This is a genomic window from Robertkochia marina (genome assembly GCF_004799345.1).
Classification (GTDB): Bacteria; Bacteroidota; Bacteroidia; order Flavobacteriales; family Flavobacteriaceae; genus Robertkochia; species Robertkochia marina.
In genome coordinates this window covers 1153242-1210912 of sequence record NZ_SSMC01000001.1, presented here as the reverse complement: position 1 = coordinate 1210912, position 57671 = coordinate 1153242, and the positions used below count along the sequence as shown (strand labels likewise).

Genomic DNA, 57671 nt, shown 5'->3' with positions numbered 1-57671 from the left:
ACCGGGACCTGCAGGTATTTATCGTAAGCGAAGCAGGAGCATCGGTGTATTCTGCCTCCCCCATAGCCCGGAAAGAATTCCCGAATTACGATGTGACCGTAAGAGGAGCAGTATCTATAGGAAGACGGCTTGCAGACCCGTTAGCCGAATTGGTGAAGATAGATCCGAAATCGATCGGGGTAGGACAGTATCAACATGATGTTGATCAAACAAAGCTCAAGGAAGAACTGGACCTGGTGGTTAGCAGTTGCGTGAACAAGGTAGGTGTAAATTTAAATACAGCCAGTGAATCACTGCTTTCTTATGTATCAGGAATTGGCCCTAAAATGGCGGGCAACATTGTGGCATGGCGAAAAGAAAACGGTAAGTTCAGTAACCGGAACGATCTGAAAAAAGTAAACAGACTGGGTGAAAAAGCCTTTGAACAGATGGCGGCTTTTCTTCGTATCAGAGATGCAGAGAATCCGCTCGATAATTCAGCAGTACACCCCGAACGGTACGGTTTGGTTAAGTCCATGGCGGAGGAGCTGGGCTTACAAGCAAAAGACCTTATAGCCAATGAAAAAGCCATCGAAAAAATAGATCCGAAAAAGTATGTAGATGAACAGGTAGGATTACCCACTATTAAAGACATTCTCAAGGAACTGAAAAAGCCGGGACTGGACCCAAGGGAAAAGGCAAAAGTGTTCGAATTTGCTCCCCATATAAAAACCATCAATGACCTGAAACCCGGAGAGGTGCTTCCGGGAATCGTTAACAACATCACTAATTTTGGGTGTTTCGTTGATATTGGCATCAAAGAGAGCGGATTGGTTCATATATCAAAACTGAAAGATGGATATGTTGCCGACGTCAACGAGGTGGTAAGCCTGCACCAACACGTTAAGGTAAAAGTAGAATCTATAGACCTTGACCGAAAACGTATTCAGTTAGCCATGAACTTTTAAGCATCGCCTAAAAGGGGTTTAGCATATGGACTGAATTGATTAAATTTACTCAAAACCAACACTTATGATTAGTAAATCGATTGAAAAAGCACTTAATGATCAGGTGCGTGTAGAAGCAGAGTCTTCACAGGTTTATTTAGCTATGGCATGCTGGGCAGAGGTGAAAGGCCTGGATGGTATAGCCCAATTTATGTATGCTCAATCTGATGAAGAGCGGGAACATATGCTCAAGCTTATAAAATATATCAATGAGAGAGGCGGGCATGCCCAGGTATCGGCCTTAAAAGCCCCCAACGTAACTTTTGATTCTTTTCAGGAAATGTTCCAAAAACTATACGAGCATGAGATCTTTGTCTCTGAATGCATTAACAATCTCGTGGAGATCACGCTGAACGAAAAAGACTTCTCTACCCATAATTTTCTACAGTGGTATGTAGCCGAGCAGATCGAGGAAGAGGCTGTTGCTCGAACCATTCTTGATAAGATCAGTATGATCGGTGATGACAAGGGCGGACTCTACCTGTTTGACAGGGATATCAAACAGCTTAATGTAAGCAGCTCGGTTGACCCCACACAAGGCTGAGACCGAAAGTGTTAAAGTTTATTTGGATTCATTAAAAATAAATATCTTTGCCCCGATCAAAAACTTAAGGTCTTGGGCAAGAAGAAAGAGAAAGAAAAGAAGGTTAAGAAAGAACAGTTCAAGAAAGTTAAGAAACTTCAGGATGGTGATTTTTCCAAACCTCTGAAATCGAAATGCTGTAAGAAGTATAAGAAATCGGAAAGCAAGCGATGTAAACGCTGCCCCTGCTTTGATCTTCTCAAAAAAGTTGCATAAAACAAATAGCCCTGATGGTATTCATCAGGGCCTTTTTTTGGTCTGATCTTTTCGTGATTGGGCAGTAATACTCCCATCTGCCCGATTCAAAACAAGCGTTGAACACGATTCGACTCCAAAATTACCTGGTATTATTCTTAGTGACAGCTAAGGCGTGGCACACCCCCTCTCCCTCCGGGAGGGGGAAGCAAAACCATCGGTTTTGCAAGGGGGAGGGCTCATTAAAGAAAGTCTTAATTAAACCCAGTACTATAATTAACCAGACCTGTCTGCCGTGGCATGCCAGGCAGGCTCGTCCCTCGAACTCAATCCCCATATCCCCACATCCCTACATCCCCATTAAAAAAACACCCCAAACCACAAGGATCCGGGGTGCTGTTCAACAAACTCACTTACCACCAAGCAAAAGCAGCTCGTTACAGTTAACTTCCGTGATATACTTTTGTTCCCCTTTTTGATCCTGGTAGGTGCGTGTGGTCAGTTTTCCTGAAAGCGCAACCTCTGAGCCCTTTTTAAGATATTTCTCGCTGATCTCAGCCACCTTGCCCCAGGCTACAATGTAGTGCCATTGGGTCTCCTTTATAAGTTCTCCTGCAGCATTTCTATAGGCTTCATTAGTGGCCATAGAAAATCTGGCCAGCTTTTTACCGCTTTCCATTTCGATGATCTCAGGGTCATTACCCAGGTTTCCTATTAACTGTACTTTGTTTCTCAGTGCATTCATAATTCCAGATGATTCTAATGATTAATACTTATCTATTATTTGTAAATTCGAGTGGTACCAGATCTCTTGCACAAAGATGCATTGGGTCTTAAGTATTACACGGTAGCTACATATTTACTTTCGTTTACAAGCGTGTATAAACGTTTATAAACGCATAGATGACATACCCATGAAACAAAAGAACACGCTGAAAAAAATCGAACTGCGTAACCTTCAAATTGAAGATTACTTTGAGCTGAAACGCTCTATGATCGAATCCTATTCTGAAATGGAAGACATGTACTGGAAGGAGCACCATATTGAAAAACTGTTAAAGGTTTTTCCGGAAGGGCAACTTGTAGTATTAGTGGATGGCAAAGTGGTAGGTTCGGCCCTTTCGCTAATCATTGATGAAGATGATATTGACGAAAACCACACCTACGAAGAGATAACCGGAAACTATACCTTCTCTACCCACGATCCGAAAGGAAATATCATTTACGGGATCGACGTTTTCATACACCCAAAATATCGGGGATTACGATTAGGAAGGCGGCTTTACGACCAGCGTAAAGAACTTTGCGAACAACTTAATCTGAAAGGGATCATGTTTGCCGGCAGAATCCCTAATTACAGTAAGGTTGCTGATCAAATGACTCCCAAGCAATACATCGAAAAGGTTCGTATGAAAGACCTTTTTGATCCGGTACTGGCGTTTCAGCTCAGCAATGATTTTCACGTTAGAAAGGTGATGAAAAATTACCTGGAGGGCGATAATGAATCTAAAGACTTCGCTGTTCTCATGGAGTGGAATAATATTTATTATGAGCCAAGTCCAAAACTTATTAACTCTAAGAAATCTGTTGTCAGGCTGGGGCTCATTCAGTGGCAAATGCGCCCGTTATATAACCTGGATGCCCTTTTTGAGCAAGCCGAATTCTTTATTGATGCCGTTTCAGGCTACAGCAGTGATTTTGCACTGTTCCCGGAATTGTTTACGGCTCCACTCATGGCCGATTACAATCACCTGAACGAACCTGATGCCATCAGGGAGCTTGCCAAATTCACAGAACCGATTCGCAAGAAATTTGAGGAATTCGCCATTTCTTATAACATCAACATCATTACCGGGAGTATGCCTTACCTGGAAAACGGGAAACTGCTCAATGTAGGTTTTCTTTGCAAACGCGATGGTTCTTCAGAAATGTATACTAAAATACACATTACGCCTAACGAAGTATCCACCTGGGGTATGAGCGGAGGTGATCTTATAAAAACCTTCGACACCGATTGCGGACGTATCGGTATCGTGATCTGTTATGATGTTGAGTTCCCCGAACTGCCAAGACTACTGGCCGACCAGGGGATGCAAATACTGTTTGTTCCGTTTTTAACAGACACTCAGAACGGATATACCCGGGTAAAGCACTGTGCACAAGCCAGAGCCATTGAAAATGAATGTTATGTAGCCATAGCCGGTTGCGTGGGGAACTTACCGAAGGTGAATAATATGGATATTCAATTTGCACAGGCAGCTGTTTTTACCCCTTCCGACTTTGCCTTTCCGACCAATGGAATTAAAGCCGAAGCCACCCCTAATACTGAGATGACCCTGATCGTTGATGTAGATATTGACCTGCTAAAAGAGCTACACGAGCATGGAAGTGTAAAAACCTTAAAAGACAGAAGATTCGACTTATATGAAGTAAAAAAAAAGAAATAAGTACTATATTTACGCTTTCCCTCAAACACTGAAAATGATCATAAACTTAAAGAATGAAGTCTGGAAAGACCTCCAGCGCGAGCATTGGCGTGAAAATGAAAAGTACCGAATTTCAAACTATGGCAGAGTAATCAGTTATAAACACCATCCGGAAGGTAAAATGCTAACCCCCGGAAAAGTTGGTGGGTATACCGTGATCACAGCTATTAAGAAGGATAAAAAGAATGACCTCGTATATATTCACCGGGCGGTTGCTGAACTTTTTATCGACAATGCGGAAGAGAAGAGATTTGTAATCCACCTTGATTACGACAAACAAAATAACAAGGCTGAAAACCTGGCCTGGGCTACACGAAGTGAACTTACCAAACACAACAGTAAGAATCCAAGAGTCATCAAAGCCAAGGAGCGTAAAAAGACGCACCGAAGCTATGCCAAACTCACTGAGGCCAAGGTAAAGATCATAAAACGCAAGATCAACGATCCGAACCGTAAGACAAGAATGAAGATGATCGCCAAGCAATTTGGCATTTCCGAAATGCAGTTGTACAGGATCAAGTCGGGTGAGAATTGGGGCAGTGTAGAACCCTGAGAGGAATAATGAGACCGGGAGAATACGGTAGAGGATTCTGAATTACGCCTTCGAACATTCCGGAACCTGAACATTCCGGAAACAAAAACAGCAAAAACCAACCTAAAATATACCGCTATGAAGCAGTACGTGCTCATGTGGATATTGGCATGTCTTGCTGTTACCACACCCCTTGAGGCTCAAACCGGAAATTCTTCCTCAGAACTTCCTGAATTTCATCAATTACAGTGGAGAAATATTGGCCCGTTTCGAGGCGGCAGAAGTGTTGCCTGTACCGGTATTGCCAACGATCCGCTCACTTATTTTATGGGAAGCACCGGAGGTGGTATCTGGAAAACTGAAGATGCAGGTCTGTCATGGCATAATATTTCAGACCCTTTTTTAAAAACCGGTACTGTAGGCGCCATCGCCGTGGCCCCTTCAGACCCTAATGTGGTCTATGCCGGCATGGGAGAACATGCTGTTCGTGGAGTGATGACTTCCAGTGGAGACGGGATGTACCGTTCTTTAGACTCCGGAAAAACGTGGACACATATCGGCCTGGACAACAGCAGGCATATTTCTGATATTGTTATTCACCCTACAGATCCGGACCGGGTTTATGTGGCGGTTCAGGGAGCCCAATACGGTAATTCAGAAGAACGTGGCGTGTACATGACTACCGATGGTGGCAGCAACTGGGAGCGAATACTTTTTACTCATGAGCATACCGGTGCCTCCTCTTTGGCCATGGATCCTGATAACCCACGTATTCTTTATGCCTCTATGTGGCAGCATCTGCGGTTTCCGTGGACCATGCAATCCGGGGGAGAACATTCAGGGATCTATAAATCAACCAACAGCGGAGCTTCCTGGAAATTACTAAAAGAGGGCCTCCCTGAGGTCATGGGAAAATCAGGAGTAACAGTTTCTCCGGCGAACCCCGATCGCCTCTGGGCGGTAATCGAAGCTGAAGGAGAAAAGGGCGGTGTATACCGATCTGATGATGCCGGAGCTACCTGGAGCCAGGTAAATAAAGATCGTATCAACATCGCGAGGTCCTGGTACTATATGGAAATCTTTGCTGACCCTCAGGATGAGAATACCGTATACGTACTCAATGCACCTATGTTGAAATCGGTTGATGGCGGACGTAATTTTCTTCCGATCCCGACACCTCATGGCGATAACCACGACCTATGGATCAACCCTGTCAATAATGATATTATGATCAATGCCAATGACGGGGGAGCCAATATTTCTATGAATGGCGGCAAAACATGGTCTGAACAAAGCAACCAACCAACGGCCCAATTCTATCGGGTAATTACAGACAACCAGGTTCCTTACCACGTATATGGCGGTCAGCAGGACAACAGTGCCATCGCCATTGCCAGCAGAACCACCGGCCCCGGTATCGGCTGGAAGGACTGGTATTCAGTAGCCGGATGTGAAAGTGCGTTTCTTGCCTTTAATCCGGAAGATCCGTCCATGGTTTTCGGAGGCTGTTACCAGGGTATTATTGACAGCTGGAACCGTAATAACGGTACTTCTAAAGCCATAAAACCTTATCCTGAACTTGCCTTGGGCAATGAACCAAAGGACATGAAATTCAGGTTTAACTGGAACGCACCTATCGTGTATTCACAACATCATTCGAATACGATCTATCACGCCGGAAACGTCATCTTCAAATCTCAAAATGAAGGTATTGACTGGGAACTGATCAGTGACGATCTTACCCGAAATGAAAAAGACAAACAAGGCCCGGGTGGTCAGCCCTTTACCAATGAAGCTGCCGGAGGAGAGAATTACAATACCATTACCAGTGTTACAGAATCTCCTCATTCAAAGGGCACGTTGTGGGCAGGAACTGATGACGGATTACTGCATATGACCACCAATGAGGGGAACTCATGGAGCAATGTTACCCCAAAAGAAGTCAACGACGGGATCATCAATAGCATTGAGGTTTCACCCCATGATCCTGAAACGGTATACATAACCGTTATGCGTTATAAAAGAAATGACCTTACCCCCTATATCTACAAGACCACCAATAATGGGAACTCCTGGAAGTTGATCACCGATGGTATTGATGACGAGCATACCTTCGCAAGGGTGGTCAGAGAAGATCGAAAGGTAAAAGACCTTCTCTATGCCGGTACAGAAACAGGACTTTTTATATCGGTTAATGGTGGTAAGTCGTGGAATCGTTTTCAACTAAACTTACCGGCCGTACCCATCAATGACCTGACCATAAGACAAAATGACTTGGTGGCAGCCACAGCCGGAAGAGGTTTCTGGATTCTGGATGACCTCTCTCCCATTCAACAGAGCAAATTAGCCCCTCCGGGAGAACTTACTATATTTCAACCTAAAGACACTTACCTCTTTGAAGGCGGTTTCTCTAAAAAATTTACTCCCGGTTTAGGTCAAAACCCAAGGTCTGGAGTCTCCATAGATTATTACATTCCGCAATCAGAAGACAGCCTTAGCCTAACCCTGGAAATTCTCGACACCAACGGTATGGTATTGCGTACTTTTGAAAACAAAGGGTCAGAAGACTTTAAGCCATGGCCGGGTGGTCCGGGAAAACCGGAGGCCTTACCTTCAGAATCGGGATTCAATAGATTTACCTGGGACTTTAGAAAAGAGCCTGTTCCCGCCGTTGAGAAAGTCTTCGTTTATGGTGATTACTCCGGAAACAGGGTCATCCCGGGAAAATACACCTTACGTCTTACCTCTAACGGGCAAAGTTCTGAAACAGAAGTGACCATATTACCAAACCCCAATATCAAAGCAACTACAGAAGATTTTAAAAAGCAGGAAACCTTTTTGAATGAAATCGATGCCCTGATCACTGACATTCACAATTCGGTGAACGAAATGCGATCTGCAAAAACACAATTAAAAGGTCACAAAAAGTTGTTGAAAGACAATGAGCAGTATGCAGAGCTGACGAATAAAGCCGACACCCTGATCAGCACCATTGAGACCTGGGAAACAAAACTTATTCAGCCAGATCAGAAAACCTTTCAGGACGTGATCAACTTCAATAACAAACTGAATGCAGAGCTCATGTATTTAAAGGAGTTCTCAGCTCAGGAAGACCCAAGGATCACTTCAGGGGCCAAGGAAAGATTGACCGATCTCAAAAAAATGTGGACTTCTCTCAAAGCGGAGCAGGAGAAGATCATAAACGAAGGATTTAAAGGGTTTAATGAACTCTACAGGCAAAAAAACATTCCCGCTATAATGACCAGTAATAAATAAGGAGTAATGGAAAAGTCATGTCTCGAATGCGGAGAGAAGTTGTTGGGCAGGGCAGATAAGAAGTACTGCAATGATCACTGCAGAAATGCATACAACAACAAACGCAATAAAGAGAGTAACCAACTGATAAGAACCGTCAATAACCGATTGCGAAAAAACTATCGAATACTTCAGGACCTAAACCCGGAAGGAAAAACCACTGCAAGTCGAAAAAAAATGGCAGATCGCGGGTTTGATTTCAGTTTTATTACCCATACATATACCACCAAAAAGGGCAGTACTTACTATTTCGTCTACGACCTGGGCTACCTTCCTCTTGACAACGATTATTTTATGCTGGTTAAGCGAACAGCTTAACAATGCCTGCTAAAGGTTATAGGCTTGACGATCTCAACCTTTGAATTGAAAAAACCGGAGAAGCAAAGTCGCATATCACCTACGGACTTAAAAACACAACATACCAGCAAATGCCTGCTCTTACGTAGCTCAACCGCCTTAACAGGCACCCTGAAGGCTGTATTCTGGTAACAGGAAGGACAGCATATTTAAAACGAAGACAAACCCAATATCTTCCGTGCCATTCAACACATCGATAAGGCTATTGCCATGGCTCCTAATTTTATAAGCTGATATTTGTCATACAATGTGAATCAGGCTTTTGCTACTTTAAAGCTGATATTTAATCAAAAGGCTAAGAGAGTATGGATCACATTGCAAGTAATGATATCTTGAAGGAGGGCGACCCGATCAAAACCAGGAAAATCAAACAAGTGATCGTTGAGATCGTAAGCGATTCAGGCGAAGGAGCCCAAAAATGTGGACAGAGCTTCGGAGCAATCTCCGCCAAAATGGGAAATGGCGTTTGGACCGTTGAGATCATTCCTGCAGAAATACAACCACCCGCACGCTCACGGGAAGGCGCCTCCGGAATCCGGGTACGTATCGGTTCGGATAAAGTGACCAATATGGGAAATCACGCTGATCTGGTAATCGCTCTCAACGAACAGGTGCTCTACGGCAGGATCAGTCAGGATGCATATAATGAGAACACCCTGATGTTTATCGAGAATAAATGGGCCAAAAGCGAACATGAAACCATTAGGCAGCAGTACTCGGAAGCACTCCTGAAATTTAAGGAGTTGGGCATTCAGGTGGTCGAAATTCCCATGGAAGAGGAATGTCTGAAACTAATTCCCGATCCCCGAAAAGGTAAAAACATGTGGATCCTGGGTCTGCTCTGCTATATGTACGATCGTGACATCCCCAAGGCCGAAGATCAGATCCGAACCATCTTTAAAAAGAAAACCGATGCGGTAATAGAATTGAATATCAGGTTGCTGCAAGCAGGATATGATTGGGCTAAAGATAATCTTGCCTATCGTTACGAGGTGACACCGATGGATGTGAATGATGATATGGTGGTCATGAACGGAAATGAAGCCCTCAGTATGGGTATTATGGCATCGGGTATTGAACTGTGTTCAATGTATCCGATAACGCCAGCGACATCCGTATCCCATCACCTGGCTGAATATTTTGAAAAGGTTGGGGGTATCGTGCATCAGGCAGAAGATGAGATTGCCGCGATCGGATTTGCGATCGGTGCTTCTTTCGCAGGGAAACCGGCAGTAACAGTTACCTCAGGTCCGGGATTGGCACTCAAGACCGAGTTTATCGGCCTGGCCGTCATGGCTGAAATCCCGCTGGTGATAATTGATGTTCAGCGAGGGGGGCCCTCTACCGGATTACCGACGAAGGTTGAACAGAGCGACTTGTTGGCAGCGATCTACGGGGAGGCCGGAGATGCGCCTAAAATCGTACTTGCAGCCGCTACTATTGAAGAGTGCTTTCAATTTGTTGTTTTGGCACGAAAGCTTGCCGAATCATTGCGCACGCCCGTCATTTTATTGAGTGATGCAAACCTGGCAACAGGGGTACAACCCTTCCCGCGTCCAAAAATCGACCCCTCGTGGCTGACCAATCCCTTCGATCAGAGTCCATGGAAGGATGGGGTCTGGCCCTTTGAATGGGATGAAAATACAGGAATCAGCAAAAGACCGATTCCGGGGCAGAAAGGCGGCATGTACACTGTAACAGGACTGGCGCATGGACAGACAGGAAAGGTGGCATATGACCCGGACATCAATCAGGCCAGCGTTGAAAGCCGAAGCCGAAAGTTCGCCGCTTTCCAGAAAAGCCTTAAACCCCCAAAGATCAACGGAGGCCCTGAGGGTGATATTCTGCTGGTTGGTTGGGGATCTACACTTGGCGCCATAGAGGAAGCCGTAGCCGATGCCCGCGCCAAAGGACTAAAAGTAAGCAGCCTTCACCTGCGTTTTCTCTTTCCTATGGTTCCGGGGTTGGTTGAGATCTTCAAAAGATTCAAAAAAGTCATCACCGTTGAGATCAATTATAGTGATACGCCGGGCCACCCGATGATCACTCAGGAGAATCGTCGCTATGCTCAGTTGGCTTGGCTCCTCAGGGCACAAACACTCATGGATATTGACAGCTTCAGCAATGTCTACGGGCAGCCCCTGAACCCTGAAAAGGTATTGAAAATGATCAAACGCGAATTGAAAATTAAAAACACTAATGCCAGCGTATAAAAACCTGTAATAGTATGCTTTTACAAACTCATGAATTTTGTTCTGTCCCCTCCTTTGATCATGATTATGGTATGGAGGACTATGGTAAAGGCGTGGCCCGATGGTGTCCGGGTTGTGGGGGGCATTCCATACTCACCACGGTACAGCGCGTCTGCAAGGACATGCAATATGAACCTGAAAAAACGGTAGTGGTCTCCGGCATCGGATGCAGTGGTCGATTTCCACATTACATGGGAACCTATGGGTTTCACGGCCTTCATGGAAGAGCATTCCCGGTAGCCAGTGGCGTGAAATTCAGACGACCGGACCTCAACGTTTTTGTTGTCACCGGAGATGGGGATTGTTGCTCAATCGGTGCAGGGCACTGGGTACATGCCATTAGGTACAATATGAAAATGGTGGCCTTACTCTTTGATAATGGTATTTATGGTTTGACCAAAAAACAAACTTCACCCACCAGCCCGTTGGACACCCATTCCAATACGCACCCTAAAGGTTCCATTCTTCCTCCGATCAACCCGCTACAAACTACGTTGGGCCTGGCCAATGTCTCCTTCGTGGCGCAGACTGTGGATTGGAATTCTGCTCACCTCTATGCCACCATACGAAAAGCGGCCGAACATCCCGGCCTCGCTTTCGTGCGTATCGTTCAACGGTGCCCTGCGTTTATGCGCGACCTCTATGGTGATATCGCCGTCAACCCTAAAAACCTCATCCTGCTCTCACACGAAAATGGGATCGATCTGAAACCAAAGGCCCGGAAAGCCTTTGGCCGGGTGATCGAGCACGATCCTTCAAATATCCACAAGGCCAGGGAACACGCAGAGATCAATAATGGCATTCCGATCGGTTTGCTATATCAAAATACCGACAACGTCCGCTATGATGAATATGGAGCTCACAATCTCGGAATGGGCGTTGAGGAGAAAAAGCAGAACCTGGAATCCTTATTGGATCAATATACGACTAGATAATTGGTGTCATGAACGAAATAAATAATTCAAATACGGATCAGATCCTCGACTGTTATACCCATAGCAACGTCGTGGTTACCAGAGAGGAAGAACCCGCACCCCAGAATGAGCAATTGAAAAGCTATCGCGATCAATTGCACAAGTACTTTGTACAGGGTGTAAAAACAGACTTTTGCCAAAATATTACCGTGGCACCGATTTTGTCTGCTCCATGCTTGCGGGGCAAATTACCCGCCATGCACTATCCGGTGCTATTCGATCCTGAAAAAAGCAATTGCTGCAGCCTTCATGAACGACTTGAAGTATTGATCTCAGATCATTGTAATTCTGATATCGGCAGAAGCTTGATCGAGAAACTCCCTTCCATCCTATTGACACTTCAAGGGAAACTGCAATTGGCTGATAAGGAACTTAATTATGACTCACAGGTACATGAGTTGATGGAAATAATGGGCAATGCATTGGGTGACGATACGCCAAAGAATTTACAAGAACATTTAGATCCAATAAATCAAAAACTCTTATCCTGCAAAGGGCCCATCATGGTTTTTAGTGCTAGGACTCCTTATCAACTGCTCAATATTCATTTAAAAGAGCGAGTTGCCACCTATTCAGAGTTCATTGCCCATATGCGACGGAAACTATCCGGATTGAATGAAATTGCTGATCTACAGGATAAGGACCGGGAAAAGGACAGTACGCATTTTGAGTTTGCCAGCGACCTTTTGTCTTTAGACGCATTACAGAATGTGGTACCTCAGAGGGTTAGTTCAGATCTGCCAAAAGCACGGCTCAAGCGAATTCGGGATAGCATAAAAATACTTTCCAACGCTGAAAAAGTTTATACAGAGAATCCCACGAAGATCTTTATTACAAAACAACTACTGGAAAGCTATGACCTTAAAGAGGTGTTTGGTCAGGCAACTCTTGAAGTGGTGGAATCTGACGCCATCTCACATGCCAAAGATTACTTAAAAAAGGAGTTGTCGAATTTTGTAGCACTGATCCGGGCGATGCGTTTGGCGGAGCTTGAGATAGCACAAACCTACGATGAATCTTTGCATGATGCCTATTTTGAAGCATTCGCTCCGTCCTATCTGAATGACGGGGATATCAAATATTTCCCCCCTGTCATTGTTATTGACGAGAGCCGCAATATTGTCGACCAGACAAAGGATTTTATTTCCCTTTTTTCCGACGGTGCCTTTATTAAGGTTTTCGCCATTAACACATTGAATGACATTAATTTGCCTGTCGTAGCTTCTGAGATGGAAGAAAGCTCTCTGGAGATCGCATCACTGGCTGTCTTTCGCAGAAATGCTTATGTGTACCAGGGAAGTATTGAAGACCCCTACGCTTTTGAAAATGCATTACGTCATGGTCTGAACGCCACCGCACCGGTACTCTGGAACGTATTGCTCCCGGATATCGGATCGGAAGATGGCCCCGGTAGTCTCATCAGAATCCACAGGGCGATCGAAAGCCGGCAATTTCCACGCCTGACCTACGATATCGAGGCCGGGGTGGATTTTGGAAGCCACTTCAATTTGGAGAACAATCCGCAATGTGATCTCTTATATCCAAATCAAACTCTGGAAATCAAAAATCCCGGCGGAAAGGATACGGAACAGATTAGTCTGAGCTCAGCGGATTATCTTGCGATGGAGACGCGCAATTTGCAAACCCTTGAGATTATTCCCGGCTGGTATCAAAATGAAAAACTGGTACCTGTAGCAGACTATCTTTCAGATGATCCGAAGACCCTGATAGGAAAGATACCCATCATTCAGGTCGTGGATGAAGACTACAAACTACATAGGGCAGCCATTCCGGCATCCTGGCTTCAAAGGATAAGAAGCAGGCGTGACTATTGGCGTTTTTTACAGGAACTCGGGGGAGTCAGGAGCCAGCATTTTGAAAACAAGTTAGCGACGTCTAAAGCTGAGTGGACAAAGGCCAAAGAAGCAGCACTAAAAGCACTGGAAGCACGGTTATCCGAGGAGTATGAAACCCGAAGAGCCGCCGACATTGAAAAAACCATCCGCGATATACTTTTTGCACTCATGGAGGGAAAAACCGACCTGGCCAGCCTTGCCGTGAATTCAATTACTCCGGTGCCCGTTAGCGTGAAATTGGAAACGGATGAGGAATCCGTTGAAACTGTACCGGCTCCGAAGGAAACACACAAAGAAGAGGTATCGGTGAGTAAAGTACCCTGGGTGGAAAGCGATGAATGTACTTCTTGCAACGATTGCATCAATACGGCACCCAACGTTTTTAAATACAATAGTAACAAACAAGCCCATGTACACAATCCCAAGGGCGACAAATACGCAAAGATCGTTGCTGCAGCAGAAAAATGCCCGGCCATGTGCATCCATCCGGGTCTGCCCCACGACCCGAATGAACCCGGGTTGGAGAAATTGTTGAAAAGAGCGGAGAAATACCAATGACCCGGTTAGCCTGTTAAAAACCGTAAATGATATGGGTAGTGGAAGACACGCCTGTTGCCAATTTCAAAAATCAGGAAGACCTGTTTAACGACGCCAGCTAAAGGCTTTAAGCTTTAATGCCGCCGCAAGGATATCTTTTCTACTGATCTGACCTACCAACTTTCCGTGCTCCATGACAGGCAAACGTCTTCTGTTGGATTTATTAAATTTTGACGCTGCGTCAAAAATACTTACGTCATGACCTATGGTCTCCACCTCTTCACTCATAAAATGCGAGACCCTCTTATCTAAGATCGGCATATTAAAATAGCGGCTTTCTGAGATTTCTTTCATACAATCTGCTTCAGAGATGATCCCTACCAGGTCTCCATCATCATTCACCACAGGTCCTCCGGAAATACGATACCGTATCAACAGCTCCATTACCTCCAGAATAGATTGGTTTGGGTGGAAAGTGATAAGACTCTTCGTCATATAATCTTCAACAAGAATAGGTGCCTTGTACTCATTCTTGAACTCTGCTCTTGGCCCTTGATAACTTTTGATCCCCATATCAATTCATTTAAAATTTAGTTTGGTCTCCTATAAATTAAGCATTTTTCTCCACAAACAAATAACTATCTGACCATCAAGCATTTTATTTACACAAAATTCTTTCTTTTAACCCTTGAATACACCCCTCTCGATTTCCGGGTTGAAGAAAATAGGATATCTTTAATCCTTCAGGTTTTGATAGGCGATTACCCTTATAAGCCATTCGAGAAAAATTTTTAAAACAACAGCTCAAACGTCAGTACTGTTCAAATAACCATGACAAATTCAACAAAAAAGCAGATAAGTATCCTGGGATGTGGATGGCTGGGAATGCCATTATCAAAAACACTTCTCGGACACGGCTTTTCTATTAAAGGGAGTACCACCACGGCTGAAAAAACACCTCTTTTAAAACAACAAGGCATATCACCTTACCACATCCTTATTAAAGAAGACCGTATGGAAGGCTCTTTAAAGGAGTTTGTGGAGGGGAGTAACATCTTGATCGTAGATATACCACCGGGGTTGCGAAGTAATCCCTCTTCGAATTTTCCTGCGCGAGTTAAGACACTTCTTGAAGGCCTGGCAAACACAAAGATTCAACACATATTATTTATTAGTTCTACTTCGGTTTTTCCCGATCTTAATACAATCTTTTCAGAAGAGGATACACCGGAACCCGATTCGAATTCCGGGAAACAATTGCTGGAGGCTGAAAGGCTGATCTTAAATGACTCCAGGAAGAATTCCGTACTCAGGTTTGGCGGACTCATAGGACCTGACCGTCATCCCATAAACTTTCTTTCCGGAAAAAAAGACCTTTCAGGAGGCTCAAAACCGATCAATCTTATTCATCTTGATGATTGCATCGGGCTCATCATCCAAGTAGTTACCGAAAACATCTGGAGTAACATTTTACACGGCGTAACACCCTTTCACCCTTCCAAAAGTGAGTACTATGTTAAGGAAGCCCAAAAACGAGAGTTACCTCCTCCGGGTTTCAAAAATGAAGCTGACCCCAAGGGAGGTAAGATCATCAGCGGCAAAAAAACCATGCAGCTCCTCTCCTATACCTACCAGCATCCCGAATTAAGCACGATGGACTGAAAGAACCACAACAAAAGGGCTTTGCCGGTATCATCTTACCAAAACTTTATGATGAGAATTGAAATATTTTAATAGTTTTGGCTGAATAAAACAACCTGCAACCTATACGAAGCTTATAGTGTTGTGCATCTAAAAAGAACAGACACAAACTTTAAATTCATGAAAAAGATCTTAGCAACCCTCATGCTTGTCGTTACAGCTGCGGGATTTTCACAAAATAGTCAAGAGCTGGTTTCTCATTACGAGGCTTATTACGCTCAAATGAAGAAGCAAGGAGATGTACGCGGAGTGATCGATGCACTGACCCACCTGGAGGTACTTTCACCTTCAGAGCAAAGAAGAGACACGCTTGCTTATTTCTACGCAAACTCGAAACAGTATGTACAAGCCTTAAATGTGTTGGGCACCGAAAAAGATGCGAATGCCTCAGACCTGGCCCTGGAGATCAAAGCCATTTCACTGAAAGCTTTAAATCAACCACAGCTTGCTGTGCAACAATTTGATATCATGTTTGGCCGGAATCCGGATGTATACCTGGCCTACGAATTAGCAGATCTCAACCTGCAGATCGGAAAGACCGTGGAGGCCAAAACCTATATTACCTATGGTCTTGAAAACACCAAGGATGGGCAAATGCTGCCATTTTACGAGGCGCAGCCCCCCTACCAGGTGCCTTTAAAAGCAGCCTTTAAGTACCAGGAAGGATTGTTCCTTTACAATGAAGATAAAACCAAGATGGATGAAGCTATCAAGCTTATTGACGAGGCTATTGCCATGGCTCCTAATTTCAACATGGCCATTCAGATCAAAGACATTCTCTTAAAGCAGAAACAGGCCCAGGCCGCCGCCGAGGAAGAAGGCCAAAAAGAAGAAAACAAGAATTAAAAAAAGCGACCTTAGGGTCGCTTTTTTAGTTATACCCTTATACGGTTATGTAGTTATGCGGGAATGTCTTCGCGAACCTGCCTAGCGTCAGACAGGGTTTACGAAGTAAACTTCGGCGATCTGCCGTAATTTAGTAAGGCATCTCGCTTCATGCTTCTTTCCAATAACCAAAGTAAATCTTTAAGGAGAATCCTGTCTGTTTAACGGCATAACCGTATAACTGCATAAGTGTAGAACCACATAACCGCATAACGAAAAAAGCCCGGCAATGCCGGGCTTTACTTAAAGATCTCGTGTATTACCAGATCTTAATTCTTTCTTCAGGAGCTAAATACATGGCATCACCTTCCTGTACATTGAAAGCCTCATAGAAGGCATCAATATTCTTCAGGGGTTGTCCCGCTCTGATCATTCCCGGAGAGTGCGTATCGGTAAGGATACGGTTTCTCAGGGCCTGATCTCTCATTTTGGTTCTCCATACTGTAGCCCATGACATGAAGAAACGTTCTTGGGGAGTAAATCCGTCGATCTCTCCGGGGTTTCCGGTTTCTTCAAGATGAAGCATCAACCCGTCATAGGCAGCATTTACACCTCCCAGATCTCCGATGTTTTCACCAAGCGTATATTTACCATTGATGAACAATTCGGGTGCTACTTCAATCGCACTGTATTGGTCAGCAAGATTTCCACCTAATTCCTGAAACTTTTTCAGGTCTGTTTCTGTCCACCAGTTTTTCAGGTTCCCTTCAGCATCAAATTGTGCTCCTTTATCATCAAATCCGTGAGAGATCTCATGGCCGATCACAGCCCCGATACCTCCGTAATTCACAGCAGCATCTGCATTAAAATTAAAGAAGGGTGGCTGAAGAATTGCAGCCGGGAATACGATCTCATTCTTTGTCGGACTGTAATACGCATTAACCACCTGAGGTGCCAACCACCATTCAGCACGATCTACCGGCTCATCAAGTTTATCGATATCCTCTTTAAAAGACCAATTTCTAAGAGCCATTTGATTTGAAATATAATCACCTCCTTGTTCAGGCGCCTTCACTTCAAGTCCGGAATAATCCTTCCACTTATCAGGGTAACCTACCTTTATGGTCATCTTATTGAGTTTCCCGATCGCTTTTTCTTTGGTGTCTGCATCCATCCAATCCAGAGCATTGATTCGGTTCTCATAAGCACGGATCACATTGGCGATCATTTCTTCAGCTGTCTTCTTGGCTTCAGCAGGAAATTTTTCTTCCACATATAATTTACCCAGCGCTTCTCCAAGACTGAAATTGATAGTACTTAAGGCACGTTCATCGAGGGGTAACTGTTGTTCAGCTCCTCTTAACTCTTTAGAGTAAAACTCCCAGTTAGCCTTATCCATCTCTGTTGTAAGCATACCGGCAGCTGTATTTACCACATCCCATCTTAAAAGTGCCTTGATCTCATCCAATCTGTCGGCCTTCATCACCTTCTCCAGAGAAGCTATATAGTCCGGCTGGCTTACAATCAGGGTATCTACAGCACCGGCACCAATGGCATTCAAATAATCATTCCAACCAAATGCTCCGAGCATATCAGGTAATGCTGCCGTAGCAGTTGGATTATAGGTTTTGTTTGGATCTCTGCGATCAACCTTATCAAGGGTATTAGAGGCCAATTCGGTTTCAAGGGCCAGGATCACTTCGGCATCTTTCGCAGCCTCTGCCTCTTCTACCCCCACCATAGTAAGCATGCGGGAGATATGCTTCTTGTATTTTTCCCGGATCTCTACAGAACGTTCATCATCATTCATGTAATAATCGCGGTTGGGAAGTCCCAAACTTGCAGCTCCTAAATAAGCAACATTTTTATCGGCATTCTTTAAATCTGCACTTACACCAAAACTGAAGAATACATTCCCCATAGAGGTTGTATTTGCTGTAAGATATTCCTGAACACCCTGAAGATCTGAAATACTTTCAATGTCTTTTAACCAGGACTCAACAGGCGCTGTTCCTGCCTCATTTCTGCTTAGGGTATCAACGATCGTTTTGAACATAGCTACCGCTTTTCCCTGGTCTGAGCTAAAGTCAAGGCCTTCTGCCTCTGAAGCTCTTAACAAAATATCCAGAGCGTCCTGATCGGTCTTTTTACCTAATTCGTTAAAAGCACCCCAACTCGTACGATCAGCAGGGATCTCAGTCTCTTTTAACCAGGTACCGTTAACATAAGTAAAGAAATCATCTTGAGGGGCCACGGTGGTATCCATATACGACAGATTAATACCGGGCACAACCTCCTCGCTGCTCATAGCCAGCTCATCATTCTTTTCCGTTTTACACGAAAAAACGATCGCTCCTGCCGCCAACAACGAGAGTAATGGTAATTTGTTTCGTTTCATTTTTTGTATTGATTTTTTGGAATTGCACTAAAATAAGGTGTTAAAACATGCATACAGGTCTATTTATGTCTTCCTTAACATAAAAAAAGAGAATGCCGGATCACGCTTCTCCTCGGGTATGATCAGAGTAGTCAAAAAGCCCCTGAAGGCCTACAATTATTGAAGGTTAGACAACAGATGGATTACTCCGGAAGGATAGAATCGAGATAGGTCGTGTCTCTCTTCAAAAAGTCTTCATAGACCTTTTCCCGAAGGGCATCGGCTATATGAAAACGAAAAGCGTTATAAGACTCGAATAATTTAACCCTGGTAGTGTCAACTTCTGCCGAGGGAGCTCTTTGCTCCAACTGATCTTTCAACTTCATAGCAAAGGTCCTGAACACCAGCGCCCTGCTCTTTACAGCCGGGTTCTGTACTTTTTCCGGGATGGAGTCGTGTATAAGTTCTGATTGAATTCTAAGCAGGTCTTCATTGATATAGCTCAAATCTCCTGATTTTACCCCGCGAAATCGCTCCATTTCACGTTGCAATTCCCAGTAAGATTTCCATTCCTTCAATGAATCCTCTACCTGAGCATCTAATTTCAGTATAGGATCGAGCGGTACATAGGTATAGGAAGTTTCCTGAGCAGAATCTTCAGAAGTACTTTCCGTTGATTGTTCCTGACCACATGCAAAGAGTACCAGGCCGATGGCCATAAAAAAGAACAGTTTCAAATACTTCGTAAAACGCATTGTATTCATAAGGATAGATTCATTAAGCACCTATGAGCGCCTTGGCAAATATACTATTTTACGGATTGCAGTTTGGAGTTAGGAGTTTGCAGTTTACGGATTGCGGTTTGCAGTTTGTAATATACATGCACAATGGCTAAGTAACCTATCATTTAAATGATCACCTTCTCCTTCCCCTTTACAGAGAGGGCCGACGGTAGTGAAAGGTTCAGTGAACCTTTAATAGTGAGGAGCCAGGTGGTGCGATGGTGCCACGCGTGAGGCGTGGTCAGATGGGGCCTTCCATTACTCCATGCTATTTTGAAAATGAGATTACCCCCTCCTTCCGAAGGAGGGGTGCTTCGCAGAAGCGGGGTGGTTCTGCGCCAGGAGTATTCGCTCCGCTCATGGACCTGCTAAACCCACTCCTGCAAATACAAACCCATACCCTTGCTGTGCAAGGCTTGTTTTTTATTCCCCTCACATTACCCTCCAAAGCAGGAGTATTCGCTCCGCTCATGGACCTGCTAAACCCACTCCTGCAAATACAAACCCATACCCTTGCTGTGCAAGGCTTGTTTTTTATTCCCCTCACATTACCCTCCAAAGCAGGAGTATTCGCTCCGCTCATGGACCTGCTAAACCCGCTCCTGCAAATACAAACCCATACCCTTGCTGTGCAAGGCTTGTTTTTTATTCCCAGCCTGCTTACAAGAGCTGGCTCTTGACGCGTCTGGGAATAAAAAACCCATCGTCGTCGCGATGGGTTTGTGCTTGATGTAGCCTCGCCAGGACTCGAACCTGGATCTAAAGTTTAGGAAACTTCTATTCTATCCCTTGAACTACGAGGCCGATATTTAATTTTTTCCGACAGATTACTACAAAAATAATCTCTTTTTGTAAGAAGCCATATTTTCCTCTAGCTTTTTATACCTCCTCGACAGTGTTTACCTCTCTCACCCTGGGGACCTTCAAAATTCGAAGGGCATTTAACTGTGCCAACACCATAAAAACGAATAAAAGAAAGATCGTTCTACTGAAAGAGACCCCCTGATCGAGCAAGGCACCGATCAACAATGGTCCCATAGCTGTACTGAATACCATGAACATGGTGAACAGACTTCGAATAGTTCCCATTCGTGCAGTACCATAAACCTCAGCAATTACTGCTGTTTTCACAGTACCGGCTATACCCATTGAGATACCACTCAAGATCAGGAACACCAATGCTCCGTAAATATGCTCCACAAAACTGAGGAATAAAAGGCCTATTGACATCGGGAAGAGGTACATTCCGAATAACTTTCTGGCACCGTAACGGTCTACCCAAATTCCTCCTGCAATCGAAAGCAGGAAACGGGTAACGGCATAGGCTGTAAAGAAAGAAGCATATAGTGGTAATGACCACCCTTTTTCCTCAGCAAAAACATATTGATAAAAAAATATGGCTGTAGAAATAAATCCAAGGGCAAAACTTGGACTCACGATAATAAAGAAGCGCTTGTCTTTGATGAGTTCACTAAAGGTGCCTCCGAGAGCTTTCCACGAAAATGCAGCTGTGTTGACCTGCTGTCTGTCAAAATCTTTCAAATCCATAAACTGCACCCCCAAGGCATAAACAATTAATACCAGGCCACTGGCCAAGGCAGCTGCCTTAAACCCATACTGCAGAATGATGGCGGAAACCAGGAGTGGAAAAACGGCCTCTCCTACCGAAAACCCGAGAGATGTAAGACTCAAAGCCTTACCGCGGTCATTGTCAAAACATCTGGACATCAGGGTAAATCCGATATGGGTCAACATACCCTGACCGTTTAATCGCAGGCCGGTAAAAGCAATGAATAAAAGTGAAATATGCCAGGCTGAAAATCCAAGAAAAAAACAGGAAGCTGCCAGTGAGAGCAAGACAAGGGTTGTGATCCTTTTAACCGGCTTATGATCTATGGTATGCCCAATGGATAGCATAATTACAGAGGCCACCACAGTACATACGGCATAAATACTACCGAACTCCGCCTTTTCAAGGTCGAGTATCCGAAGAAGCTCCGGCACATATAACGACAGTAAAAATGTTTGCCCGAAACCGGAGAGAAAGGTCATGCTCCATGCGAATCCGACCGGTCTTATGTTTGCTTTAAAAAATCGCAGCAGATCATTCAAAATGCTCTTTTCCTGCAAAACTAGGGAGAAGATCACGAAATTTCCGTTAACATCGGGTTAATCACTTTCTCCCAGAGTATTGTCTTCGGGGTAATACAACCTCAATTTCTTTTGAGAACGCAGGTGTTGATCTATGAGGCGCATCACATCACTGTTGTGTTCACGGGGTTGGATATATTCGGCAAAACTTTCCCAACGATCTATGGTCTCTTCTTCCGAAATAAAGCCATAGCCCTTGTAGACACCCCGATCAACCAATACCAAACCTCTCTCCCCCGGTTCACGTCCCTTCAGGCTTATTACTACCGACAAGCCTCCCATACGCAGTTCTTCTAAAGCGGTCAATACCCTTTCGTTGTATGCTTCTGCCGATTCCTGACCGGAACACACGCCCTTACAGGAGGTGAGCTTATAATGATCGCAGGGACCGGGCTGAGATTGAAGTTGAGTAAATCGCGGACACAATTGATATGCTTCACATAGCCGCTCTAATTCGGCTATGCACTCCTGAACATTAAAAAATGTACGAAGAGGCTCATTCACTAATTTTGAGCTGTTATACCCCAACTGAATAATACCTTTCCTGTTGCGGTAAGAGGTAATGGCATACCCTTTATTGGTGCGTTTCTGGGCTCTGTTATACTTCGGATATATAGCTTTGATCTCTGCCGATTCCTTTAAAAGTGCAATGAGCTCAGAACCCGTTTCTGTATAATCGAGGCAGGCTGTCTCCCTGCAAAGGGCGATCTCTTTGGAGGTCTTGTCATAAAAATGTCCGAGTACTCTCTTTTTGATATTTACAGCCTTACCCACATAGATCACCTTTTGATTCCTGTCTTTAAAGTAGTACACCCCGGGGGTTTCAGGTAGTTTTTCAAAATCTGACCTGGGCAACAATGAAGGCAAGGTGCCTGTTCCGGAATTTCTTGAAAGCATCTTCAAATACCATTCTGAACGATCAGCGGCCATTAATTTTTCAAATAATATTACGGTAGCATCGGTATCTCCCTTTGCCCGGTGGCGATCGTTCAATTCAATATTCAGACTGGCGCATAATTTCCCCAGGCTATAGGAATACAACCCGGGAAACACTTTTCGTGACCAGCGAACTGTGCAAAGCTTCTTGCGGTAAAAGTCATACCCCAGGGCTTTAAACTCACTACGCAACACCTGGTAATCAAACTGTACATTATGGGCTACAAAAATGCGATCTTCCATGAGTGAAAGCAGGGTGCTGGCAAGTTCAGAGAATTCGGGAGCCTCTGATACCATGCTGTCATCAATACCTGTGAGGCGTGTAACAAAGGGAGCAATAGGCACCCCCGGATTCACAAGACTGTGAAACTCTTCAAGCTTTTGTTTTCCATCGTGAATAACCACTGCGATCTCGGTTACCCTGTTGTCGCGGCCTGCAAGTCCAGTGGTCTCAATGTCTACTATTGCGAATTGCATAGGAGGAGCTATTAAGAATGGGTTAAAAATAAGGCTTTACCCTTTTACTTCAGAATTCAAGTTTTAATTGAACCTTCATCTCAGGAGGTTCCTCCTCCTGCTGTTTCTTCTCTCCGGTATTGAGATTTGAAAGTGACAACCCCAGTAATCGCACCGAATCCTGAAGCTCTTCCTGGTAAAGCAATTCCCTGGCTGTTTCCAGGATAAGATCTTTATCTGCCACAAAATAAGGCAGGGTTTTTGACCGGGTTTGCACACGAAAATCACTGTATTTTATTTTCAGGGTAATGGTCTTACCCGCTACCCTGTGTTTCTTAAGCCGATCGGATAATTCGCCGGCAATGTGATCCAGTTTATCCAGCATATAAACCTCGCTGCTCAGGTTTTCACTGAAGGTCCTTTCGGCCCCTACCGACTTAGGTATGCGTTCCGGCTTGACCTCACTTTGATGTATCCCCCTTACCACATGGTAATAATGCTGTCCGCTTTTCCCGAAGTGATCGGTTAAAAACTCCAGAGATCTTTCCTTTAGTTCCTTTCCGGTAAATATCCCCAGCTGATACATCTTTTCGGCTGTAACCTTCCCGATGCCAAAAAATTTTCTGATATCAAGGGTTTCAAGAAATTCCAAAACCTCTTCAGGTGGAATTGTCTTTTGGCCGTTGGGCTTATTAATATCACTGGCTACCTTGGCCAGAAATTTATTAACCGATATTCCTGCAGAAGCATTTAAACCGGTTTCCTCTTTAATTCGCGCCCTGATCTCCCTCGCAAGGATTGTGGCTGATGGCATTTGTTTCTTATTAACAGTGACATCAAGAAAAGCCTCATCAAGTGAGAGGGGCTCCACCAGGTCTGTATATTCAAAAAATATGGATCTTATCTTTTTAGAGATCTCCCGATATCGCTCGAAACGGGGCTTTACAAAGATCAATTCAGGACAAAGCTTAGCAGCCATTCTCCCCGACATGGCACTTTTAACACCATATTTACGGGCTTCATAACTGGCTGCGGCTACCACTCCCCGTTTCTGACCTCCGCCTACGGCTAAAGGTTTTCCTTTTAGTTCCGGTGCATCCAATTGTTCTACAGATGCATAGAAAGCATCCATGTCTACATGAATGATCTTTCTGATGGGGAACTGTTCTTGCATACCGCAAATTTAAAGTAAATTAGCATGTACAAGGTATCTTAAACCACAACAATCCAATGGGTAAAAAAGCCATCATTCTCGGTGCCACAGGTCTTACCGGGGGGCACGTTCTGAAGCTTCTTCTTGATAACGCAGCGTATGAAACGGTCATTGTATTTGGGCGTACATCGGTAGGTTTCAAACACCCCAAACTGCAGGAACATCTAACCGATCTATTTACCCTCCAGGAAGAACACGCTCATTTTCATGCCGACGAGGTATATTGCTGTATAGGTACCACCAAGGCCAAAACACCGGATAAAGAGACCTATAAAAAGATCGATTATGGGATTCCCTTAACCGCTGCCCAATTATGTGAGCGTAATGATATTGAGAATCTGGTGGTGATCTCTGCCCTTGGGGCAAATCCCGAGTCCGGTATTTTCTATAATCGCCTTAAGGGCGAAATGGAGCAAGCAGTACAGCAGGCACATTCAGGAAATACTTTTATCGTACAACCCGCATTAATTAGTGGAGACCGGGAGGAAAACCGAACAGGAGAATGGCTCTTTAAACAACTTTTTAAGGGGTTGAACTACCTATTGGTAGGTCCACTTAAAAAATACCGGAGCATACACCCTGAGCAAATTGCAAAAGCCATGATCTGCCTGGCTGATAGCGACTATACTCCAGGGGTTTATGAGAATGATCGCCTGATCGACCTGGCAACATCCTGTAATAAGCAGTAATATGAAGGAAGTAGAACATAAATTCCTGGTGCGCTCTGATGAATACCGTGCACTGGCTCGTAAAAGTACCAGGATCACCCAGGGTTTTTTGAATACTCACCCCGAAAGAACTGTTCGGGTACGAATCAAAGGCCGCGAAGGTTTTCTAACCGTAAAAGGACTCTCTAATGAGAGCGGCACCTCCCGGTTTGAATGGGAAAAGGAGATCTCGGAGAATGAAGCAGCAGCACTTTTAAACCTCTGTGAACCCGGTGTTATTGATAAGACCCGCTATGAAGTATTACACGAAGGGCATTGCTATGAGGTTGATGAGTTTCACGGTGAGAACGAGGGGCTCATTATCGCAGAGATCGAATTGGAAGAAGAGGGTCAGGTTTTCTCAAAACCGTCATGGCTCGGAAAGGAAGTTACAGGAATCACCAGGTATTATAACTCCATGCTGAGCAATCATCCGTTTAAAAAATGGAGTGAAAAGGAACAGGATGATGGATGATGAATGATGGATTATGGATTATGGATTATGGATGGAGATAGTAAACTCTGCACCTTTAGCACCTTTCCCTTAACTCTTAACCCTTAGCCCTTAGTCTGATCGATTTAAGATCTTGAATCTCTATGCTTGAGAAAAATTTGGAATTTGGGATTTGGAATTTGGAATTTGGAAATTGAATATTAAAAAGTCTACTATTTGTCAAACAGCCTCTGCTTCCGTTTCTCCATCTCCCCGGCAATGCTCTGTGCAGCTGCATTTCCGTTTTTAAGCTCTTTGATAATATTCTCAAAGCTTTCTTCATCCATATCCTGACTGAGTTTAAATACGTGATCCAGGTCATGAACTTCCACCTCAAAGGCCGTTATGGCATGGAGCAGGCGTTGGGTATATTCAGGTCCTAAATTATCGAAGGTGGTTGGAGACAAGCCATTATTGTTTTCAAAATGGAGGGTGGTTTTACGCAGGATCTCTATCAATTGTTCTTCTCCTGGAAACCTGATGGTTCCTTTAGCCTGAACGGTCATATAATTCCAGGTAGATGCACTTTGCTTACCGCTATACCAGGTAGCACTCACATAGGTATCAGGACCCGGAAACAGTACCATGACCCGGTTGTTTTCCGTAAAAGCCTTATGGTGTTCAGACCCTTTTATCATATGCCCTCGCAACAATTTTTTCCCATCCTGTTCTTCCAAAAAAACAGGGGCCTGGGTTGCTACGGGATTGTATTTCAGATCGCAGCCTGAAATAACCGCAAACGGGAAATCTGCAATAAATTTTGTGATAGTATCCGGGTTGTAATCTTTGTATTCAAAGTGCTGGTACATATAAATGCCTGGTTGATGATGGGGCGTAAGTTAAAAGAAAAATTATTATCCGGTTTCAGGTATTGAATTTAGCCGGAAAACCGGCTTTACAGCCAAGATCAGACAAATTATTTCCAGAACGCCCTTATTTCATTTATATTTATTCATCTGAAATTCAGTAAACTACGTTGAAATGCGTTTAATCGTTTTACCTCTTCTATACAGCATTCTACTACTCGTGGGGTGTAAGGATGCAACTTCGAAAGTTTCCAATTCCCAAGAAATAGCAAAAGCAGCTATGGAAGAATCTGCAGATCCTCCTGAAAACATGGTTTATATTCCGGGGGGTTCATTTACCATGGGGGCACCCGAAAGTGACACTCAGGCATGGCCACATGAGCACCCGGCACATCCGGTAACCGTTGACCCGTTTTATATTGATAAAACTGAGGTCACCAATGAACAGTTTGCTGCCTTCGTTGAGGCCACAGGATACGTTACAGTTGCTGAGCGCGCTATTGACTGGGAAGATCTTAAGACACAGGTGCCACCTGGAACACCTAAGCCTCATGACTCCGTTTTACTACCGGGTTCACTGGTATTCAGGCAACCCTCACAACCGGTACGAAATCTACAGGATTATTCCCAATGGTGGGAGTGGAAGATCGGTGCCAACTGGAGACATCCAAAGGGTCCCGACAGTAATTTAGATGGTTTAGAACATCACCCTGTGGTTCATATAGCTCTTGAAGATGCCATAGCCTATTGCGAATGGGCCGGCCACAGACTTCCCACCGAAGCAGAATGGGAATTTGCCGCAAGGGGTGCGCTTACCAACAAAAGATACCCATGGGGCAGTGAGCGCGAAAAACTGGAATCGTCTACCAACAGCTGGACGGGTGAATTTCCTATGGCTAACGATAAGGAAGACGGGTATGTTACCACAGCTCCGGTATCGACCTACCCGCCTAATGGTTATGGGTTATATGATATGGCAGGTAATGTCTGGGAATGGACCTCAGACTGGTATAATAGTAAATATTACTCATGGGCATTGCAGCAGGGGGTGGTTAACAACCCGAAAGGGGCTCCTGAACATTATAACCCTACCCAACCCTATGTAAAACAGAAGGTGGTAAAAGGCGGTTCTTTTCTTTGCAGCGACAGCTATTGTGCCAGCTATAGGGTATCAGCTCGCATGGCTACTGATATTGATTCAGGGCAGGAGCATTTAGGCTTCCGAACCGTAAAAGATGTTGAATAATATCTTGAATAACCTCAAAAATAGCTGTTTTACGAAAGGCAGACGCCCTTTCAACGACTCAAACCGGTAGATCCATAAATTCCGGAGTCATGAATTCTGTAGAAGGCATTCTTTTTAGCGGGAAAAACTGTGGTATATGTACTGCATTAAAACCCAAGTTATCAGAAGTGATGAATACATACCCTGGTATTGATTACAGGGTGGTTATCGCTGAAGAAGATCCTGCTCTGGCTGCTTCTCACACTGTTTTTAATGTTCCGGTATTACTCATTTTGGCAGAGGGGCGAGAATTTCGAAGGTACCATGGGGCATTTTCATTAAACGAGGTGAAGAATGATATTGACCGGCTTCTCTCGTTAATGGGTGATTAGTACCATAAAAAAGTCCGCGATCAAGAACTGACCACGGACTCTCCTACTAACTAACTTGATAATGAGCTATTATGATCCCGCTCCGGAGATTAATTCTGCAAGACGTCTGGTGTCTTTTTGTATTTTCATTTCCAAGAAACAAGCTTCTACACTTTCGGCAGGTACTCCTTTCTTTTCTGTAAGCTCTCTGTATTCTTTAAGCATTCTGGCTAATCTCGATGATAGTTTGGACACCTTAAACTCCACCGCCTTCTGCTCTCCTTTGGACTTCAACCTGAGGATTTTCTCAGCGCTGGGGCCCTGTGGTAGTGATTTCTTCATAGATGATTAGTTTTCTTAAACCCTGTAAAACAAGTTTGACAAGGACACTTTTGGTTGATTTCCAGCCTATTAGAACCTTTAATTTAACGTAATTTTATCAATAAAAAAAATTTGATTTTAAAAAAAGATTGATGGTGGTATTAGTATAATCTATACACCTTCTCTTTCACCTCATAAAGCAAAACCTCAGGGCCAATACCTTATTAAATCCTGTTCACTAAAGCTATAGAAAAAGGAAGGTAACGAAGTGAAGTGCCACTGCTCACTATTCAGTAGCATACTGACTTTAAAGTGGTATTGAATGCCAAATAACCGCCAAAAATGACAGAGGATGCAACCACGATAAATTAATTTGCCTGAAGATATGTTTGCTGAACTTCTTGAAAGGCCCGACTAATAATCCAGTCGATGTCTTTATCTTCCAGGGTATAGCTATCACCGGTTTCAATAAGAAGATCCTGAAGGATCATACGACAAATATTCCGGGATTTAGTTAGGCTTTTAAAAACAAATTCATGACTTAGCTTATAAGTGGGTTTGATCAAGGTGCAAAGGTCTCTTTGCAGATTTTTGTGATACACCTTTTTACAGACCTCCATCAATAGAATATTATTCATAGCAATTTTTTTAATTCTCTATCAAATTGATTGGCTTCTCATCAAATGTATGTAATTTAAAATTTAGGAAGATTTTCTATGACCCCATCTTCGATAAAACAACAAATAAATTCTCCAAAACAGCGCTTTTGATAATTTTTGTAAGTGCAATCTTATATTTAAGGGTAATTGATCGCTTCAAGGCCTTTTTTGGTGAGTTATTCCAGTTTAAAAAATATGCTTTTACGCTTTTACCCTAACTCTTAAGGAGAACTTTAAAAGCAAATACATTTTAATTAGCCATGCTTGCAAGTAAATATCATTCATCCCGAAATCAATTTACACCCTGCTTCATAAAGATCTCTGCCTTTCTCTTATCGATCTCCCCGGCCCCGATCAGTTTCCCATCGCGTACAACAGCCTGTATTTTTCGGGTATTTAAGATATCCTCCAGGGGGTTATTCACCAGGATGACCAGATCGGCCTTATACCCTTTAGACACCCTGCCGTAATGATCGTCGATCTCCAGAAAAATTGCAGGATTCAAGGTTGCTGTTCTTAGAGCCTCCCCGGGAGTTAAACCGGCTTTAACCAAAGCCGCCAGCTCATTATGCACGCCAACACCGGGAAAACACAACGGATTGGCTCCCGTATCTGTGCCGGCAAGCAGCTTCACACCCGATTGCTTCATGCGTTTTACTAAAAAAGCATAAAACTCATAGAGCTCCTTCTTAACCTCTATAAAATCTTCTCTGTCGCGGTGTTTAAGATGATCATTTTCATCCGGGGTCCAATACCGCTGTAAATACATGGGTAATTCAGGAATTAAGGCCTTGTCTTTTTCGAGCTCTTCTTCATACCAGGCATTTTTATACCACATACTAAGGGTCGGACAATGCCATATCTTCTCAGTTGCGAATATCCCGATCACAGAATCCAGAAGGCTGGTATTGATGTGATCTAACCGGTAATTATTAACCATCACCCAGGAAGAAACCGGATCTGTGATTTTCTCCATCTCGATCTTAAGAGAATCGGGAAGGGGACCGGTTACTTGCTTTAAGATCTCAAGTAAATACTCCTGACTCTTCATACCCGCCAGGGCAGCCTCCGTTGGAGTGATCTCATAGGGTACATGGCCCACAAAAGGAATATCGTTTTCACGGGCATATTGACTTAAGGCGTGAAAAATGTCGGCAGGAAGTTTTGAATATACCTTAAGAAAGTCTGCTCCTGCCTCCATAATGGAGTCAACAACTTTGGGTACTTCATCTGCACTCTTAATACCCACAGATCCATCCCACATCGGGTCGGGACCATCCAGTAAAGGTCCGGCCGCAACAATTTTCGGACATAAGAGACTGTCTTGTTTATAAGAGTTGCGCCAATGTGTAACTTCTTCTAAAGACCCTCCCATATCTCTTATACCAGTTACTCCTTCCAGCACGAATAGAGGCATTAATAAGTCTCTCGAAGACCGATCAGGATTCAATCGCCATAATTCCGGGTCGTCAGGGTGCGCATGCATATCCCAAAGGCCTGGAATAAGATATCCTCCATTGGCATCCCAGGTTTTGGAGACTTTGTATTGCAGCTCTTCATCTGCAGCCACAATAAGGATGATGCTATCACCATCAACGACTACCCGGCTGGGCTCACTCACAGAAAAGTCATCCATATTAACCACCCTTACGTTCTGAATACTCAAGACTGCTTCGGGGAGAGTTTCCTCCTCACAGGAAATAAACATAAGCAAGCTCATAAATGTAAACAGCTTATTAAAAAAGGAACACCTTAAATCCCGGAAAGATCTCATAGGAAATGATTAAATAATAGATGACACTTAAAGATAGTCAATACTAACTCACCTATTATACTGAAAATCAAAATACAACATAAACCCATAAAAAAGCCCGGCTCATAACTGAGCCGGGCTTTCGGTTAATGGTTGTAGGTGACTTTAAGTTATTGCTTCACAATTTTCTTAACCGATTTAGCATTATCTGTAGCGATCTCCACAAAGTAGATCCCCGCTTGTAAATTATCAACGGGTACCTGAATAGTATCATCAGATCCTGCAGACACAGCTGTTTTAATTAATACCCCCATTGCATTGTAAATGTTAATGGTCATTTCTTCAATAACAGGGCTGTACATTTTAATATTCATAACCTCATCTACCGGGTTAGGGTGAACCTTCCAGCTTTCACTCAAGGCTTGATCGGTAGTGATATTACCTACTACCCTTACTGTGAAAGAGGTGGTAACCTCACCCTCACGAGGGTCCATACCTTTTAGAGTAACTTGAGTTTTCCCAAGTCTTCGTGGCTTAACCAGTACAGAACCATCCTTATAGAACAATTCAACGGTTTCGATATTGTCGGTATAGGCCTCATAAGTAACTGCATCACCATCAGGATCAGAGAACACATCTTCCCAGAACACTTCAAAGAGATCAGTGTAAAGGTTCAAGGTCTGATCTACGATCGGAGATACCTCAGGAGCCGTATTTGTGTTTATTACTTCTACCTCGAAGGTAACGTCAGCTTCGCCTCCGCGATTATCCAGACCTTTAAGACTCAACATAGTAACACCAAGTTTAAGTCGACATCAATTTTTTGTTCTTATAATCCAGCTCCTTTTGCAACAAAAGTTTCTCCTTCTGAATATTTTCATTTTCGAGCTCACTTTGGCGCGTTTTACTTTTTTGCAATAAAAACAAGATCAATGCAATGACAAACAAGAGCAATAGCCCCACAAAAATAAATCGATATACCGTTTCACGAAATCTTCGGTTCTTTACCTCTATCTGTTTTTCGAGCTCATACTCATATTTTGCCTTGAGTCGTTCCTGATTTTTCAAGCTTTCCTTATTGAGGATCTCCTCACTTGCCTGCATTTGGAGCTCCTGTACCTCATAAGCCCCTGCATAGTCACCCTTCCCGGCATAGATCATTTTAAGAGGCTCTGCCGTCTCCAGAATAAGTTGAGCATATCCATTCTCCTTTGAAATGTCCAAAGATTCAGCCATATGATATTCGGCCTGTTGCAGATCACCCAACACATGATAGAGACCTCCTATATGATTATGAGATTGAGCAATACCCAGTACAAGGCTATTCTCCTTCCTGATGGCCATTGCCCTTTCATGCCATTCCAGGGCCGCACGATAATCCCCTGTATGTTCTTTAAGCGACCCCATATTACTATAGGCAGTCGCCAGGTCGTAAAAGGCTGAGATCTTTGTTGAAATCTTTATGGCTTGCCGATAAAGCCGCTCAGCTTCTTCCAACCGCCCAAGTTCTTCGTTCGCAATACCCTCATTATTTGAGATCACACAATAGGGTAACAGATCAATGTAGGTGGAGTCTTTTACCACATAGCGTGACCTGATCTTTTTGTATTGATCTAAAGCCCTTTGATAATCTTTTGAATTCAGATATATACCGGCAATGCTGATCTCTGCATAACGCTTAAAGTCTGACGCATCTGTAATAGCAGAATCTGATGCGATCTCCAGTTAGGTTTCAAGTGCCCGATCGGCCTGTCCCTTTGACAGATAGGCATTCCCCATATCTAAAAGCACTCTTAGCCGCTTCCTCGGGTAATCTCTTTCCAATAGGTAGGTATTGAGCTGATCGAAATAATAAAGAGCAGAATCCAGATCCTTTTGCATAAAATGATCTGCCTTGCTCTTTATTTCAAAATAGAAGAGACTATCTGCAGCACTTAATTGGTCTGATTGTGAAAACCCCGAGGCTCCCGTAAAAAACAGGATCATTACCCATAACAATTTCAGCCACTTCTGCTCCACCCGTATTAGTTTGTTTAAGTTCTCGATCTGAGGTATTCAAGAAATCCGGGCAAAAGTAAAAAAAATGACGTAGAAGCCTAGTATTCAGGCTCTTTTTTTAAAAACAAGAAAAAGACATAGTTATGTAGTTACCGGAAACAAAAAAAGCCTTCCAAATTAGGAAAGCCTTTCATTGGTTTAACTACTAAACCACGATCGCAAACTAGTGCGATCAAACAACACAACTAATTTTAAAAGCTTTAAAAAAAGCCTCGGTGTTTTCGAGGCTTTTCAGCTCCCGGTTTCCCGGTTTGTTGGCGGTCTGGACGGGACTCGAACCCGCGACCCCATGCGTGACAGGCATGTATTCTAACCAACTGAACTACCAGACCGTTGCTTGATTGCGGTTGCAAATATACACCCCATTTTTAATACCGCAAACGTTTTGCGAAAAAAAATATAACTTTTTTCAAGGACTGCTAAGCAAACTTCTGCCGCTCAATTAAATAAGTCATCAATATTTTTTGAAGATCATTTGCTGTATCAGCTTCAACGTACTTTATGCGGTATTGAGCGCACTTTAATTTTATCTCAGAAAAGAAATTATGCACCTGTTTTTGGTAGGCCTCCCTTACGTTTCCGGCAAAAAGTTCCAACTCTTCTCCGGTTTCAAGATCTTTAAATTTTCGCGGGGTATTGTCAAAATCAAAATCTACTTCCTTTGCCTTATCCATCACATGAAAAAGAATCACCTCATGCTTATTATATTTAAGATGCCTGAGCGCATTAAACAATTCCTTTCGCTCTGTTTCTACCTGAAACATATCGGTAAACAGAAAGATCATACTCCTTCTGTGAATCTTCTCGGCTATCTGGTGTAGAAAGGTATAAGTCCGGGTACCTGAACCAACCGGCTTTGGATGGGCAAGACTCTCAAGATGGGCGTACAATTGATGAAAATGCCGTTCACTGCCTTTTTCAGGGGTATAAAGCTCATAGGTATCTGAAAAAACACTCAGACCCACGGCATCACGCTGCCGTTTAAACAGTTGTATCAAACCCGCTGCCGCCAACACTGAAAACCCGATCTTATTCAAATTCTCGACGGTCTGATCTTTCACCTCCGGAAAGTGCATGGATGACGAATTATCAATGATCAGGTGACACCTGAGATTGGTTTCTTCTTCGTATTTACGGGTGTAGAGTTTATCTGTTTTCGCAAACAACTTCCAGTCTATATGCCTCGTACTCTCTCCTTGGTTGTAGATCTTGTGCTCTGCAAATTCTGAAGAAAACCCATGAAAAGGACTCTTGTGAAGTCCGCTTATAAATCCCTCAACCACCTGTTTTGCCAGAAGCTCAAGATTGGAAAACAGCTGCACCTTCTGCAGCTCTTTTTGAATATTTAAATACCTGCTCATTAATTCTTTCTTGCGTGATCCTCCATAGGACGTAAGGAGTAATATATAAATTTATTTACCGGGGCTTCTAACCCGTACTTTTCTGATTCACTAACAACATAACCATTAAAATCATGAATCTCAGAGGGCCTTCCCTCCATGAGATCGCGCTGCACTGAAGCAGTAGAATGATAGGCCTGCTTATCAATGGCCTGAAAAGTTTTTTCAATATCATTAACCGTTAGCCCGATCTCTTTTTTACCGGCAAGGGCCAAAATCTCCCGGGCCGTCTGCATCATTAACTCCCGTAACCCCGGATCTTCACGCATAACCCCGATCTCTTGCCTGCATACCCCGCCGAGTCCGCTAATCGTACAGATAAATAAAAATTTACGCCACACATCCAATCGGATATCATCAGAGAGAACCACATCAATTCCTGCACCTTCCAAAACCTTACGCACCTCCCTCGCACTCTCCGATTCATTACCGTTGACTTCGCCGAATATGATCTGCGGATGAAAAGCAAAGTGATTGATCACGCCCGGGGCATCTATCTTCGAGATGATCTTACAAAGTCCGCCTAAAATCAGGTTTTCGGGAAGGAAGCCGGTTAATTTTTCAATGCTGTTCACTCCGTTTTGTAGTGGAAGTATTCTTGTGGTGGGTAAAACCTTATCCTTTAAGCCTCTTGCCACCTCCTCCAGCTGCCAGGACTTGGTGCACACAAGCACAAGATCAGGATCTACTACCGACCCCAGGTCTGGGTGCACGCTATCAGGGTGGGCAGTAAAATCACCGTAGATACTTTTTACTAAAAGACCGTTCTTCCGTATAGCGTCCCCATGCGGGCCTCTTACCACAAATTCCACCTGATGGTCAGTAAGGGCGAGACGACCTCCAAAATAGCCCCCAACGCCACCAATACCAACAACAATAATTCGCATGAGTTTAAGGTTATAGGATTATAACGATTAAATTTACTTTATTACTTTTACACATCCAATTTTACTATCCATGAGCAGATCTTTCGAACGCTACCAGCGACGTAAACTAATCTCATCCTATTTCTCTGTGGTTCTGAGCATTGCCCTTGTTTTGTTCTTACTTGGAGTTTTGGGGTTGTTGGTGATCAATACCAAAAAACTGGCCAACCACTTCAAAGAGCAGGTGGCTGTAACGGTTTTTCTGAAAGATAATGCCAAAGAAGTAGAGGTTTCTCAATTACAAAAGAGCCTGGCCATGGCTCCCTACACTAAGAGTGCAGAATTCATTTCCAAAGAAGCTGCTGCCGAAGCCCATAGCAAGGAGATCGGAGAAAACTTCCTGGAATTCCTTGGGTACAACCCGCTGCAGAATTCCATTGATGTTCATTTGAAGGCCGACTACGTGCTTACAGATAGTATTCAACAAATAGCCGAGACCATCTCTGCCAAAGATTATGTATCAGAGGTATCGTACGATCAGCCCCTGGTATCATTACTTAATGAGAATGTTAAACGTATCAGTTTCTGGATCCTTGTGGCCAGCGGTGTTTTTACGCTTATAGCCGTATTATTGATCAACAGTTCTATCAGACTGTCTATTTATTCCAAACGGTTTATAATTAAGACTATGCAAATGGTTGGTGCGACCAAAAGTTTTATACGAAAACCCTTTATTTTAAAAAGTGTTCAATTGGGTATTATCGGAGCCCTGATCGCCCTGGCCTCTGTAGGAGGATTACTCTATTATTTATCAGGAAAGTACCCGGAATTGCAACTTCTGGCTGATTTGGAGCTGCTGATGATACTATTTGGCGGAATTTTGCTGGGAGGGATTGTAATTACATGGATAAGCACTTATATTGCAACCCAGAGATTTCTCAACCTCAGAACAGATGATCTCTATTACTAATAAGCACCTATGAAAAGTACTTCGGTCAAAGAAAAAAAATCGAAAAAGACATCGCTCACTGACAAAAAAGACTTTGTTTTCCATCGCAAGAACTATGTGGTTATGTTCATCGGACTTGCTGTTATAGCCCTTGGGTTCATTTTAATGACCGGAGGTGGCAGTGATGACCCGGAGGTGTTTAATCCTGACATCTACAGCTTCAGAAGAATACGATTAGCTCCTACCCTGGTACTGATAGGGTTTGCCATCGAGATCTACGCTATTCTTTTGAACCCCCATAAGAGCAAGTCTGAATAATAACTCCGCATCCCCAAATTCATGGAAGCTCTAGACGCAATTATCCTTGGTATCATCCAGGGTTTAACCGAATTCCTGCCTGTTTCTTCAAGTGGTCATCTTGAACTTGGAAAAGCCATCCTGGGCGATCAAATGGTTCCTGAAGAAAGCCTGCTGTTTACCGTGATCCTCCATTTTGCGACTGCGCTGAGCACCATTGTGGTGTTCCGAAAGGATGTTGGCGAGATCTTCAGCGGATTAATGAATACCGAATGGAACGAGGAAAAAAAGTTTTCCTTAAAGATCATTCTATCTATGGTACCTGCAGCACTTATAGGAAGTTACTTTGAAGAACAGCTGGAGGCCCTTTTTGGCGGCAACATTTTACTGGTAGGTTTTATGCTTATTGTTACCGCACTGCTTTTATACCTTGCCGACAAGGCGAAATCAACCAGCAAAGACGTAACCTATACCAATGCCTTTGTCATTGGCATCTCCCAGGCCATTGCCATGCTTCCCGGTATTTCCAGAAGTGGAGCTACTATTTCAACATCTGTACTGCTTGGAAATGACAAGACAAAAGCGGCCCGATTTTCATTTTTGATGGTTGTACCCCTGATCATGGGAAAGATCTGCAAGGATATTCTTTCCGGAGATCTTAGCTATGATGCCGCCCAATTCAAGATCCTGGGTGTTGGATTCCTTGCTGCTTTCATTGCCGGAATTGCAGCTTGTACCTGGATGATATCCCTGGTACGAAGAAGTAAACTGGTATACTTTTCATTTTACTGCTTTATCGTAGGACTTATAGCCATTGTACTCGGGTATTATTATACCTAACTTTGCAACCTAAATAAACTCCTGCTCAGGAGACATTGCTATGAAGTATACGGAAGAGGCTATTAAACAAGGTCAAATATTATTGGTAGACAAGCCGTTAGAGTGGTCGTCATTCCAGGCCGTCAACAAGATCAAATGGGCCATCAAGAAAGCTTACAGACTTAAAAAAATAAAGGTGGGGCATGCTGGAACCCTGGATCCGCTGGCCACCGGTTTATTGGTGATCTGCACCGGAAAATTCACCAAAAAAATACCCGAACTTCAGGGACTTATTAAGGAATACACCGGTACCATTACCCTGGGCGCTACCAGACCTTCTTATGACATGGAAACCGAGATTGACGCTGAATTTCCAACGGATCATATCTCTCCCGAACTCATAGAGGAAACCCTGAACCAATTCCGCGGAGAGATCGATCAATACCCCCCCGTATTCTCTGCCCTTAAAAAGGATGGAAAACGATTGTACGAATTTGCCAGGAAAGGTGAGGATGTTGCCATTGAACCCAGGAAAGTTGAAGTGCATGAATTCGAAATAACCAAATACAACCTTCCTCAGCTCGAATTCAGAATAGTCTGCAGCAAAGGAACTTACATCCGATCCCTGGCGCACGACCTCGGGAAAGCCCTCAACAGCGGCGGATATCTTTCAGCCCTTAGGAGAACCAAAATAGGGGATTTCAACGTAGATAATGCTATAAATCCGCTCGGGTTTCCGGAAATGCTGGAAAGTCAGGATTTATAAAAATTACTATATTTAGATATCAAGCCCTTCAAAAATGAACCTGAATAATAAACAATTATCTCTGATTATCACCTTCTGCGTGATGGGGATCTTTGTGCTTACTGCTTTTAACCTGAAACTTCGCGACAAACAGGAGGAAGAGTACCTCTATGAACTTACCTTCGATGAAGAATTACTGGAAGAAGAGATCCCGGAGGAAATGCCTCCAAAGATGACAGAACTGGAAACCCACATGGCTTTTAATGAGGCCAATGAAAGCAGGTACGCCCAGGAACTGGAAGAATTTAAGACCCTGGAAGAACTGCAGGCAGAGATCGAAGAAATGGAAGCACAGCAGGAAGAGGGGGAAGAAATAAATGAACTATCCGAAAATTTAAACCTGGCCAAGGAATTTGCAGAGCGCCTGAAGAAACAAAAGGAAGCCATGCAAAAATTAAAAGAAAAACAAAACCCGGACAAGGAACCGGCTAATATTAAGCGGCGCACTACCATCACCTATTCCCTGAAAGACCGTTATAAACTGGAGATCCCAAACCCGATCTATACCTGCGAAAGTTTTGGGAAGGTGGTCATTAATATTGAAGTGAACGCCAACGGGCAGGTAACCGATGCGAGCTTTAACAGCAAAAGCTCAACAACCACAAACAAATGCCTGGTAGAAAATGCTATTTACTATGCACAACAGGCCCGTTTTAATGCCGATGCCGCCAAAAGCAGCCAGCCCGGAAGTATTACCTATTTATTTCAGGGAGACTAACCCGGCAAGGTCACGGGCAATATTCTGCCCTTTGTCTTTATTGTACCATTTTTGAAGTTCTGCCCTGAACTCAGGACTTAATTTCCCTTTAAGACGCTTTTCTGTAACCACCATCATCATGGCTTCTGAAGGTCTTGGCCCCCAGGTGGCTATCGGCATTGAAGTCTCGTTATCTATCATGATCAATTTTGGGATAGAGCGCGCCCCATCAGTAAGAAACGCATCCATCAACTCAGGGTGTTCATCCCGGATCACTATTTTAAGAGTGATCCCTTCATTAAGATCAGCAAGTTTTTTTATGACCGGTAAGGCATGAGCCCCGTCACCGCACCAACCCTCAGTGATCACCAACCAGGTTACCCTACCATTAAATTGATAAAAAACCTCAGCAACCTCCCCTGGAATCTTTAAGGTCTTTTCCCAACGATCCATCCGCTTTTCATTCATCAGGGTGTAATGTAAAAAAGCATCGCTTTGTTCTGCTCCCGTCACCCTGTTGGTACTAAACAGGTATTGTACCTCTTTACGAAATTCCTCATAGCTCATACCTTCAGAAAGTGCTTCTTGCAAAACAGTTTCAGCAACGTCAAATTGGTTTTCCAGGATCATATTTTTTACTTCCATTAAGATAATCTGTCTAACTTAGTAGTAAATAGAACGAAACCTTACAACAGCGTGAGATTCACCCTGTAATACTCAAAAATATTTCATTTAGATGAAGCGATGTTCCTGGTGCGAGGGCGACCCCTTGTACGAATCCTATCACGATAACGAATGGGGAGTTCCCGTAAAAGACGATGCGAAACTCTTTGAATTCCTCATCCTGGAAACCTTCCAGGCAGGACTGAGCTGGATAACGGTATTGCGAAAAAGGGAAAATTTCAGGGATGCCTTTGACAGGTTTGATTACAAAAAGATCGCCTCCTACGGGGAAGATAAGATCGCAGACCTGCTGAACGATCGGGGCATTATCAGAAATAAACTAAAGGTAAGGGCTACCATCACCAATGCCAAAGCCTTTATGAAGGTACAGGAAGAATTCGGAAGCTTTAGTAATTATATCTGGGGCTTTACAGATCATAAGCCTCTTCAAAACCAACACACATCAATGAAGGAGGTCCCGGCAAACACCCCCTTGTCTGACCGTATCAGCAAAGACCTGAAAAAACGTGGATTTAAGTTTGTAGGCACTACGGTAGTCTATGCACATATGCAGGCCACAGGCATGGTGAACGATCATGTAACCGATTGTTTTCGTCATCAGGAGATTATGGATTATGAATGATGAATGATGGTTTTCCCGGTTCTCGTCTTTGCGAGGAGGGAAGAGACGTGGCACCCCTGCCTGGTCCTCTTTGCTCCTTCGCTCCTTTGCTTCTTTACTTATTAGTCCATTTACCCATTCACCTATTTACCCCATTTACCCAAAACAATTTCATAATTTTACACTCCAATAACTTCCCGGTCATTACCGCCCTGTTTGTGTATCATAAAAATGAACCCTACAATCTGTAATAAGGGAAAAAACAGGGATAAACCACATAATACATCAAAGCGTGAATCAACATACCACGGTTACCATATTAAACAGCCTTCAAGCCAACCCAAAACGTACCGGGCTTGCCTATATAGATGAGAACGGGAAATGGGCCGATCTTAGCTGCAGCGAGATCCTTAAAAGGATCAAACAAATTGCCTTTGCACTTATTGATCATGGTGTAGCCCCTCATGAAAGGGTAGCCATCTTTGCCCAGAATTCTATGGAATGGATATTGGCCGACCTGGCCATTATGAGCGTTGGAGCGGTTACCGTACCCATATATGCCACGAACACCTCAAAACAGGCAGAATACATCATCAATGATGCAGGCATCAAACTCATTTTCACCGGAAGCGAGGAACAACTCAGCAAGACCCGGGAGGTATTAGACCGGAAGTCGACCCTCCTGAACACCGTGGTGACCTTTAACAACACAGCCGAAACAGGAGAGGATTCAGTTATCAGACTTTCTGATTTTATGAAGAAGTCCTTTGCCCCCAAGATCAGTACTGAATTCGAAACCAGGTTTAAAAACACAGATCTGAATGACCTGGCTACCATCATCTACACTTCCGGAACTACCGGAGAACCCAAAGGGGTTATGCTCTCACATTCCAATATTGTTGCTGCCTTTGAAATTCACGATAAGTATTTATCTTTTTTAACTGATGAAGACCACTCTTTATCCTTTCTTCCGCTAAGTCATGTTTTTGAACGCACCTGGAGTCTTTATTGCATGCACAGAGGACTAAAAGTTTCTGTACTACACAATCCGAAAGATATCCTGGAGGCCCTGCAAGCGGTGAAGCCAACATTGTTCTGCACAGTACCAAGATTGTACGAGAAGATGTACAATGAAATTCTGAACCGACTGGAAGAAGCATCCGCATCAAAGAAAAAAATATTTCACTGGGCGATCAAACAGGGAAGAACCTACCAGGAATTTTTAAACAGAAAGGCCCCGCTGCCTTTCCTCTTAAAGATCCGAAAAAAACTTGCCGATAAACTGGTTCTGGCAAAAATACGTGCAGTAACGGGCGGACAATTAAAAATGACGCCAACTGCAGGAGCTCCTTTATCAGCAGAGATCCAGGACTTCATGATCGCCGCGGGAATTCCGATCACCATAGGATACGGACTTACAGAATCTACCGCTACCGTTACCGCTTTCCCCAGATCCAATTACAAGATCGGATCGGTAGGAACGCCCCTGGAAGGCATTGAGATAAAGATCGGAAAGGATGACGAGATCCTGGTAAAGGCCCCTACTATCATGCAAGGATATTACAATAAAGAAAAGGAAACCGCAGCCGTATTTGAAGGTGAATGGTTTAAAACCGGAGATGCCGGGAAAATTGACAAAGAAGGCAATCTTTACATTACCGACAGGATCAAAGATCTGATGAAAACGGCAGGGGGAAAATATATTGTACCCCAGCAAACTGAAAGCTTATTAACCAATGACGGTTTCATTGAACAGGTGATGCTGGTTGCCGAAGGAAAACCATTTGTAACAGCCCTTGTAGTACCCAATTTCGAGGCCCTTCAGAAATACGCATCCCAGATGTCTTTAGAGTATCAAAACCTGGGAGACCTGCTTAACCACAATGAGATCAAAGCTTTTTTTAAGGAAAAGATCAACCTCCTGCAAGAAGAGCTGGCCGATTTTGAAAAGATCAAAAAGGTAAAGCTGCTCACCAGGGAATTTTCCCAGGAACTGGAGGAGCTCACACCAACCCTGAAGATCAGACGTAAGATCATTTTGGCCCACTTTGAAGAAGCCATAAAAGAATTGTACGCGGCTAAACTGGCTGAGTTTGTGGTTTAAAAGAGTTTGAGGGACGGGCCTGCCTATCGGCAGACAGGTTTGAGTTTGAAAGGTAATTAACATCGTCTTTGCGAGTTTCCTGAAATTTGATTTCTTATGGAGGAAGATGACGTTTTGAGAATTAACACTACTTATTGTATTCCGTTTAATTACAAGATAGGTGACCTTTCAAAACAAAATCATACCTTTAAAAGGTATTCAAAAGCCCATGAGAACATTTTATGCCCCACTACTCCTAACGTTGTTTTTTGCTTGCTGCTTTACCGGCCATGCGCAGGAGTCAAAGCCTCCTGTTAAATTCGGAATTGAGACGGATGTGCTGCCCTATGCCCTGGGAGGATTTATGGGGGCTGCATGGATGGGAAAAGGACATTTCAGAATACGAAGCTTATACGCCTACGTCAAGATGCCAAAGCTTATAACACCTGATCAATTCACCAATCACAGGATCCGATCGTTTGCCCTCTTAGTTGATTATTTCCCAAAGAAGGAATTCACCGGCTGGTGGGCTGGAGGAGGCATGGCATTCTGGAATGGAAGCATTCAGACTAAAGATCAACCGGATCAAAATTCCGATACCCGGTTCCGTACATATCTTTTAAACGGCAGTGCAGGGTACATCTTTTCTTTCGGAGAACACTTCTACCTGGGCCCATGGAGCGGCTTAAGTATTCGTGTGGGCGGTAACCGGAATATCGCAGTAGATACTGAGACCTACGACCCTCCGCTGCTCAATCCTGAGCTCAGTGCTAAACTGGGATGGATATTTTAGTTAGTCGGCAATTGACTGTGCTCAGCCTTCGAAGCTGTTTTTTCACCCTTTTACCACTTTACCTCTTAGCTATTTCGCCCATGGAAATATGAATTATATCGAATTTACACCTCCAACTGCTCACTGCAAACTTCAAAAAACGATCACGGATGGGGAGGTCTGTTCTAATCGTTATTTAATATCTGCATAAACTCCTCCCGATCGATCTCCCGGGCACCAAGGCTGGCCAAATGCTCAGTATACACCTGGCAATCGATAAGGGCATAGTTCTCATCTCTTAAGGTTTCAACCAGCTTTACGAAACCCAGTTTGGAGGCGTTGCTTTTCCTGGCAAACATACTTTCACCACAAAAAACATGTCCGAGGTCAATACCGTAGAGTCCGCCAATAAGTTCATCTTCTTCCCATACCTCTACCGACTGCGCATACCCCATTTCATGTAAGTGGGTATAGGCTTCTATCATTTCGGCCGTGATCCATGTGCCGGCCTGCCCCGGGCGTTTTATCAGGGCACATTCCCTGATCACTTGTCTGAAAGCCTTGTTTCTGGTAACCTTCCAGGTGGTGTTTCTCATGAACTGCCTCATGCTCTTACGTATCTTCAGCTCCTCCGGAAAAAGCACCATTCTGGGATCGGGACTCCACCATAAAATAGGCGACCCGTCTTCAAACCACGGAAAGATCCCTGACCGGTAGGCCAGCAGCAAGCGGTCCGGGCGAAGGTCACCACCCGCCGCCACTACTCCTTCAGGGGAAGCAGCACTCACCGGAGGGAAAACGAGATCTTTGTTAAGAAAATACATATCTGATTATTATAACGTCAAAATTTGATGATGTGTCAATTTTTTTATTTTTTTCTTGATATATCCAAAAAATTATGACAACTTTATAATGCCTTTAAAAACCACTTATTTTCATCATTGCTTTTTGAGTTTACATAAAGGCAAAACCTAAAACCACAACATCTTGTCCCGGCCAAAAGCCGGGACATTTTTTTTGTCCAAATAAAAAAAGGAAGGTACACAACCTTCCTTTCTATATCATAACCTATCTTTTTAGAAAGGGAGATCGTCATGATCTTCCTCTCTAAAATCGTTTGCCGGTTCAAAGGCATCTTCCGGCGGTACAGGAGGCATCCCTGACGGCGCCTGCTGTTCCAGGTTTTCAATTCTCCATCCCTGAATGGTGTTGAAGTACTTGGTTTCTCCCTGCGGACTCACCCATTCTCTCCCTCTCAGATTAATACTCACCTTTACCTCTTGCCCTACGCTAAAGGCATTCAGCAGATCTGTTTTATCCTGAACAAATTCGATCATAAGGTGCTGCGGATACTGTTCTTCTGTGGTTACCACAACCTCTCTCTTTCTAAAACCATTGCTGCCAAAGGTCTTAGTCTCTCCAATCATCTTGATTCTTCCTTGTACTTCCATGTAATAATTAAAATTAAAGTCTGTTTATTTCATTGCAGCCAAAAGCAGTTTCCAGGCTTCGGCAATTTTATTTTCATTCAATAACTCGTGTGCCATAGCATGCACTTCAGTTTCTTCGCCGGAGCTGATCACCTTCCTGGCCTCTACCGATCCTTTTAAATAGGCGGCCACCTCATCATCCTGTGGCAATTGCTCGATATTTCCCAACTTACCCAGGTCGTTTCCGGTTAGCACCTTGCTCAGCCTAATAGCTTCAGGAATACTGTCAACCCCAATACCAAGCGATGAAAGAGGCTTGGGTACTTCAAACAGTCCCATATTGGCCCGGGAATACCAATTACCGCCCATACGACTCACCAGGTCAATCTTGTGCTGATCAATTCTGCCATCGGCATCAAGAATGTTTTCATCAATATGCATCCTTACCACTTCACAGATCACCAGGTTACCGGCTCCACCCTCAGCACCAAGAGATTTTACCTCCAGCACCTTGCACTCAAACTGTACAGGCGACTCTTTTACCCGAAAAGGAGTCACCACCTCTGAAGCCTGCATGGTTAATCCTGCTTTTTCAAACTCGTTAACCCCCTCAGGATATTCAGTACTGCTGAGCGACATTTGCTGTACGATATCGTAATTAACCACATTCACCACAACCTCCCTTGTTGCCATGGCATTTTCAAGGGTATGTTTGGTCGTATTATCACGAACCCTTCTGGCCGGTGAAAATATCATGACCGGTGGATTGGCACTAAACACATTGAAGAAGCTGAACGGAGAAAGATTAACATGCCCGTCTTTACTTATGGTACTTGCAAAAGCAATAGGCCTGGGCCCGACTGCCCCAAGTAAATACCCGTGAAGCTTAGCGGTAGAAACGTCTTTAGGATCAATGGTTAGCATGGTAAAATTTTGAACAAAAATAGCCATTCTGCAAGAGGTGAAAAAATGTTTTTACCACCTGGCAAACAATAAATTCCCGGGTTTTTCTTTTATATTTATAAATAAGCTAAGCCTTTTTACTGCCAATTCATGAATAAAACCACCCGTTGGATACTTATCGTCTCTTCTTTCGCAATAGTTGTTTCCATACTTTTTAACACCTACATCTTCTTCCAAAAATTCAAAGAAGAAGAGCGCACAAAGATGAAGATCTGGGCAGAGGCACAGGCCGAATTTCTGCAAACCACCGATCTTGATCGTGATCTGGGCGACCTCACCTTTGAAGTGTTAAAAACCAACAACAGCACCCCTATGATCTATTTAGGCATCGATGGGGAGTTAAGAGTAAACAACATTCCGGAAAAACGTGCTAATGACAGTGTATACCTCCGAAAAAAGATCAGACAGTATGCCCAGGAAAATGCCCCTATAGAGGTCTCTTACAAAAATGATCTTTACGGCACCTTGTATTACGGGAATTCTGAAGTGTTGAACAACCTGAAATATTACCCGGTAGCCCTGGTATTGATCATCGTCTTGTTTGCCGCTGTTGTTTACTTCTTTTACAGAACATCCAAGATCAGTGAGCAGAATAAATTATGGGCAGGAATGGCTAAAGAAACGGCTCATCAGATAGGAACTCCCATATCTTCTCTGATAGGCTGGAATGAGATCCTTAAAAGTGAAGGACAGGTAAACCCCGAGATCACTTATGGAATAGAAAAAGACATTTCCAGGCTGGAGACCATTACAGACCGGTTTTCCAAGATCGGCTCTGTTCCTGCGTTAGAACGAAAAAACCTGGTAAATGAAACCAGGACCACCCTTGATTATCTCGGTGCCCGTACCTCGAAGCAGGTACAAATAGACTACGATTCAGATAAGGAAGAGTATTATTCAATGATCAATAGTCAGCTATACAGCTGGACCATTGAAAACCTGGTAAAAAATGCTATCGACGCCATGAAGGGAAAGGGAGAATTAGCGGTCTCCATTTCAGGGGATGAGAAATTTGTGCGCATAAATATCACAGATAATGGTAAGGGAATTCCTAAAAATTATTATACTCGTATATTTGAACCAGGATTCACCACCAAAAAAAGAGGATGGGGATTAGGACTATCGCTTGTTAAAAGAATCATTGAAGATTATCATGACGGAAAGGTGAAGGTGTTACAGTCTGCGATAGACAAAGGAACAACAATGCAAATCATCTTAAAAACAGCCCAATAATGAGTCATCGCCGAAAAGTTTTTCAGGAAGCGACCTTATCAAGCAATTGCCCTGAATGTTACGCCAGTAACAGCTTACTTTTTACGGTTTACCAAAAAGAGATCGAGAACTTCTGGTTCTACAAACTTTCTACCGATCTCTCGGAAGACATCACCTGTAAAAAATGTGAAACCCCCATCTATCCGGTGCGCTATACTGATGACCTGGAGCGGGTAAAGGCTTTCTACCTGAAAAGCATGGGAAAACCCAAACAGGTCTTCCGCATAAAGAAAACAGCCTACCTGGTGATCATCCTTTTACTGCTGGCAGCCACTGCTTCCTGGTTTGTATGGCAGCAGCCTGAATTATTTACAGCTGCTCCCTGACCTTTTGGGCCAGAGCCTCAAATTCTTCCGGACTCATTTTTACCTTATGCTGAAAGGTCATTTCCTTCATATCATTTAAGGGAATAAGATGCACATGGGTATGTGGCACTTCCAGACCCACTACGGCTATTCCTACCCTTTTACAGTCAACCGCCTTCTCCAGGGCGTGAGCTACTTTGCGTGAAAAGGCCATCAGCCCGATATAGGCGTCCTCTTCCATGTCAAAGATCTTATCAACTTCTTTTTTAGGGATACACAGGGTGTGCCCTTTTGCATTGGGGTTAATATCAAAGAAGGCAAAATAATTGTCGTCTTCAGCGATCTTATAACAGGGAATCTCTCCGTTAATGATGCGGGTAAAAATACTTGGCATGGCCGGTGGTTTTAAAGGTTATTTATGTGCCAGGGGTAGTAGCGGCATCCTTTTTAAGCAAGGCTTAAAAAGATACAGCGAATGACCCGGCCCCGTGAAATTGCGCAGCAGTATTTCACAGGGGGCACCTGTATAAAAATAAAAAAGGTTTGACCTACGGCCAAACCTTTTTCTATATAGATAATACTGTGCTTACATCAGTTTTTCCAGTGCCTCAGAGTATACGTTCTTAGGCGCTACTCCTACCTGTCTTCCAACAACCTCTCCGTTTTGGAACACCAATACCGTAGGGATATTACGTACACCGTACTTAGCAGCAAACTCCTGGTTGGCATCTACATCGACCTTACCAACCACGGCTTTACCATCAAACTCATTACTGAGCTCATCGATGATTGGTCCTACCATTCTACAAGGACCACACCATGCTGCCCAAAAATCTACCATTACCGGTTTATCACTTTTTAAAACTACTTCGTCAAAAGTAGCATCGGTTATTTCTAATGCCATTGTATATAATTTTAGTTTATTGTTGTTTTATCTTAACCTGCAAAACGCAAATTTAGTCAAATATTTTACCAAACCTTACAGCGCCCAGATATGTTTTGGTTATGCAATTATATGCGTTCTCAATAGAACATTTAATTGAGCTTGTAATGTACATCAGCCTCTTTGAGAGCATTTAAAAGCCCTACACTGATCGCCACCTTTTGTTTCCTGCTGGGCATTTTGATCATCATCTGATCTTCTATGCCATGAACAGTCACATACAGGGGCAGCTCTCCCTGATGCTCAGAGACGATCTCTTTTAATGCTGCAACCTGTTCCTCTTTCAGGTCTTCCAGTTTCAGGTGTAAGGTAATCTTTTTTGCAAAAGATTCCATAACATCCTGCAATTGCATCATGCTGTTAAACTGCAGCCTTGGTTCTCCCTTCTTTCCGGTATCCTTATTGGTCCACCCTTCTCTCACAAACACCTTAAAGAATACGAAACTGTTTGGCACCAGGAAGTGTCGAAGCTTCAAATACTCTTCTCCAAACATCCGGAATTCATACGAATCATTATAGTCTTCAACAAAGAAAGCTGCCCAGCCCTTACCATTTTTTGACACCCTGTGCTGCACCTCAGATACCACACCTCCAAAGGCGATCTCCCGGTTTACGATACTGTGCAGATCGTGAAACATACCAACGTTCCCGTTACAAAAAGTATCCAGCTCGATCTTAAAGTCATCCAGGGGGTGTCCGGAAATATAGATCCCCACCACTTCTTTTTCCTGCCTGAGCTTTTCCATGGTTCCCCAGGTTTCACAAGGAGGCACCACCGGTTCAGGAATCTGAACTTCACTGGCCTCCCCAAAGAGGCTCACCTGAGATGAATTGGCATTTTCCTGGTATTTTGCCCCGTATTTAATCGCCTTTTCCAAAAAGGTGATCCCGTCTGCTTCCTGGTGAAAATACTGGGCTCTGTGCGTATCTCCAAAGGAGTCAAAACCGCCTGCCAGGGCAAGGTTTTCAAATGCCTTCCTGTTCGCAGCCCGCAGATCGATGCGTTTGGCCAGATCGAATACCGAACGGTAACGGCCGTCCTTTCTGCATTCTACAATAGTGTCTACGGCACCTCTACCTACCCCTTTAATAGCGCCCATTCCGAAACGGATGGCGTTGTCCTGGTTAACGGTAAACTTGTAGAAAGATTCATTTACATCAGGCCCCAATACAGTAAGACCCATTCGCTTACATTCCTCCAGGAAGAAGGTAACCTGCTTGATGTCATTCATGTTGTTAGACAACACGGCAGCCATATACTCAGCAGGGTAATTGGCTTTTAGATAGGCGGTCTGATAACCGATCCATGCATAGCAGGTAGAATGCGATTTATTAAATGCATAAGACGCAAATGCTTCCCAGTCTTTCCATACCTTTTCCAGCACATCTCTCGGATGTCCTTTAGCCTCGCCTCCATCAAGAAATTTGGGCTTCAACTCTTCCAGAAGTGCGAAGATCTTTTTACCCATGGCCTTCCGAAGTACATCGGCTTCACCTTTGGTAAACCCGGCAAGCGATTGCGAAAGCAACATTACCTGCTCCTGGTATACGGTAATACCATAGGTCTCTTTGAGGTATTCCTCCATGGCCGGCAGGTCATACACGATCTCTTCATCACCGTGTTTACGACGGATAAAGGAAGGAATGTATTCTAACGGACCGGGACGGTACAAGGCGTTCATGGCAATAAGGTCGGCAAAGACGGTAGGTTTAAGGTCTTTCATATGTTTCTGCATCCCGGCAGATTCATATTGAAAAATACCTACGGTTTCACCTCTTTGGAAGAGCTCATAGGTCTTCTCATCATCCAGAGGTATCTCGTCGGGATTTAACTCGATCCCGTGTTTATACTTAATAAGCTTTACCGTGTCTTTGATCAGGGTAAGCGTCTTCAACCCCAGGAAGTCCATCTTAAGCAATCCTGCACTCTCTACTACCGAGTTGTCAAACTGGGTAACATAAAGGTCGGAGTCTTTGGCGATAGACACCGGCACGAACTTGGTAATATCATCGGGGGTTATGATCACCCCACAGGCGTGAATTCCCGTATTTCTTACCGAACCTTCCAACACCCTGGCCTGGTTTACGGTAAGCGCCTCCAGATCGTCTCCCTCAGAGATATTCTTTAACTCATTAACCTTTTCAAGTTCTTCAGATCTCAGCTTCTCCTTTAATCCCTTGTCATCCAGGCCAAAGATCTTACCCAGCTTCATATTGGGGATGAGCTTGGCAATTCGATCGGCATCGCTAAGAGGCAGGTCGAGTACCCTTGCTGTATCCCTGATCGATGACTTTGCAGCCATGGTACCATAGGTGATGATCTGGGCAACCTGGTTGGCACCGTATTTCTCGATCACATAATCCATTACCCGGCTTCGACCCTCATCATCAAAGTCGATATCAATATCGGGAAGTGATACCCTGTCAGGATTCAGGAACCGCTCAAAGAGGAGATCATAGGCAATAGGGTCCATATTCGTAATCCCGAGACAGTAGGCAACTGCAGAACCTGCTGCAGAACCACGACCCGGTCCTACAGATACTCCCATTTTTCGGGCAGCATCGATAAAGTCCCATACGATCAAAAAGTATCCGGGATATCCGGTATTCTCAATAACGCTTAACTCAAAATCAAGCCGCTCTCGTATCTCATCGGTAATTTCTTCATACCTGGCCTTAGCCCCTTCATAGGTGAGGTGTCTCAGGTATTTATTCTCTCCGCGTTTTCCGCCATCTTCATCATCTTCGGCTACCTGAAATTGTTCGGGAATATCAAATTTTGGGAGCAGTACGTCTCTGGCAAGAACAAAAGGCTCTGTCTTATCAACGATCTCACTGATATTCGTAATGGCTTCAGGCAGATCTTTAAACAGCTCCTTCATGGCATCCTGATCCTTGAAGTAATACTCTTCGTTAGGCAGGCCATAACGGTACCCACGTCCGCGACCAATGGGTGTGTCTTTCTTTTCTCCGTCTTTTACACAAAGAAGAATGTCATGTGCATTGGCATCTTCTTTCGCAATATAATAGGTGTTATTGGTGGCAACGAGTTTAACCTCATGCTTTTCAGCCAGTTTAACCAGGACTTCGTTCACACGGTCTTCATCTTCCTGTCCGTGGCGCATGAGCTCCATATACAGATCCTCGCCAAATTCCTGCTTCCACCATAAGAGGGCTTCTTCAGCCTGGTTCTCCCCTACATTGAGCACCTTAGAAGGCACCTCCCCGTAAAGGTTACCGGTAAGTACAATGATATCATCTTTATACTGCTGAACCACCTTCTTATCAATACGCGGCACATAGTAAAATCCTTCCGTAAAGGCTATTGATGACATTTTTGCCAGGTTGTGGTACCCCTTTTTATTTTTTGCAAGAAACACCACCTGGTAACCATTATCTTTTACCGATTTATCCTGGTGATTTTCACATACATTCAGCGTGCACCCTACGATAGGTTTCATGGGCAGCAGCTCAGGCTCTTCTCCCTTCTCTGCAGCCTCTTTGGCCTGAGCCTCGGCAGCCTTGTTGTGCGCTCCAACCTCTTTCACAAAGTGAAAAGCTCCCATCATGTTCCCGATATCTGTCAGGGCTACAGCAGGCATTTTTGCTTTGGCAGCGGCCTGTACAAGGTCAGGCACACTGGAGGTAGCCTGAAGAATAGAGAACTGGGAGTGGTTATGTAAATGTGCAAAAGTGGTGTCAGCCAGTTCTGCAATATTCTGTTTTATCTCTTCATTAGACAGTCCTGCAGCAGGTTCGGTTTTCTTTAACTGCTTCCTGATCTTTTCCGATTCGGCTTTTAGGTTGAGATGTTCTAACCCGATCAGCTGTATCGTCTGAGGGTTCTCTTTAGAAAAGCGGTCGAAATAATCAGGAGCTACATCCAGCTGTTCTGTAGTAAAGCCCCTGCCTCTTCGTATCAGCTCGAAAAAACAGCGCGTGGTAGCCTCTACGTCGGCCGTTGCGTTGTGTGCCTCTGCAAAGGGTTCCCCAAAAAGATATTCATGAAGTTCGGTCAGGGTAGGCAGTTTAAATTTACCCCCTCGACCTCCGGGTATCTGGCACAGTAAAGCCGTTTCTTCGGTACAGGTATCCAATACCGGTAATTCTTCCATTTTGGAGGAGACTCCCTGACGGTAAAATTCGGCCCCCATGATATTCACATCAAAACCTACGTTCTGACCAACAACGAATTTCGTCTGATCAAGGGCTGCATTGAACTTCTCCAGCACCTCATCAAGCCCAACTCCCTGTTCCATGGCGAGCTCTGTAGAGATACCGTGAATTTGCTCGGCATCGAACGGAATATTAAATCCTTCCGGTTTGATCAGATAATCCTGCTGATCAACCAGGTTACCCATTTCATCATGGAGCTGCCAGGCGATCTGTATGGCTCTCGGCCAGTTTTCGGTATCGCTAATCGGGGCATCCCAACGCTTGGGTAAACCGGTAGTTTCAGTATCGAAGATCAGGTACATGGGCTCTGTATATTGCTGGATTCGGACTTCTTAAAATGCTATTTAAACCCTTATAATGAAGGTTTATACAACCATAGTTTAAAGAAAAAACTACAAGTATCAGGGATTTCTTTTAACCATGGTGCAGGCGTTAAAATTAAACAGAAAATCGGGGTGACAAAAGGGGAATTGTTAAGAGTTATTAACGGGTTTTTTGGGGACGCAGGGAGGTGGGGATATGGGGAAGTAGGGATGTGGGGAGACCGAACGGGGGTGAAAGGTTCAGGGAATCTTTCATAGTGAGGGACCGGAAGGCACATGGGCATTTTTCCAGGTAAAACCGGAAGGGGATTGACTGTTCATTACGAGAATATAATTCAAGGTCCCATCGTTTAGCATGGTCCTCCTACTAAAAAGTGCAAACGGCAAACTGATAACTGCTTAACCCTCAAAACTCCCTCCAAAATATTAGCTTCAGACCACCAAAAAACAACCTTTTTTACGTAAATTGAACTCAGGTAGTTCACAGGATCAAGGCCTGTGTTTACTGTCATGAAGAATGATTTTTTGAACTTATTATCGTAATAATAAACCGCAAGTATGTCTATATCTGATCTTTATTCCAGTGGGTTTCGAGAAAGAAACCGCGACCATTTCGCGGCAATCGTCAGAGTTGCCTTATCTGACGGTGTGATCACCCCTGATGAACAGGAATTCCTTAGCCGGTTGGCAAAAAATCTCGATATCGAAGAAGCAGCTTATGAAAAGATCCTCGAGAACCCTTTCATCTATGAGATCAACCCTCCCCTCTCACATGAGCGGCGGGTAGAGCGTCTTTACGATATTGCCAGGATGGTATTCGTAGATGAAATTGCCGACGAACCTGAAATGCGCATTATGCGAAGGCTTTGTATCGGACTCGGGTTTAAGCTCGATTCGGTTGAAGAGGTCATCGGAAAGACCATGGTGTTGATCAGCAAGGGTGCTACCCTCGACCACTTCAAGGACAATATGAAATACCTCACAGAAGTACATAAAAACAGTAAATAAATAAATAAAGGCCGGAATACCCGGCCTTCTTTTTTTATTAATCTGAATGGTTTCGCATAAACTCCTCTGCCTTCTCCACCATTTTACGACTTCCGCAAAAGAAAGGAACCCTTTGATGCAGCTCTTCCGGCTGCACATCTAAGATCGGGGTAAATCCGTTACTCGCCTTACCCCCTGCCTGCTCTGCCAGAAATGCCATCGGATTGCATTCGTAGAGCAGCCTGAGCTTTCCGTTCTGGTTGGCACTGCTCTTTGGATAGATATAAATTCCTCCCTTGATCATGTTTCTGTGAAAATCAGAAACCAAAGACCCAATATATCTCGAAGTATACGGGCGGTCTTCTTCTTCCCGCTGGCAGTACTTGATATACTGTTTAACACCTTCCGGGAAGTGAATATAGTTCCCCTCATTCACCGAATAGATCTTTCCGGTTTCCGGGAACTGCATATCCGGGTGCGAAAGATAGAACGTACCTATGGCGGGATTCAGGGTAAATCCGTTCACCCCATGACCCGTGGTATATACCAGCATGGTAGATGTTCCGTAAATGATGTAACCTGCTGCTACCTGCTTACGGCCCGGCTGTAGGAAATCTTCAAGGGTTACCGGGGTTCCGATCGGGGTAACCCTTCGGTATATGCTGAAGATGGTACCTACAGAAACATTCACATCTATATTACTTGAACCGTCTAACGGATCTATCAAGACCACATACTTGTTCTGATGGTTATTATCTGCACTGTTGATCTGAATGAAATCATCTTCCTCTTCCGAAGCGATCCCGCAAACGATCTCCCGATTGGCCAGGGTGTGAATAAACTTTTCATTGGCCAATACATCCAGTTTTTGCTGAGACTCTCCCTGAATATTCGTATCGCCTGCAGCACCCAAAATATCAACCAGTCCAGCCTTGTTCACTTCGTGGTTAACTACCTTGGCAGCCAGTCGTATGGCATTGATCAGTTTAGAAAGTTCTCCGGAAGAATACTTGAAAGCTGCCTGGTTCTCGATTATGAACTCACCCAGGGTTTGATTTTTTCTTGACATTTAAGATTGATGTTGTGTATTGGCTCACAAATATCGGTATTTTTGTGAAACTACAACGTTTGAGTAAAACTTCTATTTTTTGATTTTATAACTTGATGTTATATTTGTAACAGTTATGGAGTATATCATTCGCGATGCCCGTCCGGAAGACATGGGCCAGGTTTTAGAGTTGATAAACGAATTGGCCATTTTTGAAAAGGAGCCTGATGCTGTAGACCTCACAGAACAGGATCTGCTCAGAGATGGATTCGGCGATCAACCCCTTTTTCATTGTTTCGTAGCCGAAGCCAATGGTCGTTTGGCCGGAATGGCATTGGTATATCCAAGGTATTCTACCTGGAAAGGAAAAACCATTCATTTGGAAGACCTGATCGTAAGAGCGTCTATGCGCGGTACAGGCCTGGGGAGCGCCTTGTTTTCAAGAGTTATTGCCTACGGTCATGAACAAGGGGTAAAACGCATTGAATGGGCTGTACTCGACTGGAATGACGGGGCTATCCGGTTTTACGAACGTAATGGAGCCAGGGTGCTTCGCGATTGGGATACCGTTCAATTGGATGAAGAAGGAATCAAAAAGTATTTATCAAACTAGGTTATGAGGGTCTTTAAGTTTGGAGGAGCTTCTGTAAAAGATGCAGAAGGCGTAAGAAATGTTGTCAGGGTTTTACAGGTAACCGGTTATGAGAACACCCTGTTGGTGATCTCTGCCATGGGAAAAACCACCAACGCCATGGAAGTGGTGGTAAAAAATTATTTTGAAAACAAAAATGCTGTTAATGAAGCTGTTGAAGAGGTGGTTCAATATCACCTGGCGATCATGAACGACCTGTTCGACAACGATCAACACCCGGTATATCAGCGCTTTCACGAACTTGTTGGAGAATTAAAAGGTTTTCTGGCCTGGAATAAATCGCCCAAAAAGAGTTTTGTTTACGACCAGGTGGTTGGTTATGGTGAGTTGATCTCCACCTCGATCGTAAGTGCCTACCTGTTGGAACAAGGCATCCCTAATCATTGGACGGATGTTCGTGAATCAATTAAGACCAACAGTGAGTACCGAGATGCCAAGGTTGACTGGGAGCTTACCCAATCATCTATCACTAAAAACATCAACACCGGCATCCTTAATATTACGCAAGGATTCCTGGGCAGTGATGAAAACAATTTCACCACCACCCTGGGGAGAGAAGGGTCTGACTACACAGCCGCTATTTTTGCCTACTGCCTGAACGCAGATTCTGTGACCATCTGGAAAGATGTACCGGGTGTCTTAAATGCAGATCCGAGACATTTCAGTGAAACCCAACTCCTGAACAACATCTCCTACCGCGAGGCCATCGAACTTGCTTTTTACGGGGCTTCGGTAATACACCCAAAAACGCTGCAACCCCTTCAGCGCAAGGAAATCCCCTTGCATGTACGTTCATTCATTCATCCGGAAGAAAAGGGAACTACTGTAGCCAAAGGCATAGGCATAGAACCACGGGTGCCCTGTTTTATCATCAAGAAAGACCAGGTACTAATGCGACTTTCTTCTCTTGACTTTTCTTTTATGGTAGAAGAAAATATCAGTGAGATCTTCAAACTTTTTCACCACTATCGCATGAAGGTCGACCTCATCCAGAACTCTGCCATCAGTTTTTCTGTTTGTATTGATAACAAATTCGACAAACTGGAAGAATTACTGCAAACCCTGCGATCAAAATTCAAGGTGACCCATTACGAAAACGTATCCCTCTATACCATAAGGCATTTCAATGAGGAGGCTATCAAATTACTACAGAACGGACACAAAATTTTACTGGAGCAAAGAACCCAGGAAACCATTCAGTTGGTAGTGCAGTAAGTCCCGATTGGCAGGTTTTTCTATATTTGTATTGATTGAAAAACAACCAACGCATGGGATTAGTTACCGCTAAAGAGGTCGCCGAAGTTATTAAAGCTGACAAATACGGCCCCTTGGGTACGTTTATGGGGTGGATGCTCATGAAAGCCCTGAAGATCTCTACCCTGAATACCATCTATGAAAAGCACCGGGATAAAAAAGACATTGAATTTCTCAATGCCATCCTTGAAGAATTCGAGATCAGGTTCGAGATACCCGAGGAAGACCTTAAACGACTACCAAAAGACGGAGCATACATTACTATATCCAACCATCCTCTGGGAGGTATTGACGGGGTTTTACTCCTGAAGCTGCTGCTTGAAAACCGTCCTGACTATAAGATCATTGCCAATTTTCTATTACATCGTATAGAACCCCTGGCACCTTTTATCATGCCTGTTAACCCTTTTGAATCTCACAAGGATGCCAAAAGCAGTATTGCCGGATTTAAGCAAAGCCTCAAACACCTGAGAGATGGTCATCCTTTGGGGATATTTCCGGCCGGGGAAGTTTCTACCTATCGTGATGGAAGACTCATCGTAGACCGTCCATGGGAAGAAGCCGCCATGAAATTGATCAAAAAGGCTGAAGTACCCGTGGTCCCTATTTATTTTCATGCCAAGAACAGCAAATTGTTCTATCGCTTATCAAAGCTTGACGACACCTTACGTACAGCAAAGCTTCCATCAGAACTGCTTACCCAAAGAAACAGGGTTATCAAAGTAAGAATAGGAAGACCCATTCCGGTAAGTGCCCAGCAGGAGATCAGTGAGTTGAGCGACTTTACAGATTTTCTCAGAAGAAAGACCTATATGCTGTCCAATGCATTTGAAAAAGAGAGTCTCTTAGATAAGGTACCTACCAATTTTAAAATACCACGTCCTCCGAAAGAGATCGCCACTCCGGTTAAAAAAGGACTGATGGAGACTGAGGTGAATCATCTAAGGGAAGCCGGACATCGATTGCTTCAAAGCAAGAACTACGAGGTATTTCTAACAACAGCAGACCTGATGCCGAATATCATGTTAGAGATCGGAAGGCTGCGGGAGATCACTTTCAGAGCAGTGGGAGAAGGTACTAACAAGTCTATCGACCTCGACCAGTACGACAATTATTACCACCACCTCTTTTTGTGGGATAGTGATGAAAAGGTATTGGTTGGAGCTTACCGTATGGGACTTGGTAAGCAGATCTATGAAAAATATGGGATCGATGGTTTTTACCTCTGTGAGCTATTCCGGTTTGAGCCGGAACTTTACAAGATGATGAGTGAATCTATTGAGATGGGCCGGGCCTTTATCATCAACGAATACCAGCAAAAGCCCATGCCCTTATTCCTGCTGTGGAAAGGCATTGTGCACACCACCCTCCGACATCCGGATCACAAATACCTCATTGGCGGGGTAAGCATCAGCAACCAGTTCTCCAACTTCTCCAA

Annotated in this window: 54 protein-coding genes and 2 tRNA genes (2 of these 56 cut by a window edge); 30 read left to right on the top strand and 26 right to left on the bottom strand. The window is 43.9% G+C overall.

Features of this window, described 5'->3' with window-relative positions; all coding sequences use genetic code 11:
* From E7Z59_RS05055 to E7Z59_RS15400, 3 genes are all read left to right on the top strand, one after another.
* Window positions 1-947, top strand: partial view of a Tex family protein gene (locus tag E7Z59_RS05055; protein WP_136335187.1) — the 3' portion only. 1177 nt of this gene lie to the left of the window's left edge; 947 of the gene's 2124 nt are visible here — the last part of the coding sequence; its start codon lies beyond the left edge, outside the window; its stop codon occupies window positions 945-947.
* Window positions 948-1011: 64 nt separating this feature from the next.
* Window positions 1012-1530: a ferritin gene (locus E7Z59_RS05050; RefSeq protein WP_136335186.1), complete on the top strand. Its 519-nt coding sequence runs from the start codon at window positions 1012-1014 to the stop codon at window positions 1528-1530.
* Between the two features lie 72 nt (window positions 1531-1602).
* Entirely contained in the window at window positions 1603-1785 is a 183-nt protein-coding gene (locus tag E7Z59_RS15400) for a hypothetical protein (protein ID WP_136335185.1), read from the top strand.
* Window positions 1786-2173: 388 nt separating this feature from the next.
* On the opposite strand, the gene E7Z59_RS05040 is transcribed toward E7Z59_RS15400, so the two are convergent.
* Complete coding sequence (locus E7Z59_RS05040; RefSeq protein WP_136335184.1) at window positions 2174-2509, bottom strand: single-stranded DNA-binding protein; 336 nt, start codon at window positions 2507-2509, stop codon at window positions 2174-2176.
* Between the two features lie 169 nt (window positions 2510-2678).
* Here E7Z59_RS05040 and E7Z59_RS05035 point away from each other — a divergent pair, with 169 nt between their 5' ends.
* From E7Z59_RS05035 to E7Z59_RS05005, 7 genes are all read left to right on the top strand, one after another.
* A complete protein-coding gene (locus E7Z59_RS05035) occupies window positions 2679-4211 on the top strand; it encodes a bifunctional GNAT family N-acetyltransferase/carbon-nitrogen hydrolase family protein (RefSeq protein ID WP_136335183.1) in 1533 nt (510 codons plus the stop codon).
* A 34-nt stretch (window positions 4212-4245) separates the two neighbouring features.
* Complete coding sequence (locus E7Z59_RS05030) at window positions 4246-4803, top strand: HNH endonuclease (RefSeq protein WP_136335182.1); 558 nt, start codon at window positions 4246-4248, stop codon at window positions 4801-4803.
* 117 nt (window positions 4804-4920) lie between these two features.
* Window positions 4921-8058: a VPS10 domain-containing protein gene (locus tag E7Z59_RS05025; RefSeq protein ID WP_136335181.1), complete on the top strand. Its 3138-nt coding sequence runs from the start codon at window positions 4921-4923 to the stop codon at window positions 8056-8058.
* Between the two features lie 6 nt (window positions 8059-8064).
* A complete protein-coding gene (locus tag E7Z59_RS05020; RefSeq protein WP_136335180.1) occupies window positions 8065-8415 on the top strand; it encodes a hypothetical protein in 351 nt (116 codons plus the stop codon).
* 344 nt (window positions 8416-8759) lie between these two features.
* Window positions 8760-10667 carry a 2-oxoacid:acceptor oxidoreductase subunit alpha gene (locus E7Z59_RS05015; protein ID WP_136335179.1) on the top strand — a complete coding sequence of 636 codons (1908 nt, stop codon included), beginning with the start codon at window positions 8760-8762 and terminating at the stop codon, window positions 10665-10667.
* Window positions 10668-10681: 14 nt separating this feature from the next.
* Entirely contained in the window at window positions 10682-11641 is a 960-nt protein-coding gene (locus E7Z59_RS05010; RefSeq protein ID WP_136335178.1) for a thiamine pyrophosphate-dependent enzyme, read from the top strand.
* Between the two features lie 8 nt (window positions 11642-11649).
* On the top strand, window positions 11650-14094 hold the full coding sequence (locus E7Z59_RS05005; protein ID WP_136335177.1) for a ferredoxin: 2445 nt from the start codon (window positions 11650-11652) through the stop codon (window positions 14092-14094).
* Between the two features lie 84 nt (window positions 14095-14178).
* Here the strand turns inward: E7Z59_RS05005 and E7Z59_RS05000 are convergent, their stop codons facing one another.
* Window positions 14179-14646 carry a CBS domain-containing protein gene (locus E7Z59_RS05000; RefSeq protein ID WP_136335176.1) on the bottom strand — a complete coding sequence of 156 codons (468 nt, stop codon included), beginning with the start codon at window positions 14644-14646 and terminating at the stop codon, window positions 14179-14181.
* A 258-nt stretch (window positions 14647-14904) separates the two neighbouring features.
* Between E7Z59_RS05000 and E7Z59_RS04995 the strand changes: the two genes are divergently transcribed.
* Both E7Z59_RS04995 and E7Z59_RS04990 read left to right on the top strand, forming a co-directional pair.
* Window positions 14905-15735 carry a Rossmann-fold NAD(P)-binding domain-containing protein gene (locus tag E7Z59_RS04995; protein ID WP_136335175.1) on the top strand — a complete coding sequence of 277 codons (831 nt, stop codon included), beginning with the start codon at window positions 14905-14907 and terminating at the stop codon, window positions 15733-15735.
* A 159-nt stretch (window positions 15736-15894) separates the two neighbouring features.
* Entirely contained in the window at window positions 15895-16620 is a 726-nt protein-coding gene (locus E7Z59_RS04990) for a hypothetical protein (protein WP_136335174.1), read from the top strand.
* Between the two features lie 298 nt (window positions 16621-16918).
* Here E7Z59_RS04990 and E7Z59_RS04985 read toward each other — a convergent pair whose 3' ends face one another.
* From E7Z59_RS04985 to dinB, 6 genes are all read right to left on the bottom strand, one after another.
* Window positions 16919-18997, bottom strand: a complete 2079-nt coding sequence (locus tag E7Z59_RS04985; RefSeq protein ID WP_136335173.1) for a M13 family metallopeptidase — start codon at window positions 18995-18997, stop codon at window positions 16919-16921.
* A 182-nt stretch (window positions 18998-19179) separates the two neighbouring features.
* Entirely contained in the window at window positions 19180-19740 is a 561-nt protein-coding gene (locus E7Z59_RS04980; protein WP_136335172.1) for a hypothetical protein, read from the bottom strand.
* A gap of 750 nt (window positions 19741-20490) precedes the next feature.
* A tRNA-Arg gene (locus E7Z59_RS04975) sits at window positions 20491-20562 on the bottom strand.
* 75 nt (window positions 20563-20637) lie between these two features.
* Entirely contained in the window at window positions 20638-21870 is a 1233-nt protein-coding gene (locus E7Z59_RS04970) for an MFS transporter (RefSeq protein WP_136335171.1), read from the bottom strand.
* 57 nt (window positions 21871-21927) lie between these two features.
* Entirely contained in the window at window positions 21928-23322 is a 1395-nt protein-coding gene (locus tag E7Z59_RS04965; RefSeq protein ID WP_136335170.1) for an exonuclease domain-containing protein, read from the bottom strand.
* Window positions 23323-23371: 49 nt separating this feature from the next.
* Window positions 23372-24475 (bottom strand): DNA polymerase IV, encoded by a 1104-nt coding sequence (dinB, locus tag E7Z59_RS04960; RefSeq protein ID WP_136335169.1) that lies wholly within the window; start codon window positions 24473-24475, stop codon window positions 23372-23374.
* 56 nt (window positions 24476-24531) lie between these two features.
* Here dinB and E7Z59_RS04955 point away from each other — a divergent pair, with 56 nt between their 5' ends.
* Both E7Z59_RS04955 and E7Z59_RS04950 read left to right on the top strand, forming a co-directional pair.
* Window positions 24532-25203 (top strand): NAD-dependent epimerase/dehydratase family protein, encoded by a 672-nt coding sequence (locus E7Z59_RS04955; RefSeq protein WP_136335168.1) that lies wholly within the window; start codon window positions 24532-24534, stop codon window positions 25201-25203.
* A 1-nt stretch (window position 25204) separates the two neighbouring features.
* Window positions 25205-25696, top strand: a complete 492-nt coding sequence (locus tag E7Z59_RS04950; protein ID WP_136335167.1) for a CYTH domain-containing protein — start codon at window positions 25205-25207, stop codon at window positions 25694-25696.
* Between the two features lie 191 nt (window positions 25697-25887).
* On the opposite strand, the gene E7Z59_RS04945 is transcribed toward E7Z59_RS04950, so the two are convergent.
* A complete protein-coding gene (locus tag E7Z59_RS04945) occupies window positions 25888-26523 on the bottom strand; it encodes an FMN-binding negative transcriptional regulator (protein WP_136335166.1) in 636 nt (211 codons plus the stop codon).
* A 172-nt stretch (window positions 26524-26695) separates the two neighbouring features.
* Here E7Z59_RS04945 and E7Z59_RS04940 point away from each other — a divergent pair, with 172 nt between their 5' ends.
* Together E7Z59_RS04940 and E7Z59_RS04935 are read left to right on the top strand one after the other, a co-directional pair.
* A complete protein-coding gene (locus tag E7Z59_RS04940) occupies window positions 26696-27766 on the top strand; it encodes a formylglycine-generating enzyme family protein (protein ID WP_136335165.1) in 1071 nt (356 codons plus the stop codon).
* An 89-nt stretch (window positions 27767-27855) separates the two neighbouring features.
* Window positions 27856-28137, top strand: a complete 282-nt coding sequence (locus tag E7Z59_RS04935) for a thioredoxin family protein (RefSeq protein ID WP_136335164.1) — start codon at window positions 27856-27858, stop codon at window positions 28135-28137.
* A 69-nt stretch (window positions 28138-28206) separates the two neighbouring features.
* Here E7Z59_RS04935 and E7Z59_RS04930 read toward each other — a convergent pair whose 3' ends face one another.
* From E7Z59_RS04930 to E7Z59_RS04890, 9 genes are all read right to left on the bottom strand, one after another.
* Entirely contained in the window at window positions 28207-28458 is a 252-nt protein-coding gene (locus tag E7Z59_RS04930; protein ID WP_136335163.1) for a hypothetical protein, read from the bottom strand.
* Between the two features lie 347 nt (window positions 28459-28805).
* Complete coding sequence (locus E7Z59_RS04925; RefSeq protein WP_136335162.1) at window positions 28806-29075, bottom strand: hypothetical protein; 270 nt, start codon at window positions 29073-29075, stop codon at window positions 28806-28808.
* A 313-nt stretch (window positions 29076-29388) separates the two neighbouring features.
* Window positions 29389-30816, bottom strand: a complete 1428-nt coding sequence (locus E7Z59_RS04920) for an amidohydrolase family protein (RefSeq protein WP_168731242.1) — start codon at window positions 30814-30816, stop codon at window positions 29389-29391.
* A gap of 203 nt (window positions 30817-31019) precedes the next feature.
* Window positions 31020-31640 carry a T9SS type A sorting domain-containing protein gene (locus tag E7Z59_RS04915; RefSeq protein ID WP_136335160.1) on the bottom strand — a complete coding sequence of 207 codons (621 nt, stop codon included), beginning with the start codon at window positions 31638-31640 and terminating at the stop codon, window positions 31020-31022.
* A 13-nt stretch (window positions 31641-31653) separates the two neighbouring features.
* Window positions 31654-32433 (bottom strand): tetratricopeptide repeat protein, encoded by a 780-nt coding sequence (locus E7Z59_RS04910; protein ID WP_168731241.1) that lies wholly within the window; start codon window positions 32431-32433, stop codon window positions 31654-31656.
* A 141-nt stretch (window positions 32434-32574) separates the two neighbouring features.
* Window positions 32575-32835, bottom strand: a complete 261-nt coding sequence (locus tag E7Z59_RS04905) for a hypothetical protein (RefSeq protein WP_136335158.1) — start codon at window positions 32833-32835, stop codon at window positions 32575-32577.
* Between the two features lie 327 nt (window positions 32836-33162).
* Window positions 33163-33239, bottom strand: a tRNA-Asp gene (locus E7Z59_RS04900).
* An 87-nt stretch (window positions 33240-33326) separates the two neighbouring features.
* The gene (locus E7Z59_RS04895) at window positions 33327-34268 is read right to left on the bottom strand and encodes a DUF58 domain-containing protein (protein WP_136335157.1); all 942 of its coding nucleotides are present in this window, start codon (window positions 34266-34268) and stop codon (window positions 33327-33329) included.
* A complete protein-coding gene (locus E7Z59_RS04890) occupies window positions 34268-35194 on the bottom strand; it encodes a ketopantoate reductase family protein (protein WP_136335156.1) in 927 nt (308 codons plus the stop codon). The genes E7Z59_RS04895 and E7Z59_RS04890 overlap by 1 nt, the downstream gene beginning before the upstream one ends.
* A gap of 70 nt (window positions 35195-35264) precedes the next feature.
* On the opposite strand from E7Z59_RS04890, the gene E7Z59_RS04885 reads away from it, so the two are divergent.
* Genes E7Z59_RS04885 through E7Z59_RS04865 form a run of 5 tightly spaced genes read left to right on the top strand, consistent with a single transcriptional unit; the run spans window position 35265 to window position 38761 of the window.
* Window positions 35265-36143, top strand: coding sequence for a cell division protein FtsX (locus E7Z59_RS04885; RefSeq protein ID WP_136335155.1), 879 nt, complete (start codon window positions 35265-35267; stop codon window positions 36141-36143).
* Between the two features lie 9 nt (window positions 36144-36152).
* The gene (locus E7Z59_RS04880) at window positions 36153-36440 is read left to right on the top strand and encodes a DUF3098 domain-containing protein (protein ID WP_136335154.1); all 288 of its coding nucleotides are present in this window, start codon (window positions 36153-36155) and stop codon (window positions 36438-36440) included.
* Window positions 36441-36461: 21 nt separating this feature from the next.
* Window positions 36462-37259: an undecaprenyl-diphosphate phosphatase gene (locus tag E7Z59_RS04875; protein WP_136335153.1), complete on the top strand. Its 798-nt coding sequence runs from the start codon at window positions 36462-36464 to the stop codon at window positions 37257-37259.
* A 40-nt stretch (window positions 37260-37299) separates the two neighbouring features.
* Complete coding sequence (gene truB / locus E7Z59_RS04870; protein WP_136335152.1) at window positions 37300-38004, top strand: tRNA pseudouridine(55) synthase TruB; 705 nt, start codon at window positions 37300-37302, stop codon at window positions 38002-38004.
* A 34-nt stretch (window positions 38005-38038) separates the two neighbouring features.
* Window positions 38039-38761: an energy transducer TonB family protein gene (locus tag E7Z59_RS04865; RefSeq protein ID WP_136335151.1), complete on the top strand. Its 723-nt coding sequence runs from the start codon at window positions 38039-38041 to the stop codon at window positions 38759-38761.
* Here E7Z59_RS04865 and E7Z59_RS04860 read toward each other — a convergent pair.
* On the bottom strand, window positions 38744-39385 hold the full coding sequence (locus E7Z59_RS04860; protein ID WP_242015611.1) for a thioredoxin family protein: 642 nt from the start codon (window positions 39383-39385) through the stop codon (window positions 38744-38746). The genes E7Z59_RS04865 and E7Z59_RS04860 overlap by 18 nt on opposite strands.
* A gap of 91 nt (window positions 39386-39476) precedes the next feature.
* On the opposite strand from E7Z59_RS04860, the gene E7Z59_RS04855 reads away from it, so the two are divergent.
* From E7Z59_RS04855 to E7Z59_RS04845, 3 genes are all read left to right on the top strand, one after another.
* Window positions 39477-40046 carry a DNA-3-methyladenine glycosylase I gene (locus E7Z59_RS04855; RefSeq protein ID WP_136335150.1) on the top strand — a complete coding sequence of 190 codons (570 nt, stop codon included), beginning with the start codon at window positions 39477-39479 and terminating at the stop codon, window positions 40044-40046.
* Window positions 40047-40317: 271 nt separating this feature from the next.
* Window positions 40318-42129: an AMP-dependent synthetase/ligase gene (locus tag E7Z59_RS04850; RefSeq protein ID WP_168731240.1), complete on the top strand. Its 1812-nt coding sequence runs from the start codon at window positions 40318-40320 to the stop codon at window positions 42127-42129.
* Between the two features lie 208 nt (window positions 42130-42337).
* Complete coding sequence (locus E7Z59_RS04845) at window positions 42338-42901, top strand: hypothetical protein (RefSeq protein ID WP_136335148.1); 564 nt, start codon at window positions 42338-42340, stop codon at window positions 42899-42901.
* A 164-nt stretch (window positions 42902-43065) separates the two neighbouring features.
* Here E7Z59_RS04845 and aat read toward each other — a convergent pair whose 3' ends face one another.
* From aat to E7Z59_RS04830, 3 genes are all read right to left on the bottom strand, one after another.
* Window positions 43066-43704: a leucyl/phenylalanyl-tRNA--protein transferase gene (aat, locus tag E7Z59_RS04840; RefSeq protein ID WP_136335147.1), complete on the bottom strand. Its 639-nt coding sequence runs from the start codon at window positions 43702-43704 to the stop codon at window positions 43066-43068.
* 252 nt (window positions 43705-43956) lie between these two features.
* Window positions 43957-44331: a DUF3127 domain-containing protein gene (locus tag E7Z59_RS04835; protein ID WP_136335146.1), complete on the bottom strand. Its 375-nt coding sequence runs from the start codon at window positions 44329-44331 to the stop codon at window positions 43957-43959.
* 24 nt (window positions 44332-44355) lie between these two features.
* Window positions 44356-45234, bottom strand: a complete 879-nt coding sequence (locus tag E7Z59_RS04830; RefSeq protein WP_136335145.1) for a flavin reductase family protein — start codon at window positions 45232-45234, stop codon at window positions 44356-44358.
* Between the two features lie 129 nt (window positions 45235-45363).
* Here E7Z59_RS04830 and E7Z59_RS04825 point away from each other — a divergent pair, with 129 nt between their 5' ends.
* Together E7Z59_RS04825 and E7Z59_RS04820 are read left to right on the top strand one after the other, a co-directional pair.
* Window positions 45364-46506: a sensor histidine kinase gene (locus E7Z59_RS04825; protein WP_136335144.1), complete on the top strand. Its 1143-nt coding sequence runs from the start codon at window positions 45364-45366 to the stop codon at window positions 46504-46506.
* Window positions 46506-46871 (top strand): hypothetical protein, encoded by a 366-nt coding sequence (locus E7Z59_RS04820; protein ID WP_136335143.1) that lies wholly within the window; start codon window positions 46506-46508, stop codon window positions 46869-46871. The genes E7Z59_RS04825 and E7Z59_RS04820 overlap by 1 nt, the downstream gene beginning before the upstream one ends.
* Here E7Z59_RS04820 and E7Z59_RS04815 read toward each other — a convergent pair.
* The 3 genes from E7Z59_RS04815 to dnaE all read right to left on the bottom strand — a co-directional run bounded on the left by E7Z59_RS04815 (window position 46855) and on the right by dnaE (window position 52271).
* Window positions 46855-47244: an HIT family protein gene (locus tag E7Z59_RS04815; RefSeq protein WP_136335142.1), complete on the bottom strand. Its 390-nt coding sequence runs from the start codon at window positions 47242-47244 to the stop codon at window positions 46855-46857. The two genes, E7Z59_RS04820 and E7Z59_RS04815, sit on opposite strands and share 17 nt — an antisense overlap.
* Before the next feature lie 192 nt (window positions 47245-47436).
* The gene (gene trxA / locus E7Z59_RS04810; protein WP_136335141.1) at window positions 47437-47754 is read right to left on the bottom strand and encodes a thioredoxin; all 318 of its coding nucleotides are present in this window, start codon (window positions 47752-47754) and stop codon (window positions 47437-47439) included.
* Between the two features lie 131 nt (window positions 47755-47885).
* Window positions 47886-52271: a DNA polymerase III subunit alpha gene (dnaE, locus tag E7Z59_RS04805; protein WP_136335140.1), complete on the bottom strand. Its 4386-nt coding sequence runs from the start codon at window positions 52269-52271 to the stop codon at window positions 47886-47888.
* 579 nt (window positions 52272-52850) lie between these two features.
* Between dnaE and E7Z59_RS04800 the strand changes: the two genes are divergently transcribed.
* Window positions 52851-53300, top strand: a complete 450-nt coding sequence (locus E7Z59_RS04800) for a tellurite resistance TerB family protein (RefSeq protein WP_136335139.1) — start codon at window positions 52851-52853, stop codon at window positions 53298-53300.
* 37 nt (window positions 53301-53337) lie between these two features.
* On the opposite strand, the gene fbp is transcribed toward E7Z59_RS04800, so the two are convergent.
* Window positions 53338-54348 (bottom strand): class 1 fructose-bisphosphatase, encoded by a 1011-nt coding sequence (gene fbp, locus E7Z59_RS04795; RefSeq protein WP_136335138.1) that lies wholly within the window; start codon window positions 54346-54348, stop codon window positions 53338-53340.
* Between the two features lie 115 nt (window positions 54349-54463).
* On the opposite strand from fbp, the gene E7Z59_RS04790 reads away from it, so the two are divergent.
* The 3 genes in view from E7Z59_RS04790 to E7Z59_RS04780 are tightly spaced (at most 53 nt apart) and all read left to right on the top strand, a layout consistent with a single transcriptional unit that may run on beyond the window.
* The gene (locus E7Z59_RS04790) at window positions 54464-54940 is read left to right on the top strand and encodes a GNAT family N-acetyltransferase (protein ID WP_136335137.1); all 477 of its coding nucleotides are present in this window, start codon (window positions 54464-54466) and stop codon (window positions 54938-54940) included.
* 3 nt (window positions 54941-54943) lie between these two features.
* The gene (locus E7Z59_RS04785; protein WP_136335136.1) at window positions 54944-56194 is read left to right on the top strand and encodes an aspartate kinase; all 1251 of its coding nucleotides are present in this window, start codon (window positions 54944-54946) and stop codon (window positions 56192-56194) included.
* A 53-nt stretch (window positions 56195-56247) separates the two neighbouring features.
* Window positions 56248-57671 carry the 5' portion of a GNAT family N-acyltransferase gene (locus E7Z59_RS04780; protein WP_136335135.1) on the top strand. The gene runs 391 nt beyond the window's last position, so 1424 of the gene's 1815 nt are visible here — the first part of the coding sequence; it begins with the start codon at window positions 56248-56250; the stop codon falls past the right edge of the window.

What these genes read in the sequence shown, in the direction of transcription:
- E7Z59_RS05050 (WP_136335186.1), top strand. Translation starts at nt 1,012, where the DNA reads ATGATTAGTAAATCGATTGAAAAAGCACTTAATGATCAGGTGCGTGTA.
- E7Z59_RS05040 (WP_136335184.1), bottom strand. Translation starts at nt 2,509, where the DNA reads ATGAATGCACTGAGAAACAAAGTACAGTTAATAGGAAACCTGGGTAAT.
- E7Z59_RS05035 (WP_136335183.1), top strand. Translation starts at nt 2,679, where the DNA reads ATGAAACAAAAGAACACGCTGAAAAAAATCGAACTGCGTAACCTTCAA.
- E7Z59_RS05030 (WP_136335182.1), top strand. Translation starts at nt 4,246, where the DNA reads ATGATCATAAACTTAAAGAATGAAGTCTGGAAAGACCTCCAGCGCGAG.
- E7Z59_RS05025 (WP_136335181.1), top strand. Translation starts at nt 4,921, where the DNA reads ATGAAGCAGTACGTGCTCATGTGGATATTGGCATGTCTTGCTGTTACC.
- E7Z59_RS05020 (WP_136335180.1), top strand. Translation starts at nt 8,065, where the DNA reads ATGGAAAAGTCATGTCTCGAATGCGGAGAGAAGTTGTTGGGCAGGGCA.
- E7Z59_RS05015 (WP_136335179.1), top strand. Translation starts at nt 8,760, where the DNA reads ATGGATCACATTGCAAGTAATGATATCTTGAAGGAGGGCGACCCGATC.
- E7Z59_RS05010 (WP_136335178.1), top strand. Translation starts at nt 10,682, where the DNA reads ATGCTTTTACAAACTCATGAATTTTGTTCTGTCCCCTCCTTTGATCAT.
- E7Z59_RS05005 (WP_136335177.1), top strand. Translation starts at nt 11,650, where the DNA reads ATGAACGAAATAAATAATTCAAATACGGATCAGATCCTCGACTGTTAT.
- E7Z59_RS05000 (WP_136335176.1), bottom strand. Translation starts at nt 14,646, where the DNA reads ATGGGGATCAAAAGTTATCAAGGGCCAAGAGCAGAGTTCAAGAATGAG.
- E7Z59_RS04995 (WP_136335175.1), top strand. Translation starts at nt 14,905, where the DNA reads ATGACAAATTCAACAAAAAAGCAGATAAGTATCCTGGGATGTGGATGG.
- E7Z59_RS04990 (WP_136335174.1), top strand. Translation starts at nt 15,895, where the DNA reads ATGAAAAAGATCTTAGCAACCCTCATGCTTGTCGTTACAGCTGCGGGA.
- E7Z59_RS04985 (WP_136335173.1), bottom strand. Translation starts at nt 18,997, where the DNA reads ATGAAACGAAACAAATTACCATTACTCTCGTTGTTGGCGGCAGGAGCG.
- E7Z59_RS04980 (WP_136335172.1), bottom strand. Translation starts at nt 19,740, where the DNA reads ATGAATACAATGCGTTTTACGAAGTATTTGAAACTGTTCTTTTTTATG.
- E7Z59_RS04965 (WP_136335170.1), bottom strand. Translation starts at nt 23,322, where the DNA reads ATGCAATTCGCAATAGTAGACATTGAGACCACTGGACTTGCAGGCCGC.
- dinB (WP_136335169.1), bottom strand. Translation starts at nt 24,475, where the DNA reads ATGCAAGAACAGTTCCCCATCAGAAAGATCATTCATGTAGACATGGAT.
- E7Z59_RS04955 (WP_136335168.1), top strand. Translation starts at nt 24,532, where the DNA reads ATGGGTAAAAAAGCCATCATTCTCGGTGCCACAGGTCTTACCGGGGGG.
- E7Z59_RS04950 (WP_136335167.1), top strand. Translation starts at nt 25,205, where the DNA reads ATGAAGGAAGTAGAACATAAATTCCTGGTGCGCTCTGATGAATACCGT.
- E7Z59_RS04945 (WP_136335166.1), bottom strand. Translation starts at nt 26,523, where the DNA reads ATGTACCAGCACTTTGAATACAAAGATTACAACCCGGATACTATCACA.
- E7Z59_RS04940 (WP_136335165.1), top strand. Translation starts at nt 26,696, where the DNA reads ATGCGTTTAATCGTTTTACCTCTTCTATACAGCATTCTACTACTCGTG.
- E7Z59_RS04935 (WP_136335164.1), top strand. Translation starts at nt 27,856, where the DNA reads ATGAATTCTGTAGAAGGCATTCTTTTTAGCGGGAAAAACTGTGGTATA.
- E7Z59_RS04930 (WP_136335163.1), bottom strand. Translation starts at nt 28,458, where the DNA reads ATGAAGAAATCACTACCACAGGGCCCCAGCGCTGAGAAAATCCTCAGG.
- E7Z59_RS04925 (WP_136335162.1), bottom strand. Translation starts at nt 29,075, where the DNA reads ATGAATAATATTCTATTGATGGAGGTCTGTAAAAAGGTGTATCACAAA.
- E7Z59_RS04920 (WP_168731242.1), bottom strand. Translation starts at nt 30,816, where the DNA reads ATGAGCTTGCTTATGTTTATTTCCTGTGAGGAGGAAACTCTCCCCGAA.
- E7Z59_RS04915 (WP_136335160.1), bottom strand. Translation starts at nt 31,640, where the DNA reads ATGTTGAGTCTTAAAGGTCTGGATAATCGCGGAGGCGAAGCTGACGTT.
- E7Z59_RS04905 (WP_136335158.1), bottom strand. Translation starts at nt 32,835, where the DNA reads ATGATCCTGTTTTTTACGGGAGCCTCGGGGTTTTCACAATCAGACCAA.
- E7Z59_RS04895 (WP_136335157.1), bottom strand. Translation starts at nt 34,268, where the DNA reads ATGAGCAGGTATTTAAATATTCAAAAAGAGCTGCAGAAGGTGCAGCTG.
- E7Z59_RS04890 (WP_136335156.1), bottom strand. Translation starts at nt 35,194, where the DNA reads ATGCGAATTATTGTTGTTGGTATTGGTGGCGTTGGGGGCTATTTTGGA.
- E7Z59_RS04885 (WP_136335155.1), top strand. Translation starts at nt 35,265, where the DNA reads ATGAGCAGATCTTTCGAACGCTACCAGCGACGTAAACTAATCTCATCC.
- E7Z59_RS04880 (WP_136335154.1), top strand. Translation starts at nt 36,153, where the DNA reads ATGAAAAGTACTTCGGTCAAAGAAAAAAAATCGAAAAAGACATCGCTC.
- E7Z59_RS04875 (WP_136335153.1), top strand. Translation starts at nt 36,462, where the DNA reads ATGGAAGCTCTAGACGCAATTATCCTTGGTATCATCCAGGGTTTAACC.
- truB (WP_136335152.1), top strand. Translation starts at nt 37,300, where the DNA reads ATGAAGTATACGGAAGAGGCTATTAAACAAGGTCAAATATTATTGGTA.
- E7Z59_RS04865 (WP_136335151.1), top strand. Translation starts at nt 38,039, where the DNA reads ATGAACCTGAATAATAAACAATTATCTCTGATTATCACCTTCTGCGTG.
- E7Z59_RS04860 (WP_242015611.1), bottom strand. Translation starts at nt 39,385, where the DNA reads ATGGAAGTAAAAAATATGATCCTGGAAAACCAATTTGACGTTGCTGAA.
- E7Z59_RS04855 (WP_136335150.1), top strand. Translation starts at nt 39,477, where the DNA reads ATGAAGCGATGTTCCTGGTGCGAGGGCGACCCCTTGTACGAATCCTAT.
- E7Z59_RS04845 (WP_136335148.1), top strand. Translation starts at nt 42,338, where the DNA reads ATGAGAACATTTTATGCCCCACTACTCCTAACGTTGTTTTTTGCTTGC.
- aat (WP_136335147.1), bottom strand. Translation starts at nt 43,704, where the DNA reads ATGTATTTTCTTAACAAAGATCTCGTTTTCCCTCCGGTGAGTGCTGCT.
- E7Z59_RS04835 (WP_136335146.1), bottom strand. Translation starts at nt 44,331, where the DNA reads ATGGAAGTACAAGGAAGAATCAAGATGATTGGAGAGACTAAGACCTTT.
- E7Z59_RS04830 (WP_136335145.1), bottom strand. Translation starts at nt 45,234, where the DNA reads ATGCTAACCATTGATCCTAAAGACGTTTCTACCGCTAAGCTTCACGGG.
- E7Z59_RS04825 (WP_136335144.1), top strand. Translation starts at nt 45,364, where the DNA reads ATGAATAAAACCACCCGTTGGATACTTATCGTCTCTTCTTTCGCAATA.
- E7Z59_RS04820 (WP_136335143.1), top strand. Translation starts at nt 46,506, where the DNA reads ATGAGTCATCGCCGAAAAGTTTTTCAGGAAGCGACCTTATCAAGCAAT.
- E7Z59_RS04815 (WP_136335142.1), bottom strand. Translation starts at nt 47,244, where the DNA reads ATGCCAAGTATTTTTACCCGCATCATTAACGGAGAGATTCCCTGTTAT.
- trxA (WP_136335141.1), bottom strand. Translation starts at nt 47,754, where the DNA reads ATGGCATTAGAAATAACCGATGCTACTTTTGACGAAGTAGTTTTAAAA.
- dnaE (WP_136335140.1), bottom strand. Translation starts at nt 52,271, where the DNA reads ATGTACCTGATCTTCGATACTGAAACTACCGGTTTACCCAAGCGTTGG.
- E7Z59_RS04800 (WP_136335139.1), top strand. Translation starts at nt 52,851, where the DNA reads ATGTCTATATCTGATCTTTATTCCAGTGGGTTTCGAGAAAGAAACCGC.
- fbp (WP_136335138.1), bottom strand. Translation starts at nt 54,348, where the DNA reads ATGTCAAGAAAAAATCAAACCCTGGGTGAGTTCATAATCGAGAACCAG.
- E7Z59_RS04790 (WP_136335137.1), top strand. Translation starts at nt 54,464, where the DNA reads ATGGAGTATATCATTCGCGATGCCCGTCCGGAAGACATGGGCCAGGTT.
- E7Z59_RS04785 (WP_136335136.1), top strand. Translation starts at nt 54,944, where the DNA reads ATGAGGGTCTTTAAGTTTGGAGGAGCTTCTGTAAAAGATGCAGAAGGC.